The organism is Enterobacter cloacae complex sp. I1M, from assembly GCF_014982425.1.
In the GTDB taxonomy this organism is placed as follows: domain Bacteria; phylum Pseudomonadota; class Gammaproteobacteria; order Enterobacterales; family Enterobacteriaceae; genus Enterobacter; species Enterobacter intestinihominis.
Window position 1 is genome coordinate 1 of the sequence record NZ_JADCLG010000027.1, and the last position, 57,327, is coordinate 57,327.

At 55.1% G+C, this 57,327-nt stretch carries 55 protein-coding genes (1 of these 55 only partly in view); 34 read left to right on the forward strand and 21 right to left on the reverse strand.

Annotated elements, in window-relative coordinates:
• The first annotated feature begins 143 nt into the window (after positions 1-143).
• Together INF86_RS16485 and INF86_RS16490 are read left to right on the forward strand one after the other, a co-directional pair.
• The gene (locus INF86_RS16485) at positions 144-2,636 is read left to right on the forward strand and encodes a phage tail tape measure protein (RefSeq protein WP_193543727.1); all 2,493 of its coding nucleotides are present in this window, start codon (positions 144-146) and stop codon (positions 2,634-2,636) included.
• Between the two features lie 42 nt (positions 2,637-2,678).
• Complete coding sequence (locus INF86_RS16490) at positions 2,679-2,975, forward strand: hypothetical protein (RefSeq protein ID WP_193543728.1); 297 nt, start codon at positions 2,679-2,681, stop codon at positions 2,973-2,975.
• Positions 2,976-2,985: 10 nt separating this feature from the next.
• On the opposite strand, the gene INF86_RS16495 is transcribed toward INF86_RS16490, so the two are convergent.
• Positions 2,986-3,792 (reverse strand): DUF6602 domain-containing protein, encoded by an 807-nt coding sequence (locus INF86_RS16495; RefSeq protein ID WP_023296818.1) that lies wholly within the window; start codon positions 3,790-3,792, stop codon positions 2,986-2,988.
• Between the two features lie 137 nt (positions 3,793-3,929).
• Here INF86_RS16495 and INF86_RS16500 point away from each other — a divergent pair, with 137 nt between their 5' ends.
• The 8 genes from INF86_RS16500 (at position 3,930) to INF86_RS16535 (ending at position 11,236) form a co-directional block, all read left to right on the forward strand.
• Positions 3,930-4,523 carry a hypothetical protein gene (locus INF86_RS16500; RefSeq protein WP_193543729.1) on the forward strand — a complete coding sequence of 198 codons (594 nt, stop codon included), beginning with the start codon at positions 3,930-3,932 and terminating at the stop codon, positions 4,521-4,523.
• Entirely contained in the window at positions 4,523-5,107 is a 585-nt protein-coding gene (locus INF86_RS16505) for a hypothetical protein (protein WP_193543730.1), read from the forward strand. Before INF86_RS16500 ends, INF86_RS16505 begins: the two co-directional genes overlap by 1 nt.
• Before the next feature lie 6 nt (positions 5,108-5,113).
• Positions 5,114-5,512: a hypothetical protein gene (locus tag INF86_RS16510; protein WP_193543731.1), complete on the forward strand. Its 399-nt coding sequence runs from the start codon at positions 5,114-5,116 to the stop codon at positions 5,510-5,512.
• Positions 5,512-8,310, forward strand: coding sequence for a DUF1983 domain-containing protein (locus INF86_RS16515; RefSeq protein ID WP_032104564.1), 2,799 nt, complete (start codon positions 5,512-5,514; stop codon positions 8,308-8,310). Before INF86_RS16510 ends, INF86_RS16515 begins: the two co-directional genes overlap by 1 nt.
• A gap of 3 nt (positions 8,311-8,313) precedes the next feature.
• Entirely contained in the window at positions 8,314-9,282 is a 969-nt protein-coding gene (locus tag INF86_RS16520) for a DUF6453 family protein (protein ID WP_032104563.1), read from the forward strand.
• A 64-nt stretch (positions 9,283-9,346) separates the two neighbouring features.
• Positions 9,347-10,594: a hypothetical protein gene (locus tag INF86_RS16525; RefSeq protein WP_063418875.1), complete on the forward strand. Its 1,248-nt coding sequence runs from the start codon at positions 9,347-9,349 to the stop codon at positions 10,592-10,594.
• Positions 10,595-10,676: 82 nt separating this feature from the next.
• Positions 10,677-10,916, forward strand: a complete 240-nt coding sequence (locus INF86_RS22525; protein WP_022650864.1) for a hypothetical protein — start codon at positions 10,677-10,679, stop codon at positions 10,914-10,916.
• Positions 10,916-11,236 (forward strand): hypothetical protein, encoded by a 321-nt coding sequence (locus INF86_RS16535; RefSeq protein WP_022650865.1) that lies wholly within the window; start codon positions 10,916-10,918, stop codon positions 11,234-11,236. Before INF86_RS22525 ends, INF86_RS16535 begins: the two co-directional genes overlap by 1 nt.
• 259 nt (positions 11,237-11,495) lie before the next feature.
• Here the strand turns inward: INF86_RS16535 and INF86_RS16540 are convergent, their stop codons facing one another.
• Together INF86_RS16540 and yeaG are read right to left on the reverse strand one after the other, a co-directional pair.
• Positions 11,496-12,779, reverse strand: coding sequence for a YeaH/YhbH family protein (locus INF86_RS16540; RefSeq protein ID WP_023305941.1), 1,284 nt, complete (start codon positions 12,777-12,779; stop codon positions 11,496-11,498).
• Positions 12,780-12,868: 89 nt separating this feature from the next.
• Positions 12,869-14,803 (reverse strand): protein kinase YeaG, encoded by a 1,935-nt coding sequence (gene yeaG, locus INF86_RS16545; protein WP_006809140.1) that lies wholly within the window; start codon positions 14,801-14,803, stop codon positions 12,869-12,871.
• A gap of 432 nt (positions 14,804-15,235) precedes the next feature.
• On the opposite strand from yeaG, the gene INF86_RS16550 reads away from it, so the two are divergent.
• The gene (locus INF86_RS16550; protein ID WP_032676322.1) at positions 15,236-15,982 is read left to right on the forward strand and encodes a MipA/OmpV family protein; all 747 of its coding nucleotides are present in this window, start codon (positions 15,236-15,238) and stop codon (positions 15,980-15,982) included.
• A gap of 66 nt (positions 15,983-16,048) precedes the next feature.
• On the opposite strand, the gene INF86_RS16555 is transcribed toward INF86_RS16550, so the two are convergent.
• Entirely contained in the window at positions 16,049-16,933 is an 885-nt protein-coding gene (locus INF86_RS16555; protein ID WP_022647789.1) for a D-hexose-6-phosphate mutarotase, read from the reverse strand.
• Positions 16,934-17,007: 74 nt separating this feature from the next.
• Positions 17,008-18,003 (reverse strand): glyceraldehyde-3-phosphate dehydrogenase, encoded by a 996-nt coding sequence (gene gapA, locus INF86_RS16560; RefSeq protein WP_006809136.1) that lies wholly within the window; start codon positions 18,001-18,003, stop codon positions 17,008-17,010.
• Positions 18,004-18,344: 341 nt separating this feature from the next.
• On the opposite strand from gapA, the gene msrB reads away from it, so the two are divergent.
• Positions 18,345-18,758, forward strand: coding sequence for a peptide-methionine (R)-S-oxide reductase MsrB (gene msrB / locus INF86_RS16565; protein ID WP_193543732.1), 414 nt, complete (start codon positions 18,345-18,347; stop codon positions 18,756-18,758).
• 41 nt (positions 18,759-18,799) lie between these two features.
• The gene (locus INF86_RS16570) at positions 18,800-19,072 is read left to right on the forward strand and encodes a YeaC family protein (RefSeq protein WP_022647791.1); all 273 of its coding nucleotides are present in this window, start codon (positions 18,800-18,802) and stop codon (positions 19,070-19,072) included.
• Positions 19,073-19,123: 51 nt separating this feature from the next.
• Here the strand turns inward: INF86_RS16570 and INF86_RS16575 are convergent, their stop codons facing one another.
• The 4 genes from INF86_RS16575 to sppA all read right to left on the reverse strand — a co-directional run bounded on the left by INF86_RS16575 (position 19,124) and on the right by sppA (position 24,177).
• Positions 19,124-20,377, reverse strand: coding sequence for a glycoside hydrolase family 18 protein (locus INF86_RS16575; protein WP_193543733.1), 1,254 nt, complete (start codon positions 20,375-20,377; stop codon positions 19,124-19,126).
• Between the two features lie 213 nt (positions 20,378-20,590).
• Positions 20,591-21,232, reverse strand: a complete 642-nt coding sequence (gene pncA, locus INF86_RS16580; protein ID WP_017384686.1) for a bifunctional nicotinamidase/pyrazinamidase — start codon at positions 21,230-21,232, stop codon at positions 20,591-20,593.
• Between the two features lie 9 nt (positions 21,233-21,241).
• Positions 21,242-22,258 (reverse strand): asparaginase, encoded by a 1,017-nt coding sequence (gene ansA, locus INF86_RS16585; protein ID WP_023305945.1) that lies wholly within the window; start codon positions 22,256-22,258, stop codon positions 21,242-21,244.
• A 62-nt stretch (positions 22,259-22,320) separates the two neighbouring features.
• Complete coding sequence (gene sppA, locus INF86_RS16590) at positions 22,321-24,177, reverse strand: signal peptide peptidase SppA (RefSeq protein WP_023299888.1); 1,857 nt, start codon at positions 24,175-24,177, stop codon at positions 22,321-22,323.
• 167 nt (positions 24,178-24,344) lie between these two features.
• Here sppA and INF86_RS16595 point away from each other — a divergent pair, with 167 nt between their 5' ends.
• From INF86_RS16595 to INF86_RS16605, 3 genes are all read left to right on the forward strand, one after another.
• A complete protein-coding gene (locus tag INF86_RS16595) occupies positions 24,345-24,896 on the forward strand; it encodes an NAD(P)H nitroreductase (protein ID WP_045621414.1) in 552 nt (183 codons plus the stop codon).
• Between the two features lie 116 nt (positions 24,897-25,012).
• Entirely contained in the window at positions 25,013-26,056 is a 1,044-nt protein-coding gene (gene selD / locus INF86_RS16600) for a selenide, water dikinase SelD (protein ID WP_022647796.1), read from the forward strand.
• Positions 26,057-26,060: 4 nt separating this feature from the next.
• Entirely contained in the window at positions 26,061-27,983 is a 1,923-nt protein-coding gene (locus INF86_RS16605; protein ID WP_063854042.1) for a DNA topoisomerase III, read from the forward strand.
• 114 nt (positions 27,984-28,097) lie between these two features.
• On the opposite strand, the gene gdhA is transcribed toward INF86_RS16605, so the two are convergent.
• On the reverse strand, positions 28,098-29,441 hold the full coding sequence (gene gdhA, locus INF86_RS16610) for an NADP-specific glutamate dehydrogenase (RefSeq protein WP_022647798.1): 1,344 nt from the start codon (positions 29,439-29,441) through the stop codon (positions 28,098-28,100).
• A gap of 225 nt (positions 29,442-29,666) precedes the next feature.
• On the opposite strand from gdhA, the gene INF86_RS16615 reads away from it, so the two are divergent.
• Complete coding sequence (locus tag INF86_RS16615; RefSeq protein WP_022647799.1) at positions 29,667-29,939, forward strand: YnjH family protein; 273 nt, start codon at positions 29,667-29,669, stop codon at positions 29,937-29,939.
• On the opposite strand, the gene INF86_RS16620 is transcribed toward INF86_RS16615, so the two are convergent.
• Entirely contained in the window at positions 29,899-30,315 is a 417-nt protein-coding gene (locus tag INF86_RS16620; RefSeq protein WP_022647800.1) for a pyrimidine (deoxy)nucleoside triphosphate diphosphatase, read from the reverse strand. The genes INF86_RS16615 and INF86_RS16620 overlap by 41 nt on opposite strands.
• 75 nt (positions 30,316-30,390) lie before the next feature.
• Here INF86_RS16620 and INF86_RS16625 point away from each other — a divergent pair, with 75 nt between their 5' ends.
• Both INF86_RS16625 and INF86_RS16630 read left to right on the forward strand, forming a co-directional pair.
• Positions 30,391-30,963: a carboxymuconolactone decarboxylase family protein gene (locus INF86_RS16625; protein ID WP_038415879.1), complete on the forward strand. Its 573-nt coding sequence runs from the start codon at positions 30,391-30,393 to the stop codon at positions 30,961-30,963.
• Positions 30,953-31,570: a CDP-alcohol phosphatidyltransferase family protein gene (locus INF86_RS16630; RefSeq protein WP_022647802.1), complete on the forward strand. Its 618-nt coding sequence runs from the start codon at positions 30,953-30,955 to the stop codon at positions 31,568-31,570. The genes INF86_RS16625 and INF86_RS16630 overlap by 11 nt, the downstream gene beginning before the upstream one ends.
• On the opposite strand, the gene INF86_RS16635 is transcribed toward INF86_RS16630, so the two are convergent.
• From INF86_RS16635 to xthA, 6 genes are all read right to left on the reverse strand, one after another.
• Entirely contained in the window at positions 31,567-32,874 is a 1,308-nt protein-coding gene (locus INF86_RS16635) for a rhodanese-like domain-containing protein (RefSeq protein WP_069597093.1), read from the reverse strand. The two genes, INF86_RS16630 and INF86_RS16635, sit on opposite strands and share 4 nt — an antisense overlap.
• A 73-nt stretch (positions 32,875-32,947) precedes the next feature.
• A complete protein-coding gene (locus INF86_RS16640) occupies positions 32,948-33,568 on the reverse strand; it encodes an ATP-binding cassette domain-containing protein (protein ID WP_193543734.1) in 621 nt (206 codons plus the stop codon).
• Positions 33,568-35,097, reverse strand: a complete 1,530-nt coding sequence (locus INF86_RS16645) for an ABC transporter permease subunit (RefSeq protein ID WP_155025371.1) — start codon at positions 35,095-35,097, stop codon at positions 33,568-33,570. Before INF86_RS16645 ends, INF86_RS16640 begins: the two co-directional genes overlap by 1 nt.
• Positions 35,070-36,239, reverse strand: a complete 1,170-nt coding sequence (locus INF86_RS16650; protein WP_074133502.1) for an ABC transporter substrate-binding protein — start codon at positions 36,237-36,239, stop codon at positions 35,070-35,072. The genes INF86_RS16645 and INF86_RS16650 overlap by 28 nt, the downstream gene beginning before the upstream one ends.
• Positions 36,240-36,245: 6 nt before the next feature.
• The gene (locus tag INF86_RS16655; RefSeq protein ID WP_045621419.1) at positions 36,246-36,929 is read right to left on the reverse strand and encodes a TVP38/TMEM64 family protein; all 684 of its coding nucleotides are present in this window, start codon (positions 36,927-36,929) and stop codon (positions 36,246-36,248) included.
• Positions 36,930-36,935: 6 nt separating this feature from the next.
• A complete protein-coding gene (gene xthA / locus INF86_RS16660) occupies positions 36,936-37,742 on the reverse strand; it encodes an exodeoxyribonuclease III (RefSeq protein WP_193543735.1) in 807 nt (268 codons plus the stop codon).
• Positions 37,743-38,175: 433 nt separating this feature from the next.
• Here xthA and INF86_RS16665 point away from each other — a divergent pair, with 433 nt between their 5' ends.
• The 7 genes from INF86_RS16665 (at position 38,176) to ves (ending at position 45,755) form a co-directional block, all read left to right on the forward strand.
• Positions 38,176-39,396 carry an aspartate aminotransferase family protein gene (locus tag INF86_RS16665; protein WP_022647809.1) on the forward strand — a complete coding sequence of 407 codons (1,221 nt, stop codon included), beginning with the start codon at positions 38,176-38,178 and terminating at the stop codon, positions 39,394-39,396.
• Positions 39,393-40,427 carry an arginine N-succinyltransferase gene (gene astA / locus INF86_RS16670; protein ID WP_022647810.1) on the forward strand — a complete coding sequence of 345 codons (1,035 nt, stop codon included), beginning with the start codon at positions 39,393-39,395 and terminating at the stop codon, positions 40,425-40,427. Before INF86_RS16665 ends, astA begins: the two co-directional genes overlap by 4 nt.
• A complete protein-coding gene (gene astD / locus INF86_RS16675) occupies positions 40,424-41,911 on the forward strand; it encodes a succinylglutamate-semialdehyde dehydrogenase (RefSeq protein ID WP_023299901.1) in 1,488 nt (495 codons plus the stop codon). The genes astA and astD overlap by 4 nt, the downstream gene beginning before the upstream one ends.
• Positions 41,898-43,223, forward strand: coding sequence for an N-succinylarginine dihydrolase (gene astB, locus INF86_RS16680; protein ID WP_171936025.1), 1,326 nt, complete (start codon positions 41,898-41,900; stop codon positions 43,221-43,223). Before astD ends, astB begins: the two co-directional genes overlap by 14 nt.
• 9 nt (positions 43,224-43,232) lie before the next feature.
• A complete protein-coding gene (gene astE / locus INF86_RS16685) occupies positions 43,233-44,198 on the forward strand; it encodes a succinylglutamate desuccinylase (protein WP_171936026.1) in 966 nt (321 codons plus the stop codon).
• 337 nt (positions 44,199-44,535) lie between these two features.
• Positions 44,536-45,030, forward strand: a complete 495-nt coding sequence (gene spy / locus INF86_RS16690; RefSeq protein ID WP_022647814.1) for an ATP-independent periplasmic protein-refolding chaperone Spy — start codon at positions 44,536-44,538, stop codon at positions 45,028-45,030.
• 167 nt (positions 45,031-45,197) lie between these two features.
• A complete protein-coding gene (gene ves / locus INF86_RS16695) occupies positions 45,198-45,755 on the forward strand; it encodes an environmental stress-induced protein Ves (RefSeq protein WP_022647815.1) in 558 nt (185 codons plus the stop codon).
• Here the strand turns inward: ves and cho are convergent.
• Together cho and nadE are read right to left on the reverse strand one after the other, a co-directional pair.
• Complete coding sequence (gene cho, locus INF86_RS16700) at positions 45,733-46,611, reverse strand: excinuclease Cho (RefSeq protein WP_032624399.1); 879 nt, start codon at positions 46,609-46,611, stop codon at positions 45,733-45,735. The genes ves and cho overlap by 23 nt on opposite strands.
• A 115-nt stretch (positions 46,612-46,726) precedes the next feature.
• The gene (gene nadE, locus INF86_RS16705; protein WP_022647817.1) at positions 46,727-47,554 is read right to left on the reverse strand and encodes an ammonia-dependent NAD(+) synthetase; all 828 of its coding nucleotides are present in this window, start codon (positions 47,552-47,554) and stop codon (positions 46,727-46,729) included.
• Positions 47,555-47,785: 231 nt separating this feature from the next.
• On the opposite strand from nadE, the gene osmE reads away from it, so the two are divergent.
• The 7 genes from osmE to chbG all read left to right on the forward strand — a co-directional run bounded on the left by osmE (position 47,786) and on the right by chbG (position 53,636).
• On the forward strand, positions 47,786-48,130 hold the full coding sequence (gene osmE / locus INF86_RS16710) for an osmotically-inducible lipoprotein OsmE (protein WP_022647818.1): 345 nt from the start codon (positions 47,786-47,788) through the stop codon (positions 48,128-48,130).
• Between the two features lie 275 nt (positions 48,131-48,405).
• The gene (gene chbB, locus INF86_RS16715; RefSeq protein WP_225303350.1) at positions 48,406-48,729 is read left to right on the forward strand and encodes a PTS N,N'-diacetylchitobiose transporter subunit IIB; all 324 of its coding nucleotides are present in this window, start codon (positions 48,406-48,408) and stop codon (positions 48,727-48,729) included.
• Positions 48,730-48,809: 80 nt separating this feature from the next.
• Positions 48,810-50,168, forward strand: coding sequence for a PTS N,N'-diacetylchitobiose transporter subunit IIC (gene chbC / locus INF86_RS16720; protein WP_017384664.1), 1,359 nt, complete (start codon positions 48,810-48,812; stop codon positions 50,166-50,168).
• 47 nt (positions 50,169-50,215) lie between these two features.
• Positions 50,216-50,563, forward strand: a complete 348-nt coding sequence (gene chbA, locus INF86_RS16725; protein WP_063150463.1) for a PTS N,N'-diacetylchitobiose transporter subunit IIA — start codon at positions 50,216-50,218, stop codon at positions 50,561-50,563.
• A gap of 2 nt (positions 50,564-50,565) precedes the next feature.
• On the forward strand, positions 50,566-51,411 hold the full coding sequence (gene chbR, locus INF86_RS16730) for a transcriptional regulator ChbR (protein WP_255248587.1): 846 nt from the start codon (positions 50,566-50,568) through the stop codon (positions 51,409-51,411).
• A 108-nt stretch (positions 51,412-51,519) separates the two neighbouring features.
• Complete coding sequence (locus INF86_RS16735; protein WP_022647822.1) at positions 51,520-52,875, forward strand: 6-phospho-beta-glucosidase; 1,356 nt, start codon at positions 51,520-51,522, stop codon at positions 52,873-52,875.
• A gap of 11 nt (positions 52,876-52,886) precedes the next feature.
• A complete protein-coding gene (gene chbG / locus INF86_RS16740) occupies positions 52,887-53,636 on the forward strand; it encodes a chitin disaccharide deacetylase (protein ID WP_045307974.1) in 750 nt (249 codons plus the stop codon).
• Positions 53,637-53,728: 92 nt separating this feature from the next.
• Here chbG and katE read toward each other — a convergent pair whose 3' ends face one another.
• Entirely contained in the window at positions 53,729-55,978 is a 2,250-nt protein-coding gene (katE, locus tag INF86_RS16745; RefSeq protein WP_023299905.1) for a catalase HPII, read from the reverse strand.
• Positions 55,979-56,179: 201 nt separating this feature from the next.
• Here katE and cedA point away from each other — a divergent pair, with 201 nt between their 5' ends.
• Positions 56,180-56,419 (forward strand): cell division activator CedA, encoded by a 240-nt coding sequence (gene cedA / locus INF86_RS16750; protein WP_022647825.1) that lies wholly within the window; start codon positions 56,180-56,182, stop codon positions 56,417-56,419.
• A 48-nt stretch (positions 56,420-56,467) separates the two neighbouring features.
• Here cedA and tcyP read toward each other — a convergent pair whose 3' ends face one another.
• Positions 56,468-57,327 carry the 3' portion of a cystine/sulfocysteine:cation symporter gene (tcyP, locus tag INF86_RS16755; RefSeq protein WP_022647826.1) on the reverse strand. It continues 532 nt past the right edge of the window, so the window shows 860 of its 1,392 coding nt (coding positions 533-1,392); its start codon lies off the right edge, out of view — the gene reads right to left on this strand; its stop codon occupies positions 56,468-56,470.

Here is a 57,327-nt window from a genome sequence, read left to right on the forward strand (position 1 = left end):
ATATAAACCTTGTATAAGAGACCTAAGTATTAAATAAATATTTGATTTCATTTTCATGCTCCCTTAGTCAAATTTTAACGTTTCTACCGAATGAATATAATTTTGTTAGTTAATCATAATTCATAACAAGTACAGGTGCTAGTATGGCTGGAAAATCCCTCGGAACACTCACTCTTGACCTGATCGCAAAGACAGGCGGTTTTGTATCAGGGATGGATAAGGCTGAAAGAGCATCCGCTCAATGGAGTAAACAGGTTCAGGACGATGCGAAGAAAACAAGCCTCGCACTGGCAGCTACAGGTGCTGCTGCTGCATCTGCTGCATTGGGTGTGGGGGCTGCTGGATTCCAGTTACTTAAAAGCACTTCCAAGCAAATCGCTGAAACAGACCGCTGGGCAAAGTCCCTTAACATTTCGACCCAAAATCTTTTGGCATGGCAATTTGCAGCTGAGAAAGCGGGCGTTTCTGGGGATCAAATGGCTGATATCTTCAAAGATATTGGCGATAAGATTGGCGATGCAGTTCTCAACCAATCAGGCGAAGCTGTTGATGCATTAAATGCTTTAGGTCTGTCCGCTGAAAAATTATCCAAATCCACGCCAGATCAGCAATTGATGGCGATTGGTGAAGCACTCAGTAAAATCAACACAAACGCCGAAAAAACGACAATTCTAGAGAGTTTAGGTAACGATCTATCAAAACTTCTTCCTCTCTTTGATAATAATAATGATAAGTTGCGACAATTCATTGCGTTGGCTAAAGACTATGGAGTCGCTCCTGACCCGTCATCTATAGATGATTTAATCAAGGTTAATAATATCTTCGAGGATATAGAGGCGCAGGTAAAAGGCCTCAAGATGGAGATTGCTTCAGGTCTAGCAAAAGTAGACTTAACTGAGTTAACAACATCGTTTAATAAGGTTAGAGATGTACTGACTGACCCTAAAGTTATTTCCGGTCTTGTTGATTTGGTTAGTGAGGCTGCACAATTGGCTGGATGGTTAGTTACCATAGCAGCTAAGCTTGGCGAAATAGCATCATTGACCGGGAATAGGTTTGCAGCGCTGAGCGGTAAAATAGATATCAACGACTCTGGAGATGTAGAGGAACGGATAACATATCTTCAGAAGATGCTTGAAAATAGGAATGATATCTATAGTCAAGATAAGTCATTTTTTGCGTGGTTTACTGGTGGAGATGATAGTGTGAAAGCTCTCAATGACGAGCTAACAAAACTATTATCAATACGTGAAAAACTGAAAAGCGAAAAGCAACCAAAATCCACACTCCCTGTCCAACTTGCAACAGTAGGGACTGGCTATGCGCTTGATAAAGACGAAACAAACGGCAAAACGAAGCCTGATTCAAATCTTAAAAAGCTTGAGTCTTCGTTTAAATCTATGGAGACAAGTTATCTTCGTCAAATTGCTCTGATCGATACCACCGGAAAGAAAAGCGCAGAAGTCACAGAACAACAAAAGCTTCAGTTTGATATTGCGGACGGCAAACTGGCTGGACTTAATGAAACTCAGAAGACTCGCCTGGAGCAGCTCGCTACTGAGGTTGATCGCCTCAATTCAGTTAAAAAGGCCAATGAGGAAAATATCAGGCTAGCCGAATATGTTGCGAACCTTCAGCGCGAAAATGCTAACGCTGCAAGCTCCCTCGATGCGGATGTTATCGGCGCCGGGTTAGGGGATAAAGCACGCGAACGAATGCGTGAGCAACTCGATATTGAGCGTGAATTTAACGAGAAGCGCGAAGACCTGCAACGCAGATTCCAGAGTGGAGACATTAAGACCTCTACCGAGTATGACCGCTATAACCAGGAACTCGATAAGGCACTTGCGGTACGGCTTGAAAAATATCGTTCCCATTATGAGGAACTGGACAAAATCCAGGGCGACTGGCTCGCTGGTGCACAGGATGGGCTGGCAAACTGGATTGACACTTCCAGCGATTATTACAGTCAGGTATCGGGTCTTGTGGGCAACACCCTGGATGGGTTGGTTGACAACATGGCGAATGCACTCAACGGGAATAAAGCGGACTGGGCGGACTGGGCCAACAGCGTGCTGAGCGAGCTCCAAAAGGTTCTGCTTAGAGCCATTCTGGTGAATAGCCTCAAGTCTGCCGGTGGTAGTGGGCTTCTCGGTTCGCTTGGCGGGATGTTTGGAGGCGCGTCTTCTGGTGGCAGTACGCCATCTGGTGCCTACGATTCAGCCGCTTCTGGTTTAATCCTGAACGCAAAAGGTGGGGTTTATGATTCCCCTGATCTGAGCAAATTCCGCAATGGAATTGTGAACAGCCCTACGATGTTCGCCTTCGCTAAAGGTGCTGGCTTGATGGGTGAAGCTGGGCCAGAGGCGATCATGCCGCTAACCAGAACCGCAGACGGCTCTCTCGGCGTGCGAATGGTAGATGATGCTGTCTCCTCCGTTAGCGCGGGAGGGAATAGCATTCAACAGACCATTCACCAGCATTTCGCCATTTCCGGTAATGGCGATGCCGCGCTTAAGCAGGCGATGGAGGAGGCTGCCGCTAAAGGGGCCAGAGATGGCGCGAAGAAGGCGCGGCAGGACATGTTGAGTGATTTCCAGACCAACGGGCAGGCCAGGAGGATGCTTGGCGTTTAGTGGTTAACATCGATTTATTTATACGCCGAAAGGCAGGAGGTTATGATGAGTTTTGAAGCCCAAAACAAAACACTACTCAGCAAACAACGTGAATTAATCATGGCCGTTGAAAAAATTGAACGAGACTCCGTAAAACTACATAATGAGATAATCCGTTACCTCCAGGATGTATCTAAAAATAATCATGCGAATCTACTAATCTCAGGAAATACGTCATCTTTGATAAATGATATCGTTGCGTTTGATGAAAGTGATTGTATTAGCCTGACAGGCGTTGGGAAAAATAACATACAAATAGGTGCCATGCTTTTGCAAAAAGCGATTAAGCATGGCTGCTAATTTTCTTGGCTTATCTTACGTAAACTTTATATTTTTGCTCTGATAAGTATGGGGTGGCATTGAGAAATCTCCCTTGAACAGACTTTATTAAATGCTGAAGCATATGAAATAAATACAAAAGATTTCCTTCAGACGAATCTGTATAAATCCAATTGATAGTGGTTTCCCCAAATCTGAACTGGTTGGTGTTTAGTCCTGCGATAAAATTGTCATAATGAATGAAGCCTTTTTCAAGAATGAACAGTGCGTCAAGTGATGGGCTTGCAATGTTAAACCTTGTTTGATTGTTCGGTAAAGAAGGTACAGATATTCCAAGCTCTTGATGTGCTTTATCTACCCAGCTTTGTACAGTTTGCATCTGCTGTGGGCCGTTATATGCAACCAGAAAATTTCTTATTCCCCTACTTAAATTTGAAGCTGAAAATAGCTCCTCAAAGCTTGGGTTTAGAGTTTTTGCATTGTGGGCCGAGTTTATGGATTTTTTCAACTCTTCATATGTTAGAGTTGATTTTATCTCTATTGTCGCAACGACAGATTCAATTAAAAAAGCTGATATAGTATCACTGAAACTGATTTTGGGATATTCATTGCGGTACAGGACAATATCGTATTGATTCCGTTGATCACCGGGTTTGGATTGATGGTCTATTATTTCACCAGTACCAATGGATATATTGCTCGGCAGGTGATCTTTAAGAAATTTGGAAATAAACTCCTCTCTTGGTGTTCCTTTGTGTAAAGAATGACCAGTAATGGCTACTGAAGCTCCCTGAACAGTGAGTAATTTTTCCATATTATTGAAGTGTGCACGTAACATTTTTTCCTCTCTTTGCTTATTCGCCAATGCCCCACCATAGACGAGCTGAGCATCCAACATAACCAGGTATGTAAATCAATAACATCCTGACAAATGATCAGTAGCGCTGCTACGCCAAAAATAATGCAGGAGAATCTATGGCTGCGCTTGAATGGCCTGAAGATGTTTGTCCGGCGTCGCTGACGTGGCGACCGGAAAGTAACACCAAAACATTTCGCTCTCCCTTTAACGGTGCCTCACAGACCGTTCGTTTCCCCGGCACCCGCTGGATCTGCTCCCTGACGTTTAACAACCTTACCGACGATAAATCCCGGCGTATTGATGCGCTGGTGGCCGATCTCGATGGTGAATACGGCAGGGTGAAAATTCGCGACTGGGGACGCGAGGGGAGAACGCCCGCCGGGAATCCGGTGGTTCAGGATGCGAACCAGACGGGGACCCAGCTCAGCAGTAAAGGCTGGACGCCCGGCAAGCTCGTGCTGCGCACCGGAGATTATCTTACCGTCAACGACGAGCTGAAGATGGTCACTGCTGATGTGACCAGTACTTCAACGGGTACCGCAATAATTCCGATTGCGCCGATGCTGCGTACCTCTCCGCCGGTTAACGGCAAAATTGAGGTGGCTAACCCCTATGGCATTTTTAAGCTGAAAGATAACCAGCAGGGCGCGGGTAACCGCGTTCCTGGCGTGTTTACCAGCTACATACTGGAATTTGAGGAGGCGTTTTAATGCTGTATTCCCCTTTTTCAGATTCGATGATCACTTGGCTCTCCCGTGACAGGGTTACCGCGGTGCTGGCGGCCAATGTCCAGTTTGAATCCGGGACCGCTTACGTCCATTCCGGCACCGGCACGCTGATGCTGGGCGGATATGTCTATTACGGCATGGGAACGATGGGCGCCATTGATGATGTCAATGAAACCAACACGACGAGCCCGACGCAGCTCAGGATGACGCTTTCCGGCCTGGACATGTCCCTGTTTGCCAAAACGCTTAATGAGCGCTGTGTCGGGAAACCGGCGGAACTGTATCTGGTGGCTATGGACGACAACGGCGTTGTTCAGGTGGCTGACCTGATTTTTAAGGGGCGGGTATCCGGTACCGGCGCGACGTCGGGGGAGACCAACGCCCTGCAATACACCGTCAGTAACATTTTTGAAGACTGGCAGCGACCGTTCCCGGACCGCTATACCGACGAATCGCATCAGGCCTCCCAGCCAGGCGATCGCATTTTTCGTTACGTCGCACAGATGGCAGAACGTTCTATTTACTGGGGCAGTAAAAAAGATGCGCCAGGATTTACCTATACGTGAGGAAGCATGAAGCATCCAGACTGGCATAACAGATTAATCGCCGTGATAAGGGCCGCTGAAAAGCGGCCTTTTTTATGGGGCGAACATGACTGCTGCCTGTTCGCAGCTGACTGCGCTGAAGCGATGACCGGGGATAATTTTGCCGACGGCTGGCGCGGGACGTATGACAGCGAAACGGGTGCGAAAAAAGCATTGCTGCGCGGCGGCGGATCGCTGGAGAAAGTGCTGGCGAAGTACCTAGATGAGGTACCTGTGAAGATGGCCCAGCGCGGCGATATCGCGGTTGTAGAGAATGCTGGTACCCGGTGCGCCGGGGTGATTTACGGCGGCGCCGTGTGGGTGCCGGGGGAGAATGGGCTGGTTTGTCTGAGGATTAAGCCACTGAGCACCTGGAGGGTTCGCTGATGCCTGCTGCTATTCCAATTGTTGCCACGGTTGCTGCGGGTATTGCGGCGGCAAACGAAGCTTATGCGATTGCCATGGCTATCACTATTGCTGCGCAGGTGGCAACGCAGATGCTGACGAAGAAGCCATCTATTGGCGGTTACCGTGATGTGGCGGAGAGGAAACAGGTTCTGCGCGCGGCTGCCAGCCCGAAAACGGTGGTATATGGCAGGACGGTATCAGCAGGTACGCTTTTCTTCTCCGAAGAGGAAAAAGGCGATCAGACTGATGGCGAATGGCTTCACCTTGCGATCACCCTGGCGGGACACCCTCTCTCCGGTGTGGGAACCATCTATCTCGGTGATGACGATATTGGTTCGTACCCTGATTACGCCACCTACGAAGTACATAACGACCGCCAGACCGCCGATCCGTTTATGCTTCAGAACTGCCCGTCCTGGAAAGAGGACATGATCGGCAAGGGCATTTCCTGGCTACGTGTGTCGCTGAAGTTTAACGCTGAAAAATTCCCCTCAGGCATTCCTAACATCAAGGTCGAGAAAACGGGGCGCAAGGTCTATGACCCGCGCACCGGCCGCACGGAATACAGCAACAACCTTGCACTCTGCGTGCTGGACTATTACCGCAATTACCTGAAGGTGCCGGATGCGGATATCAACTGGGATCAGTTTCAGGAAGCCGCCAACATTTGCGACGAGACGGTAACGAACGGCGACGGAACCACGGAAAAACGTTACACCTTAAACGGTGAGTTCGACCTGAACGAAAACAAAGCCAGCATTCTTGAAGCGATGCTGGCTGCCGGAGCTGGCGAGCCAACGTACATTGCGGGTAAGCACGGCATTCTGGTTGGTGCGTATTATGGCCCTGCAACCGAAGTGATCACCGAAAGTCAGCTGGCCGGCGATATCGAAATCATGCCGGAAGTATCGCAGTCTGAGCGCGTCAACACCATTAACGGTACCTTTATCGATCCTAAGCAGACCTACGCTGAGGCTGATTTCCCGGCGGTGTCTGTCAGCGAATGGGTTGCTGAAGATGGCGTTGAGATTTCGCAGGATCTGAAACTTCGCTTTGTCACCAGTGAGTTTCAGGCTCAGCGCCTGGCAGACATCAAACTGAAGCGCACCCGCATTTCACGCACGATGAATCTCACACTGAACCTGAGCGGCTATCGCTACCGTCCCGGCATGTACGTGAAGGTGAATTTCCCGTCGCTCGGAATCATTAATGTCGAAATGCGCGTGACCGACTGGCGGTTCGGTGTGCAGAACGGGGTGCAGATCACCCTGAAACAGGAGACTGCTGATGTCTGGGGTGATGCAATAGGCAAGCCAATTGAGCGGCCGCCGTTCACGCAGCTGCCATCTGGTGGGGTGGCGCAGCCGCAGAACCTGAAATACACCGTCGAGGAGATTGGGCAGGTGGTTCAGGGCGTGCTGTCCTGGCAGAACATCGGGCAGTTTGTTTACAACAAGGTTGTGATCCGCAAGGCGGGTCAGACGGTGCTCTCTGTTCAGGTTCCGGGTTCCTTTACCCGCCTGACAGGGCTTGTTCAGTCTACCTACACGGCCCACGTCACTGCGGTAAACCAGATGGGGGCAGAGTCGCCGGAGGCATATCTTGAATTCAGCATTCAGGCACCGCCAGCGCCGTCAAGGGTAGATATTGAGCAAAGCTATTTTGCCATCACGCTATACCCGCGCCTGGCAGCAGTGACGAACGTATCAACGCAGTTTGATTTCTGGACGTCCGGCGAAACCAGGCTACCGAATACCAGCACGTCAACGGTTGAAGGCAGGGCAACGCGTGCCGGGATTGGCACCACCTGGAGCAGCCATAACCTGAAGAACGGGCACACCTATTACTGGTATGTCCGCACGATCAACGCGTTTGGTACATCTGCGTTTGTTGAAGTGGCCGCGCTGTGCCAGACCGATACGTCGGGCCTGATTGACGTCATTGACGAGTCTGTCAGGAATTCTGACGCCATGAAAAACGTGGAGAAGGGAGTTGATACCAACCTTGAAGGCATTCTGCAAAACGCGCTGGCGAATAACGGCACGGTGGAACGCCAGTTCCAGCAACTGGGGGAAGTAAATGCCGAAATCATGACGGTCAGGACAACGATCGCCACGGTAGACAAGGCGTTAGCCCAGCTCACCACCAGTGTTAAGTCTCAGTTCGAAAGTGTTAACTCGCAAATCCTCGAGCAGCAAACGGCCATCAGTGATAACACGAAAGCTATCGCTTCCCTTGATACTTATGTTCAGGCAGAGGTTGGAGACCTGACGACGGCGGTTAACCAGAAAATGAACGCCGAGGTGACGAGCAACGGTACAGGCAAGGCTTCATATACCCTGAACCTTGGCATTATCCGTAACGGCGTGAAGTACAACACCGGCTTTGGTATGTCCATTGAGCCTTCTGGTGGTTCTTACAAATCCACGGTTGTATTCGCTGCTGACCAGTTCGGCATCTACTCAGGAAGCGATCCCGGCAACTATGAGGCCGCCTTCTTTGTCTATAACGGACAGGTCTTTATCCGTGACGCGATGATCCAGGACGGCAGTATCACCAATGCGAAAATCGGCAGTTATATCCGCTCGACAAACTTCGCAGCCGGAGTTCGGGGCTGGAACATCGACAAGAACGGCGACTGTGAATTCCACGGCAAACTCTATGCAGACAGCGGTAATTTTGCGTTCAACGGGACCAATAACACGGTCGTTATCAACAATAACGGTATTACCGTCAACATCCCCGGCGGTGGCCGTATCGTCGTTGGTTCATGGTGATTTATGCCTTCAGGACTTTTAATCGATCTCAATGATGGCGGTAAACCGATGGAAATTACCGCCGGATTACGTTGCCCTACATATGGCGGGGCGATATCCGGCGGTATCGGTAACGTGAATACTGCGACAGTTGAGGGTTACGTGGCCGGGTCGAATGTCATTTTCATACCGACCCAGACGGTAATCAGCGACGAGGGGATATTCAAGCTGGACAGCGTCACTATCTCCGGCGCGAACGTCACGCAGAACTGGAGCGGGAATTCAAACCCCGGATTTCCCAATCCGCAGCGCGTGGCGTTCTCCGGCACGCTGTGGCAGATCCTGCCCGTAAGCCAGAACTCAAACGTTGGCCTTCTCGTTCAGAACAGCACCGACTTTACGGCGATCACAACGGCGTCAAGGGTCGGGTACTGCATCTATAAAGCCAGGGTAACTGTCGGTACGTCCGGCTGGGTCACGCCGACCATTGCAGGATTTGATCGCAGTAAATACCTGGTCTGCTGTAAGTGGAACAGCCCTTACACCCTGGACTATGACGGAAACCGGCTGCTGTTTCTGAATGATGGATCAAACACGGAAGACCAGCCCATGATCGGCACAGTTGATGTGATTATTTTTGCGGGTGGCGTTACGCCCGTGGCCGCGAATCCCGGATTCAATATCTATAACGCGGCAGGCCAGTGCACGTTCTCAACGGCGAGAAGGCCATTTGTTTATCTCGGCACTAATTTTGTGCCATCCACATCAGCGCAGACCGTCCCCGGTGGCGGATATGTTCCGGTTGGCCGCTTTGGTCTCAGGGTGCCCAGCTTCGGCGGTGGTCGCATTTATCACTACCATTACGGGCTGGTTATGCAGAATGGCACACTGAGGGCGGGGAGGGGGCTGTATGTCGGCTGGGCTGACAGGCAGCTCGCGAACGCCGGGGTTACGCCGATCTCGCTACCCGTTATCCCCGATATGTACGTCTGAACCTTTTCAGTATTAATACCAACCTCGCTCCGGCGGGGTTTTTTATTGCCTCAAAGGAGCATCTATGTCCGCAGGAACACTGACACTGACCAATAACTCAGCAGCAGTCACCGGCAATGGCACCGCCTTTACCACCGAACTGGTCGCCGGAGATTTTATTGTTGTGACCATCGGCGGTATTCCCTACACGCTGGCGATCAAAACAGTGAACAGTAATACCTCACTGACGCTTGTCAGCAGCTATACCGGACCCACTCAGGCAGGGGCGGCATGGTATGCCGTGCCGCGCGTTGCGATGAACCTTGTTACTGCTGCGCTGGTGGCACAAAGCGCCGAAGCTCTGCGTGGCCTGAACTATGACAAACAGAACTGGCAGCGGTTATTCAGTGCATCGGGAAATATAACCGTTACGCTCCCGGATGGTTCTTCATTCACCGGTCCGTCATGGAACAGTTTTACGGCTGCATTAAATGAAAAAGCTGATAAAGCAAGCCTTGGTAGCGCAGCTGCAAAAGATGCCGGAACAAACTCTGGAAACGTGATGTTGGTAGGCGCATTTAACCTTGGTGCTATTCAGGCGGACGGTCCAACCCTCGATAATATGGACGGGTTAACGCCTACCGGATTTACCTCACATCAAAATGATGGTCTGACTCAGTTGGGCCTGACATCGAATACGGGACTAACTTCCATCATTCTCAATCGGGGCAACAGGCCAACCAGAATACATCAGGCATACTCTCTACGTCGTACCTGGTTTTCATATTACAGCGGGATCGCATGGGCCTATCACGAAGCTTACACGACTGGTAATACGACAAAATCAAGCGATGGTACTTTGAAGGCGGCGTCCCCTGTCGCCCGTATTGTAAAATCCCGTGAGGACTGCCAGCGTGAGGACATTGATTCTGACGGTTTCAGCTGGTGTGGAGGTGGCACTGCCAATGAAGAAGCTGAAGGGATCAAGATTTCAAGACTGGATGTTGGTGTTTATGTCCTGACTGGTTCAGCGGGACTGGCCTCTGAGGGCTGGCAGTTATTGCCACCAATGGACCCTGGCGGCATGGGGGAACTGGGTGTAGTTGAAGCTGAGCAGACAGAAGGCGGTGGGCTGACGATTCGGCTTTTTAAGCGGAAATACATACTCAACGAAGAAGGCGAAATTGTTAAAACGAAAGGGGCTCCTATAGATGTTCCTGCCAACAGCTGGATCGACGTTCGCCTCGATATGCCAGAGGATAGCATCTGGAAAACAAGAGCTTCCGAAGCTTCTCTTGAACTGACAGAGCAGCCTGAGGACATTCAGCCTTAAAAATTAATAGGCGAACCCAAATTGATCTGCATCTCATTTGAAACTACTGTATATAAACACAGTAATAAAGGGAGTGCAGATTATGCCCCGAATTTCAGATATTCAGGCCGCCTTTATTGCGGCCATAGAGCTTAACCCAAAGGGCTACCGCTACCTGAGAACAGACAGCTTTATAGAAAAGTTGCGTGGTTTTAACTGGCACTTCACCCGAGCCGACGCCAATGCATGGATAGAGCGCAATCAGCCAGGCTTCGCTGACAAGACGACAGACGGTAGCGATAACCGGTACTGGATCCTGAGAAACATGGGGAGGGTCCTCTGATGGGATTTGCATCACCTGCGACCGATTACGTCGAACGCCAACTTTCTCCATCCGTTCTGTGCAACATAGGGGCAGAAAGCAGGGTGCTTGAAACAGATGTTGGGTTTGCAGTCATTGAGCCAGCCACGAAAAAAAGGCCAGGAGATGTATTGTTAATTTTGTGCGACGGCCACACGCAGTTTGCAAAACTGATGGGTAAGTCATTGATCACGGATGATGGCGAGGCAATAGAGGGAACCGCTCTGGAAGAGGTGGAAGTGTTGGGCAGAGTGACGTTCTTCATCAATCGTGCATTAGATGATGATTGCCCTGCAATATAGATAAAGTTCCCCATGCTTCACTGACGAATAACCAGCCATAAGCGGCTGGTTTTTTGTGTGGTTTGGTCGGAACGAGAGAATTTTAACCTCCATCCCATGATGGCATCCTAAAGCTCAAAGGAAGTTTTGCATAATCACTTCTTCAAAATCGCATTCCCCAAAATAAAATTTAAGTGAATGAAAAACATGGAGAAAAATGAGGATGAAAATGCAATAAAATCAGCCAGAAAAACAGAGTTAACTGGCTGATTAATAACATTTAATTGGAGGTTGTCGAACTCTGCTTCTGGAACAGTTCCCGGAAGACCGGATAGATGTCATCCTGGTCACGAATATGCTGCATCGCAAAGTTATCAAACATCGCTTGCAGATGCTCATACTCGCGCCACAGCGTCTGGTGGGCGCGACGGGTAATTTCAATGTAACTGTAGTAGCGCACCACCGGCAGGATCTTCTTCGCCAGAATTTCATGACACAGGGGCGAGTCATCCGCCCAGTTATCGCCATCCGATGCCTGGGCGGCGTAGATGTTCCACTGCGCCGGGTCGTAGCGCTCCTTCACCACCTCATCCATCAGCTTCAGGGCGCTCGACACGATGGTGCCACCGGTCTCCTGCGAGTAGAAAAACTCATGCTCATCCACCTCTTTCGCCTGAGTGTGATGGCGGATGTAGACCACCTCCACGTTCTTATACGTTCTGCTCAGGAACAGATAGAGCAGAATATAAAAACGCTTAGCCATATCCTTGGTGGCCTGATCCATTGAACCTGACACGTCCATCAGGCAGAACATCACCGCCTGGCTGGAAGGCTCCGGACGTTTTTCGTAGTTCTTATAGCGCAGGTCGAACGTGTCGATAAACGGTACCCGGTCGATCTTCGCCCGCAGTTCGGCGATCTCTTTTCGCAGGCGCTCCTCTTCCAGTAGTTGCGCCGGTTCGGTGTTTTCCACCACTTTCAGGTTGGTTTCCAGCTCGCGCAGTTCGCGCCGTTTGCCTGCCGTCATCGCCGTGCGTCGCGCCAGCGAGTTTTGCAGTGAACGCACCACGCTGATGTTGGCGGGCACCCCGTTTGCGGTATAACCCGCGCGATGGGTTTTGTATTCGTTGAGCTGACGGTGCTGATTCTTTCTCAGATTCGGCAGGGCCAGATCCTCAAACAGCAGGTCGAGATATTCGTCTTTTGAAATCTGAAAGACGAACTCATCCTGGCCTTCACCGTCCTGGCTGGCCTGTCCCTGACCGCTGCCAGAACCGCCGCCTCCGCCTTGTGGCCGCTCGATTCTGTCATTCTGGACGAAGTGGTCATTACCTGGGTGCACGCGATGGCGAAGGCCGCCACGCCCCTGATGAAACATCGGTTCGCTGATGTCATCGTTGGGGATGGAGACGGATTCGCCGCTGTCGACGTCGGTCACCGAGCGTTTGTTGATGGCCTCGGAGATCGACTGTTTAATTTGCGCTTTATAACGGCGCAAGAAGCGCTGGCGATTCACCGTGCTCTTGTTTTTGCCGTTAAGACGCCGGTCAATAAACCAGGTCATATATCCCCCGTACTGCATTTGCCAACTTGCAGCGTCCGTAAGTGCCGGACATTTTGTTGGCCCGGTAAGCGCGTTACCGGGCACTTGTTTTAAGACGATTTACGCACGCGCAGATACCATTCACAAAGCAGGCGGACCTGTTTGCGCGTATAGCCTTTTTCCATCATACGGTCGACAAAATCGTCGTGCTTTTTCTGCTCGTCGGTTGAGGTTTTGGCGTTGAACGAGATAACCGGCAACAGCTCTTCCGTGTTAGAGAACATTTTCTTCTCTATAACCGTGCGCAGTTTTTCGTAGCTGGTCCAGTTTGGATTGCGGCCGTTGTTATGCGCTCTGGCGCGCAGCACGAAGTTCACAATCTCGTTTCGGAAGTCTTTCGGGTTGCTGATCCCGGCCGGTTTCTCAATTTTTTCCAGCTCTGCGTTCAGGGATTCACGGTCAAACAGCTGGCCGGTATCCGGGTCGCGGTACTCCTGATCCTGGATCCAGAAGTCAGCGTAGGTGACGTACCGATCGAAAATGTTCTGGCCGTATTCGGAATAGGATTCCAGGTAGGCGGTCTGGATCTCTTTGCCGATAAACTCGGCGTATTTCGGGATCAGGTAGCCTTTCAGGAACTCCAGGTAGCGTTCAGCCTGCTCCTGTGGGAACTGTTCACGTTCAATTTGCTGTTCCAGCACGTAGAACAGATGAACCGGGTTGGCGGCCACCTCCGCGTGGTCGAAGTTAAAGACGCGGGAGAGGATCTTAAACGCGAAACGCGTCGACAAACCGTTCATCCCTTCGTCGACCCCGGCGTAATCGCGGTATTCCTGGTACGATTTAGCTTTCGGGTCGGTATCCTTCAGGCTTTCGCCGTCATACACGCGCATTTTGGAGTAAATGCTGGAGTTTTCCGGCTCTTTCAGGCGCGACAGAATCGAGAAGCGCGACAGCGTTTCCAGCGTTCCCGGTGCGCAGGGGGCATGGACCAGCTCACTGTGGTTGAGCAGTTTTTCGTAAATCTTGATCTCCTCGGAGATCCGCAGGCAATAAGGCACTTTGACGATGTACACGCGGTCAAGGAACGCCTCATTGTTTTTGTTGTTACGGAAGGTCACCCATTCAGATTCGTTCGAGTGGGCGAGGATAATCCCGTTAAACGGCAGGGCGGAAATACCTTCCGTCCCGTTGTAGTTCCCCTCCTGGGTGGCGGTCAGCAGCGGATGCAGCACTTTGATCGGTGCTTTAAACATCTCGACGAATTCCATAATCCCCTGGTTGGCGCGGCACAGCGCACCGGAATAGCCGTAGGCATCCGGGTCGTTTTGCGCGTGATGTTCCAGCTTACGGATATCGACTTTACCCACCAGCGCCGAGATGTCCTGGTTGTTCTCGTCACCGGGTTCAGTTTTAGCAATGGCGATCTGCTCGAGGATAGACGGCCACACTTTCACGACGCGGAATTTGGTGATGTCCCCACCAAACTCGTGCAGGCGTTTTGCCGCCCACGGCGACATGATCGTACCGAGATAGCGATGCGGAATGCCAAACTCTTTTTCCAGAATTTGCGCATCCTCTTGCGGATTAAACAGGCACAGCGGATGGTCATTGACTGGGCTGCGCTCGCCGTTGGCGCTCAGCACATAGATCGGCACGCGCTGCATCAGCGCTTTCAGCCGTTCAGCCAGGGAGGATTTACCCCCGCCGACGGGACCCAGCAGGTAAAGGATCTGTTTCTTCTCTTCCAGCCCCTGAGCGGCATGCTTCAGGTAGGAGACAATCTGCTCAATGGCATCTTCCATACCATAGAACTCTTCAAACGCCGGGTATCGGGCGACTACCCGATTCGAAAAAAGACGGGAAAGCCGTGGCTCCAGGGCAGTATCAACCATGTTTGGCTCACCGATAGCCATCAATAGCCGTTCTGCCGCATTGGCATAGGCACTGCGATCTTGCCGACAAATGGTAAGAAACTCCTGCAGTGTGAACTCTTCGTCCTTGGCAGCTTCGTAGCGCTGGCGATAGTGATCGAATATATTCATGGCATGCCGTCCTTTCGTTTTTTAGCACAGGATAAGAGCCGTTCGTATGAGTAGTGGAGGCTCCCGGAAGAGAATCTTTCGCACCTCACTGCCAGAGCAGCAACCTGTGTGCCAGGTCGAAGGCTATGAACCGCAGGGTGTTCAGCAAAACCTCTTCTTAAATTAAAGCGTAGATGGCAATTGCAAAACTTGCATACGGATAAAATCTACTTTCAATGACATATCAATAACTCATCCAAAAATTTCCACTGCGGTTATAAGCGAAAAGGGGGTTTTTCATTTATCGGTCACATAAATGAAAGCGGGATGTCATCTGAAAAATGAAAAATAACGGGTTAATCAAATGGATTCGCGCGCAAAAAATTTTGGGATGTACGGGAATGGCGGTTACACTTCACCCGCTGATTATTTGACTACAGGAAAGAATGGATTGTGACCAAACTCAAACTTCTGGCATTGGGCATCCTTGCCGCTACCGCAGCGAGCACCGTACAGGCTGAGAGCCAGTGGACTGTTGGCGCGGGTGCTGGCGTGATCAACAGCCCGTACAAGCAGTATGACCGCGACGTTTATCCTGTCCCCGTTGTCACCTATGAAGGCGATAACTTCTGGTTCCGTGGATTGGGCGGCGGCTACTATCTGTGGAACGATACGGCCGATAAGCTCTCCATCATGGCCTATTACGACCCAACGTACTTTAAACCAGGCGACAGCGACAGCAATGCGCTTCGTCAGCTGGACAAGCGCAGAAGCTCACTGATGGCCGGGCTTTCTTACGTCCATAATACCGAGTATGGCTTCCTGCGCACGGCGCTGGCGGGCGATACCCTGGACAACAGCAATGGCTTCATCTGGGATCTGGCGTGGCTTTATCGCTATACCAACGGCGCGGTGACCCTGACGCCGGGTATCGGTGTGCAGTACAGCAGCGAGAATTACAATGACTACTACTATGGCGTGTCTAAGGCTGAGTCTCGCCGCAGTGGTCTGAAGAGCTACAGCGCTGATGATGGCTGGGATCCGTACCTGGAACTCACCGCCTCGTATAACTTCCTCGGTGACTGGAACGTGTACGGTACTGGCCGTTATACCCGTCTGAGCGACGAAGTGAAGGACAGTCCGATGGTCGACAAGTCCTGGTCCGGCATCTTCTCCGTGGGTGTGACCTACAAGTTCTGACCAGAACGTGATGTATTAAAACGGGGCGCTTGCGCCCCGTTTGTTTTTTATGGTGCCTGATAAATATTAGCGCTTCACAATCTTGATCGTTTGGCCTAAGCGGGACGGTTTTTCTTCGCTGGTTTTCTGCGGGGCGGTCACGCACGCGGTTTCCACACACACGAAGGTCTTGTAACCGTCATCAGGGATATCTGCCATGCTGACGGAAAGGGCAGGGCCCGGGTTCCAGCCCACCACGTTGCTATGGTGGTGGTGAACCACGTCAATGCCGCGGTTCAACGCGCTGTCGTGGATGACGCTACAGGCTTCCGGGTGCAGATACACGCGGTCGGTACGGTCCGGGAAGCTCTGAACGCCGTCGTCCAGCCTGCCTTCTTTCGCGTTGTCCACTTTGTCGATAAAGGTATCGCCAAGTCCGCTCACCTTAACGGCCTGAATGTCGCCTACGTTGAAATAGGTGTGCAGGGCGGACGTTGTTTCGAATTCGCCGTGCGCTTCCAGTTCAATCTCGCAGGTTTTACCCAGCTTGAAGCGGGCATAGAGGGTGAATTCATGTGGCCACAGGGCGCGCGTTTCATCATTTGCCTGAAGTTCAAAGGTCAACACCGCGCCGTTATCATCTTCGTTGTGGGCTTTCAGCGTCCACTGCTGGTTACGGGCGAAACCGTGAGACGGCAATCCCTGCTGCGCTGACGGACCAAACCATGGCCAGCAGATCGGTACGCCGCCACGGATCGCCGCCCCTTTTTTGAACGAGGTGGCCTCGCTCAGCCACAGGCCTTCTTCTTCGCCTTCTGGTTTCCAGGAGAGCAGGTGGGCGCCATTGAGCGCTACGGAGGCTTTAACGCGCGGATGATCGACGACGATGATATCGGCGCCGTCAATCTGACGGCGGGAGAGCACAGGGGTAAGTTGTTCGACTACCGGAAGTGCAAAAATTTTATTAATCATTAAGCAATCCTCTGTCTAAAAACAATAAAAAAGGCGACCGAAGTCGCCTTTTAGGATCAAGCACTCATCTCAACTTATTTGGAGATGTGAGCGATCAGGTCCAGTACTTTGTTAGAGTAGCCAGTTTCGTTGTCGTACCAGGAAACCAGTTTCACGAAGTTGTCGTTCAGTGCGATACCTGCTTTAGCATCGAACACGGAAGTGCACACTTCGCCGTTGAAATCGGTAGATACAACGTCGTCTTCGGTGTAACCCAGAACGCCTTTCATTGGGCCTTCGGAAGCAGCTTTGATTGCTTTCTTAATTTCTTCGTAAGAAGCAGCTTTTTCCAGACGAACGGTCAGGTCAACAACGGATACGTTAGGAGTTGGAACGCGGAACGCCATACCAGTCAGTTTGCCATTCAGTTCTGGCAGTACTTTACCTACTGCTTTAGCAGCACCGGTAGAAGATGGGATGATGTTCTGAGCCGCGCCACGGCCGCCGCGCCAGTCTTTGTGAGACGGGCCATCAACGGTTTTCTGAGTAGCGGTGGTAGCGTGAACGGTAGTCATCAGACCTTCGATGATGCCGAAGTTGTCGTTGATAACTTTAGCCAGCGGTGCCAGGCAGTTGGTGGTGCAGGATGCGTTGGAAACGATGTCCTGGCCAGCGTAAGTTTCGAAGTTTGCACCGCGAACGAACATTGGGGTGTTGTCTTTGGAAGGACCAGTCAGAACAACCTTCTTCGCACCCGCAGTGATGTGTTTACGTGCAGTTTCGTCGGTCAGGAAGATACCGGTAGCTTCAGCTACAACGTCAACACCGATTTCGTTCCATTTAAGGTTAGCTGGGTCTTTCTCAGCAGTAACGCGGATGGTTTTGCCGTTTACAACCAGGTGGCCGTCTTTCACTTCAACGGTGCCGTCGAAACGACCGTGAGTTGAGTCGTACTTCAGCATGTACGCCATGTATTCAGCGTCCAGGAGATCGTTGATACCAACGATTTCGATGTCAGAACGTTTCTGAGCAGCACGGAAAACAATACGGCCGATACGGCCAAAACCGTTGATACCTACTTTGATAGTCATATATTCCACCAGCTATTTGTTAGTGAATAAAAGGTTGCCTGTAAAATTACAAAAACCTTACGCAGCGTCAAGCGGAATCGTGTCAATCATTGCGACAAATCAATCCTGTGACTAACGTTTGTGCGACTGACTCGCCTCACTTTCCCTTTGAGCTAGCAACCACATGGGGGCTGCGCCCGGAATTTTAAAGGCCTCGCAGGATTAAAATGTGAAATTGATCACAATTGCCTGACCGCCTTTTCGCGACACATAAGTTTAGATCAAAAGTGCACGCGCGGGTGTTAATGTTTTGTTAGAATCTGGGTTAAAAGATGTCTGTTTCAACAGCGAGATGTAAGCATATGTCGAACCAACATAACCCCGACGATTTGAAAAAAAACCTTACAGAGATGCAGTTTTACGTAACGCAAAATCACGGCACGGAACCGCCGTTTACCGGGCGTTTGCTGCACAATAAACGGGAAGGCGTCTACTACTGCCTGGTGTGTGATGCACCGCTGTTTAACTCCCAGACTAAGTACGATTCTGGCTGCGGCTGGCCAAGCTTTTACGAGCCTGTCAGCGATGATGCGATCCGCTATCTGACGGACTACTCGCACGGCATGGTGCGCACCGAAATTCGTTGTGGGAACTGCGACGCCCATCTCGGGCATGTCTTCCCGGATGGCCCGCAGCCGACGGGGGAGCGTTTCTGCGTAAATTCGGCTTCGATGAGCTTTACCGATGACGAAAACGGCGACCAGACCAAGGGTTGAAAAAACGATTCAGCAAATTATTCCTTTGAAAGGGAGAGATCGTGAATATTGATGACATGATTGCAGGCATGACCCCGGAGGTTTATCAGCGCCTGGTGACGGCCGTTGAGCTGGGAAAATGGCCGGACGGTGTGGCGCTCACACCTGAGCAAAAAGAGAACAGCTTGCAGCTGGTGATGCTGTGGCAGGCGCGTCACAATACCAACGCCCAGCACATGACCATCGACACTAACGGTCAGATGGTGATGAAAAGTAAGCGCGAACTGAAAGAAGACTTCGGCATCACGCCGAAGCCGATTGCAACCTTCAAATAAATCTCCCATGTAGGCCGGGTAAGGCGAAGCCGCCACCCGGCACACTACACCTTAGTGCGGGATCCCAAGCGACTCCGCCAGCTGCTTCGCTAACTGGTTGTTGTCATCGGCGCCATACTCCCAGAACATCGCCCCGGCGAGACCTTTCTCCTTGATGTAATCTGCTTTAATCGCCACGGAACGCGGGTTCTCATAGGAGATCGCAAACAGCGCCTTCCCGTCGGCGGATTTTACCGACAGCCACGGCACCTTCGCCTGTTCGTCCCAGTGCTCGGTAAAGCGTTTCTGCGGATCGTTTAGCAGTTTGCGGACGATATCGTTGTATTTCACGTAGGTATCTTTGGTCAGGTCATAGCCAAGCGATTTGAACAGGCCCAGTTCCTGCGGCCCGAAGTAGGGCTGGGTGACCGGATTGTTTTGCGCGTCCGGTTTACTCCAGTCGATACCCGGTTCAACGGCGCGCTTCGGTACACGACCGTAAAAACCGATTCCGAGGTTCATTTGCTGCGGCTTAAGGCCGGCGGCCAGATAGTTATTCACCACAAAATCAACGCTGTATTTGTCTGCGGCAGCCACCGTTGGCCAGGCGCTGGAGTTATACAGATTCGCGTTAAAATACTGCGTCCCGTACGCCATGTCGTAGGTCATCAGGTTGATGTAATCAAGCAGGGGGGCAATGGCCTTCACATCCACCCAGCTTTTCGGACTTTCTGCATTTGCGCCCACCGCAATCGTGACCAGTTTTTTCTTACCAAACGCGTCACGCATCTCTTTTAACAGCGCGGTGAAATTATCCCTGTCGGCTGGGGTGCTCTCGACCAGTCCCCACGCGCCGTTGACCGGGAACTCCCAGTCGAGATCGATCCCGTCCAGGCCGTATTGACTGACGATCTGCTGCGCGGAGCGAATAAACACCGCGCGGCTCTCTTTGGTAGCCGCTGCGCCAGAAAAACCACGTGCGCCCCAGCCGCCAACGGAAAGCAGCACTTTTAAATTCGGGTTTTGTTTACGAAGCTGAGGAAGTAACGCCAGGTCGGATGCCACCTTGGGTGATAACCAGATTTGATGCAGTTTTGCCGGATCTTTCAGTGCAGGGTTGGTCTCGTCTTTCTCGTTGTTATAGACCAGACCAAACGAGTAGTTGAGGTGTGTGATCTGGCGGACATCGAGTTTATTGATATCGCCACCCGGTCCGGCGGTAACATCGCCACCGCCATTGAAGTAGCCCACGGACATCAGGGGCGCGGCGGAAGCCAGTGACGCGCAAAGCAAGGGTAATGCTGCCAGCAAGGGCAAACGTTTCATATAAGTTCCTCTTTGACTGAATAAAAATAACCACGCCACAGAAAAGGCGTGGCGAAAAAACAGCCTGAAGAGAATACCATCGCCGCTTCGCTTGTGATGCGAGGGAGTTCACTTTATGGGAGATCGGGGAGGGGGTTTTGCCGGGTGGCGCTGATGCTTACCCGGCCTACAAAACCGCCGGGTAAGGCGAAGCCGCCACACGGCTAAAAAAGCTTACGCCTGCGTCTCCATCCAGTCAGCCAGCGTATACAGCGTTGCGCCTTCTGCGGCCATATCCATAAACGCCTGGGCGCTGTCATGCGGCTGAATATTCACCCCGCGACAGCCGTCGGTAATGACATTCACGGTATAGCCCAACTGGAGCGCATCCAGCACGGTGAACTTCACGCAGTAATCCGTCGCCAGGCCCAGCACAATCAGCTCGGTGATCTCATGATGGCGTAACCATGCGTCCAGCGCCGTCTTCTGGCGGTGACCGTTATCGAAGAATGCGCTGTAGCTGTCGATGGTTGGGTTTTCACCTTTGTGGAACACCGCGTCGATGGCTTTCTGGTTCAGCAGCGGATGCAGCTCAGCGCCTTCCGTCTGCTGCACGCAGTGATCGGGCCAGAAGGTTTGCGCCAGTCCGTCCAGTTCGCCCTGGCTGTAAGGCTCAACGTTGTGCTGGCTGGCAAAGCTGCCGTGGTTTGCCGGATGCCAGTCCTGACTCGCCACCACCGCTTCACCACGAGCCTTACACCACTCAATCAGCGAATTCGCGACGTCTACGGTGCTGTCGCCTTCCGCGACGGCCAGCGCACCGCCCGCACAGAAATCATTTTGCAAATCGACCAGTAACAGGGCGCGTTGCTTCATGGGAACTCCTTATTCGTCCGGCGTCAGTTCACCGCGCAGGTTTTGCATCATGGCGCGGCGAATGGAATCAATATCCAGATCCTGACTCAGTAAATAGTGAAGTTTAGTCAGCGTTGCCTCAACGGTCATATCGAAACCACTGATCACGCCAGCGTGCGCCAGGGCGTTGCCGGTGGCGTAGCCGCCCATATTGACCTTTCCGGACATACACTGGGTGAGGTTGACCACCACAATCCCGCGATCGCTCGCCTCCTGAAGCTCTTTCAGGAACTCACCGTTCTGCGGGGCGTTACCCACACCATAGGAGCGCAGGATCAGCGCCTTCACCGGCTGGCGCAGGAAGTTGCGCACCACGTCGGCGGAAATACCCGGATAAATCGTCACCACGCCAATCGGCTGCGGGGTGATCGGGTGAACGATCAGCTCGCCTGCAGTATTTGGCGCGGGCGGCGTGCCCAGACGACGGATATGGATCCCCGCTTCCAGCAGCGGTTGCAGGTTAGGTGAGGCAAACGCGTCAAAGCCGTCAGCGTGCGCTTTAGTGGTACGGTTCCCGCGGTACAGTCGGTTGTTGAAGAACAGCGTTACCTCGTTGATCGGGTAATTAGCGGCCACGTACAGGGAGTTAAGCAGGTTGATCTGCCCGTCTGAACGCAGTTCCGCCAGCGGGATCTGCGAACCGGTCACGATGACGGGCTTGCCCAGGTTCTCCAGCATGAAGGAGAGCGCCGAGGCGGTGAACGCCATGGTGTCGGTGCCGTGCAGGATCACGAAGCCGTCGTACTGGTCGTAATGGGCTTTAATATCGTCCGCAATATGCTGCCAGTCTTCCGGCGTCATGTCGGAGGAGTCCATCAGCGGCTCATATTCGTGGATGGTAAAGTCCGGCATTTCCGGACGGTGGAATTCAGGCATCAGCGCCAGCTGGCGCTGCAAGTGGCCAGAAACCGGAATATAGCCATTTTCAGAGCGCTGCATACCGATGGTACCGCCGGTATAGGCGACATATATTGATTTCTTCTGCATGGTAATGAGTTCTTGTTCTTCAAAAGAAAAAATCCCCTCTTAACGGGAAGAGGGGACGGTTTTTAACGCACGTTCGCACAGGTCAGGCAAAACGCGTAACGGCTTTGCGGATCGTTGAAAGTCGCGAGCTTATCGCTCTCCGCTTTCATGGCTTTAGCCGCCGTCGCCACCGGCGCCGGCAGATACGCCTGAAGCGCTTCCGGCAGCATGGCGCGGACGGAGCCGGACATGCTGTCCATGACCATATCGAAGAACGTCGGTTCGTCCTGATAATAGTCAACGTGCCACTGCTTGAGCTTCGCCAGTTCCGCCGCTTTCTTCACGGCATCGTCGAAGTCACCCAGGCTGTCTACCAGACCGTTGCTCTTCGCATCCTGGCCGGTCCAGACGTGGCCCTGCGCGATCTGGTCAATCTGGTCTGGCGTCTTTTTACGGGAATCCGCCACCAGCGTGATGAAGCGCTTATAGCCACTCTCAATGCTGAGCTGCATCATCTCGGACACCTCAGGCGGCAGAGATTTAGTCACGGACACATCCGCCAGCGGCGAGGTGGAAACGCCGTCGGTATGAACGCCGAGATAATCCAGGCTGTTCTCTACGGTGTTGATCACGCCGAAGATGCCAATCGAGCCGGTCAGCGTGCTTGGGTTAGCCACAATGTAGTTGGCTGGCGTCGAGATCCAGTACCCCCCTGAAGCCGCCATGCCCCCCATCGAGACCACGACCGGCTTGCCCGCGGCACGCGCGGCGGCCAGCTCAGCACGGATCACCTCGGAGGCGCTGACACTGCCGCCAGGGCTGTTCACCCGCAGGACAATCGCCTTCACTTTCGGATCCAGACGCGCATCGCGGATCTGCGACGCGGTGGTGTCCCCGCCGACGTTCCCCGGCGTTTCTTCACCGTCCATAATGGCCCCGTTAGCAAACACCACGGCGATGCTGTCACCGCTGTCATCCGGCTTTTTCGCGGCGTAGTCATACATGCTGATGGCGCTGTAGTTCTTGTCCTCTTTACTCCAGCCGAACTGTTTGGTCAGCGCTTTTTCGATTTCAGCGCTGGAACCCAGCCGATCGACCAGTTTGTTATCAAGCGCGTATTTCGCTGTATCGCCGTCCACTTTGCGCAGGCCCTCCAGCACACCGCGCGCGCCCGGGAAGACCTGCTCAGCGGTCATTTGACGGTTAGCGGCAATGGTGCCGAGATAGTTCTGCCACAGCTCGCCAATCCAGCGGCTGTCCGCTTCACGGGCGGCAGGGGACATATCATCACGGATAAACGGCTCCACGGCAGATTTATAGGTCCCGACGCGGAAGACGTGGGTAGTGACCTTCAGCTTGTCGAGCAGCGATTTGTAGTACAGACCATTTGTGGCGAAGCCATGCAGATCGACCGTGCCCTGCGGAGAGAGCCAGATTTTGTTAGCAAAGCTCGCCAGATAATATTGCCCCTGGGTGTAGCTGTCGCCGACGGCAATGACCGGTTTACCGCTGTCGCGGAATTCCCGCAGCGCTTTCCCGATGTACTGCATCGAAGGCTGATCGGCTCCGGCAAAATCTTTCAGATCCAGCACGATACCGGTAATGTTGCGATCGTCTTTGGCCTGACGGATCGTGTCGACGATATCAAACAGGGAGTTTTCCTGCAGGCGGTCTGAAGTCGCGCCGAACAGCTGGCGGCCAATCACGCCCAGACGATTGCTGGTCGATGGCTTATCAACAATCACCCCGGTGATATCGAGGAGCAGTGCGCCGCGCGTCGAATTCTGCGCCTGGCTGGCGCTGCTGAGATGCATCCAGATACCTGCGCATACCAGGACCAGGAAGATGAAGAAGATATTCATCACCAGGTTGCGGACGAAGTTGAGCAGTCGCCACGTCCATTTAAAGAAACCGGCAAAGATTCGCCAAAGGGTTCGCATGTATTCTCCCTAACCAGAAAAGGACTGTTTCCGTCGCCACAGGACGGTAATGTGCGGTTATCGTAATGACCCAACCGCCACTTGTCAGCAGGAATCGCCTGCCACGCTGTAACAAATTCTGCTGTCGTGTTAATTTTGTGAGTAAATTTCACGAAAGGAGTTAACCAATGGACGCACTTGAACTGCTTGTTAACCGTCGTAGCGCTTCCCGCCTGGCCGACCCGGCCCCCGTCGGCGAACAGCTGGAAAACATTCTGCGTGCCGGAATGCGTGCGCCGGACCATGGCACATTGCAGCCATGGCACTTCTTTATTATTGAAGGCGAAGGGCGCGACCGCTTCAGCCAGCTGCTGGAGCAGGGGGCGGTTGCCGCAGGCCAGGATGAGAAGGGGATTGATAAAGCCCGCAACGCGCCGTTCCGTGCGCCGATGATCATCGCGGTAGTCGCAAAATGCCAGGCCGACCATAAAGTGCCGGTCTGGGAGCAGGAGATGTCTGCCGGTTGCGCGGTAATGGCAATGCAGATGGCCGCCGTCGCGCAGGGCTTTAACGGCATCTGGCGTACCGGGCCGCTGACCGAGAGCGCCGCCGTGCGGGAAGGCTTCTCCTGCGGTGAACACGATAAAATTGTCGGCTTCCTCTATCTCGGCACCCCGCAGCTTAAAGCCTCCAGCACCATTAGCGTGCCGGACACCACGCCTTTCGTCAGCCGTTTTTAATTACACGCGCTAAACTGTCTGGATTCTGAGCATCCGCCGCAGAATTCAGATAGTCATACTTACCTCTTTATGGAATGAGCGCTACCATAGCGCGATTGAGATGACAGGAGACGTCCATGAGCGAGCAAACCATTCGTTTAACGCAATACAGCCACGGAGCCGGTTGCGGTTGTAAAATTTCCCCGAAAGTGCTGGAGACCATCCTGCACAGTGAACAGGCGAAGTTTGTCGACCCGAACCTGCTTGTCGGTAACGAAACGCGTGACGATGCAGCGGTTTATGACTTAGGTAACGGCACCAGCATTATCAGCACCACTGACTTCTTTATGCCGATTGTCGACAACCCGTTCGACTTCGGACGCATTGCGGCCACCAACGCCATCAGCGATATCTTCGCGATGGGCGGTAAGCCGATTATGGCGATCGCCATTCTGGGCTGGCCGATTAACACCCTCCCGCCGGAGATTGCCCGCGATGTCATCGAAGGCGGACGCTTTGCCTGCCAGCAGGCGGGTATTGCCCTGGCCGGTGGTCACTCTATCGATGCGCCGGAGCCGATCTTCGGCCTGGCCGTCACCGGCGTGGTGCCGACCGAACGCGTGAAGCGCAACAGCACCGCGCAGGCGGGCTGCAAGCTGTTCCTCACCAAGCCGCTGGGCATTGGCGTACTGACAACCGCCGAGAAAAAATCCCTGCTGAAGCCCGAGCATATTGGTCTGGCAACGGAAGTGATGTGCCAGATGAACCTTGCCGGTGCGGCATTCGCCAGTATCGACGGCGTGAAGGCCATGACCGACGTGACCGGCTTTGGTCTGCTGGGACACCTCTCTGAAGTCTGTCAGGGCGCGGGCGTGCAGGCGCAGGTCTGGTATCAGGATGTGCCGAAGCTGCCGGGCGTGGAAGAGTACATTGCTCAGGGCGCCGTTCCGGGCGGGACGCAGCGCAACTTCGCCAGCTACGGCCATTTAATGGGCGAAATGCCGGAAGCGTGGCGCAATCTGCTGTGCGATCCGCAAACCTCCGGCGGCCTGCTGCTGGCGGTGACGCCGGAAGCAGAAGCTGACGTTCAGGCAACGGCGGCCGAGTTTGGCATCACCCTGACGGCCATTGGCGAGCTGGTGACCGCCCGCGGTGGCCGCCCGATGATTGAGATCCGTTAATTCGATGCGGTTGTTTATTGCCGAAAAGCCGAGTCTGGCGCGAGCCATCGCCGACGTGCTGCCCAAGCCGCATCGCAAAGGTGATGGCTTTATCGAATGCGGTAACGGGCAGGTGGTCACCTGGTGTATCGGTCACCTGCTTGAACAGGCGCAGCCGGATGTCTACGACAACCGCTACGCCCGCTGGAACCTCAACGATCTGCCGATCGTGCCGGAAAAGTGGCGTCTGCAACCGCGTCCTTCCGTCACCAAACAGCTCAACGTCATTAAGCGTTTCCTGCATGAGGCGACGGAAGTGGTCCACGCGGGTGACCCGGACAGGGAAGGGCAACTGCTTGTCGACGAAGTGCTCGACTACCTGGAGTTGGCACCGGAAAAGCGCCAGCAGGTGCAGCGCTGTTTAATTAACGACCTCAACCCGCAGGCGGTGGAGCGCGCGATTTCGCGCCTGCGCGCCAACAGCGAATTTATTCCCCTGTGTGTCTCCGCGCTGGCGCGTGCTCGCGCGGACTGGCTGTACGGGATCAACATGACCCGCGCCTACACCATCCTGGGACGCAATGCGGGCTATCAGGGCGTACTCTCTGTTGGGCGTGTTCAAACCCCGGTGCTGGGGCTGGTGGTGCGTCGCGACGAAGAGATCGAAAATTTCGTCGCCAAAGACTTCTTCGAAGTCAAAGCGCATATCGTCACGCCGAAAGACGAACGCTTTACCGCCGTCTGGCAGCCGAGCGATGCCTGTGAGTCATATCAGGACGAAGAGGGACGGCTGCTGCATCGTCCGCTGGCGGAGCACGTGGTTAACCGCATTACCGGCCAGCCCGCGATCGTTACCAGCTACAACGACAAACGGGAATCAGAGCCTGCACCACTGCCGTTCTCCCTTTCGGCGTTGCAGATCGAGGCCGCGAAAAAGTTTGGCCTGAGCGCGCAGAACGTGCTCGATATCTGCCAGAAGCTCTATGAAACCCACAAGCTGATCACCTATCCGCGTTCGGACAGCCGCTATCTGCCGGAGGAACACTTCGCCGGACGCCACTCGGTGATGAATGCCATTGGTGTCCATGCGCCGGATCTGTTGCCGCAACCGGCGGTAAACCCGGATACCCATAACCGCTGCTGGGACGATAAAAAAGTCGATGCCCACCACGCGATAATCCCGACGGCGCGCACCAGCAACGTCAACCTGACCGACAACGAAGCAAAGGTCTATAACCTGATCGCGCGTCAGTATCTGATGCAGTTCTGCCCGGACGCGGTTTTCCGCAAGTGCGTTATTGAGCTGGAAATTGCCAAAGGCAAATTTATCGCCAAAGCGCGTTTCCTCGCGGAAGCGGGCTGGCGCACGCTGCTCGGCAACAAAGAGCGTGACGAAGAGAACGACGGCACGCCGCTGCCGGTCGTAGCCAAAGGCGATGAACTGCTGTGCGAAAAAGGCGAAGTGGTTGAACGTCAGACCCAGCCGCCGCGCCACTTCACCGATGCGACGCTGCTTTCGGCCATGACCGGGATCGCCCGTTTTGTGCAGGATAAAGATCTAAAGAAGATCCTCCGCGCCACCGACGGTCTGGGTACGGAAGCAACCCGCGCGGGGATTATCGAGTTGCTGTTTAAGCGTGGTTTTCTCGAGAAAAAAGGGCGCTATATCCATTCGACAGAGCCGGGCCGGGCACTGATTCACTCCTTGCCAGAGCTGGCCGCCAGACCGGACATGACCGCGCACTGGGAGTCGGTGCTGACGCAGATCAGCGAAAAGCAGTGCCGTTACCAGGACTTTATGCAGCCGCTGGTGGGGACGCTTTATCAGTTGATTGATCAGGCGCGCAGCACGCCAGTGAAGCGATTCCGGGGGATGGTTGCCCCGGGTGGCGGGGCGAAGAAACCGTTCAAAAAGAAAAAAAGCGCAGCCAAAAATACCACCGCTTAAACCGTAGGCCGGGTAAGGCGAAGCCGCCACCCGGCAAAAAGCAGCTCTGCGGCCTGAAAAAAGCCCGGTGGCGCTAACGCTTACCGGGCCTGCAAGGGCGAGAATGCAGCGAAACTAAATCACACCCTGCCCGATCATCGCATCGGCCACCTTCACGAACCCGGCGATGTTGGCGCCGCGCACGTAGTTGGTCTGTGAAGCCTCACCGCCGTACTCCACGCAGGCATGGTGAATATCAAGCATAATGTGGTGCAGACGGGCATCCACTTTCTCCGCCTTCCAGCCCATTCTCGCGGCGTTTTGTGCCATTTCCAGACCGGATGTTGCCACCCCGCCCGCGTTCGCCGCCTTGCCTGGCGCAAAGAGTACGCCTGCGTCCAGGAACAGATCGGTCGCTTCAATGGTGGTGGGCATATTTGCCCCTTCCGCTACCGCCTTCACGCCATTGCTAATCAGCGTCCGGGCGGCATCCACGTCCAGCTCGTTTTGCGTCGCGCACGGCAGGGCGATATCCACCGGCACACCCCACGGCTGTTTACCTTCCAGATAGGTCAGGCCAAACTCTCGGGCATAATCCGCCACGCGGCCGTCACGGCTGGCTTTGATTTCGCACAGACGCGCCAGTTTTTCTGCTGTGAAGCCAGCTTCATCCACCACGGTGCCGCTGGAGTCGGAGGCGGTCACTACGCGCGCGCCAAACTCCATCGCTTTCTCGATAGCGTACTGCGCCACGTTGCCGGAGCCGGAGACCGCCACGCGCATCCCCTCGAAGCTCAGCCCGTGACGCTTAAGCATCGCTTCAGTGAAATAGACCAGACCGTAACCCGTCGCTTCCGGACGAATCAGGCTGCCGCCAAACGACAGACCTTTGCCGGTAAAGACGCAGGCGCTGTTGTTGGAGAGCTTTTTCATCATCCCGGCCATAAAGCCCACTTCACGACCACCCACGCCGATATCCCCGGCAGGAACGTCGGTGTCCGGCCCAAGGTGGCGATAGAGCTCAGTGACTAGCGCCTGGCAGAAGCGCATCACTTCGCCTTCGCTCTTGCCTTTCGGATCGAAATCACTCCCGCCTTTACCGCCGCCCATCGGCAGGGTAGTGAGCGCATTTTTAAAGGTCTGCTCGAAGCCGAGGAATTTCAGAATCGACAGGTTCACCGAGGGATGGAAGCGCATCCCGCCCTTAAACGGCCCAATGGCGGAGTTAAACTGCACGCGCCACGCGCGGTTGACCTGTACCTGATTGCGATCGTCCACCCACGCCACGCGGAACTGGATGACGCGCTCTGGCTCCACCAGACGTTCAAGCAGCGCCATCTGTCGGTAGCGCGGATTTTCCTCAAGGAAGGGCCACAGGGTGGTCATGACTTCACGAACGGCCTGGGCAAACTCGCTTTGGTGCGGGTCGCGCTGCTGAACATGGGCAAGAAAGCTTTCCAGAGAGCGTGTCTGATCCATAGATATAAGAACCTCTTATAATAATTTATGCGTGTGGCGGAGATGTTTTGTGTCGTTTTTTTGACTATACCACCCGCACCGCTTTGAGAGGCAAGCAGAAATTTAGGCCGAAAGGGAAATTAATGACAAGCCGCGCGTCATAACCAAAAGCGATGACGAGATAAATTAAAGATCCCGCCAGGATCTACCGTTATAGATATAAACGATGCAAAGGAAATTAAGTCTATGAACCGTTTCGCAATGGCCGCGTTATGTTTGATGGTGTCCGCCGGGGCACAGGCTGATCGCATTCGCCCGGATGTCGAAGTTAACGTGCCGCCAGAGGTTTTTAGCGCTGGCGGACAGCGTGCGCAGCCGTGTAATCAGTGCTGTATCTATCAGGATCAAAACTATTCCGAAGGCGCAGTGGTCAGGGCGGATGGCGTGCTGTTGCAGTGCCAGCGTGATGAACGCACCCTCAGTACAAACCCGCTGGTCTGGCGTCGCGTAAAAGAATAAACGCTTCCAGGAGCGGTATATCCGCCGGGGCTAAATCATACGTGAACGCGTCTTCTGGCGTGCACCACACCAGCGCCGAGTGGTAGTGCGCCTTCAGCTCGCCGCTAAATTCCGGCACGTGCCAGGCGTGGAGGTGGATCAGCCGCTGCGACACTTCCCGCTGGTGGCTTGCCACATACCGCGCGGGCACGGCTTCAATGCCGAGCTCTTCGCGTAGTTCGCGGATCAGCGCTTCCTGCTGGGTCTCACCGGCTTCAACCTTTCCGCCCGCAAATTCCCACATTCCTGGCTGATCGGCATGTTCGGGACGCTGCGCCAGCAAGATCTTGCCCTCTTTTTCGAGGATAGCCGCAACCACATCGAGTGTTTTCAGCATGTTCGTCAATAATTAATAGCGAAAAACGACATATTATCGTGCCCTGCCAAAGAGTCCAGTCATCAGGAGAATCAGGTGAAAGAGACAGCCGCCTGGGTTGCGCCCATGGAAACCCTTCCCGTCAGCCTCAAGCCCATTGCTGCCATGCAGAAAAAACACTTCGGCGCGGTGCTGAACCCCACGCGCTGGTGGGGGCGTATGCCGCGTCTTTTCTGGCTGGTAGCGCTATTTGTCGGCTATCTGGAGCGGCGCAAGGCGCGTTTGACGCCGGTTCTGCGTTCGTTACTAATGACGCGGGTCTCGCAGATCTGCCACTGCGCATTTTGTATTGATGCCAACAGCCTGCGTCTGGCCGAGCGGAGCGGGGCGCTGGATAAAGTGCAGGCCGTCAACGACTGGCAAAATTCCACCCTGTTCAGCGAAGAGGAGCGCGCGGCGCTGGCCTATGCGGAAGCGGTCACCGCCACGCCGCCTCAGGTGGATGAAAATATCAAAAACCAGCTGAAGCGCCACTTTAGCGAAGAGACTATCACCGAAATGACGGCTCTGATTGCCTTTCAGAACCTTTCCGCCCGCTTTAACGCCGCGCTGGATATCCCGGCTCAGGGCCTGTGTGCCACGTTTAAAGGTGAACCGCATGCTGGATAAACATCTGCATCCACGGCTGAAGCCCGGGTTAAATCAGCTGGCCGCCGCGCTGGATAAACCGTTTATTACGCCTGATGGGTTAACGCTCGCCGGGTTTGCGATTGGCGTACTGGCGTTACCGTTTCTGGCGTTGGGCTGGTATCTGGCGGCGCTGGTCGCCATTGTGCTGAACCGGCTGCTGGATGGTCTGGACGGTGCGCTGGCGCGTCGCCGTGGCCTGACGGACGCGGGAGGATTTCTTGATATCGCCCTCGACTTCCTGTTTTACGCGCTGGTACCGTTTGGCTTCGCGCTGGCCGCTCCGGCTGACAATGCGATCGCCGCCGCCTGGCTGCTGTTCGCGTTTATGGGGACGGGCAGCAGTTTCCTGGCCTTTGCCGCGCTGGCGGGGAAGCATAATATCGACAACCCCGGCTACGCGCACAAGTCGCTTTATTACATTGGAGGATTAACGGAAGGAACGGAGACCATCGCGCTGTTTGTGCTGTGCTGCCTGTTTCCGGCACACTTCACGCTGTTTGCCTGGGCGTTTGGCGCGTTGTGCTGGCTGACCACCACAACGCGCATCTGGAGCGGTTACGTGACGCTGAAGTCACTCCCCCGCTAGCGTGTACTCTCCGGTCCACGCTCCCCGGTGGAGACCGGGTTCTGCGGATGGCTGCTCCATTCGTACCAGCCGCCGTCGTAGACGGCAACGTTTTGCCAGCCCATGGCGCGGGCGTACATGAAGGCTTCAGACGCGCGCCAGCCGGTGCCGCAGTAAAACGCAACGTGCTGCTCCGGCAGGATATTCCACGTCTTCCACATGGCGGCGATGTCATCGGCGCTGCGCATGGTGCCATCCGGATTGTGGAAATCTTCCATGTGGGTCGCGTCGCTACCCGCATGGCCCCAGCGCGCACCGGCAATGTCACCTTTTGGCTTGATATAACTGTAGCCGCTGGTTTCACCGATAAACTCTGGCCAGGAACGAATGCTCACCAGTGAGGCGTCCTGACGGTGCAGCATTCCCCGGGCCTGTTCCATATCCACCATCAGCCGGGGCTGGCCCGGGATCGGCGCGCCAAAATCAGGGGCTGGCTTCACGTTCTCAGGCGTTCCGCGCTCAACGGGCAGGCTGGCGTCTGACCATGCCTTCCAGCCGCCGTCCAGAATTCGCACATCCTTCACGCCCGCGTAGAGCATGATCTGCGCCACGCGCGCGGCGGCATATACGTCGCGACCGTACAGAATGACGGTGGTATCGTGACGGATCCCGTGCTTCGCCAGCATCGCTTTCAACTTTTCGTCAGCGACCTTATTCCACAGCGGTTCGCTTTCCACTTCATTGGTGTCGATGTAGCCCGCGCCGGGAATGTGGCTCAGGAGATAAAGCTTCGGCGCACCCCAGCCAGCCTCGATCACCTTCCACTCTCCGGCTGGTGCGGCGGTAACGGGTTTGCCCTGCTGCAACAGGTGGATCCACTGCGGATAAACCAGCTGTTCAAAATGTGCCAGACGTTGCAAACGGTCGGATTGTTGCAGGGCATCGCTCAGGATGGAAACGTGGGTAAAACCCGCTTTTTCCAGCCGCGTTTTGACGGTCTGGTTGTCATCATCATTGCCATAGAGCGCAACCGGCATGTCAGGTGTAAGCCGATGCTGTTTTGCCCAGCCGCTGAGCTGTTCATCGCTCATTGCCCCAAGCCAGCCTGCAGAGAGATTAAGCGCGGCGGGTTCATGCCCGGACGTTCCGCGCAGCGCCTGCGGCCAGCCGTTATAGAACGCACTGATGCGCGTATCAATTACCGCGCCGTTTTGCGCCTGGAGCTGGTCCAGCGTGAGGGAGTGGGGCATATCAGCCGCCATGGAGGAGAGTGAGGCGAGGCCGCAGATCAGAGCCAGCGCGGTCAGTTGAGAAACACGTTTCATCGAAAAACCTGACGTCATTAAAAGAGGGTGGCATTGTCGTCTCTCCTGAAGCCAAAAACATTGCGTTAGCACATTATTGCCAGCGAGAAATCTCAATCACCTCTCCGCCGGGCGGGATATCTTCCTCATCATGCGTGACCAGCACCATCGGGATCTTGCGCTGGCGAGTGGTTTCGAATACCCACGCCCGGAATGAGGCGCGGAGCGTTTTATCCAGTCGGCTGAACGGTTCGTCGAGCAGCAATGCCTGCGGCTGGGCGAGAAGGGCGCGCAGCAGGCTGACCCGGGCGCGCTCGCCGCCGGAAAGGGTCGCCGGATCGCTGACATAGTGGTTTGCCAGCCCGGCAGATTCAAGAGCCTGTTCTACCGCGTCGCGCCGCGCGCGTCCGGCAATGTGCGCCGGCAACGCCAGCATCAGGTTTTGCCCCACGCTGAAGGCGTCAAACAGCAGGGCGTCCTGAAACAGAATGCCGATCCCGCGCGTTTCCACGGGGAGCATATCGCAGCGACGATCGTTCAGCCACAGCTCGCCGTGCGCCTTAAAATCAGCGGATAACGTGCCCACCATCCAGGCGAAAAGGGTCGATTTCCCGCTCCCGGAGGGTCCCATCAGCGTGAGAATCTCCCCTGCCGGGACGCGGAAGTTGACCTCACGTAAGAGTGGCGCAATGGTGAGATTTTTCACGTTCAGCATTAACGTAATCCTTGTCTGTGACGGCCCACGAACCGGGCGAGCAGCGCGGCAAGGGCAAATACGCTGCTGGTCAACAGCAACAGACCCAGCGCCCGGCTGGCAAGGATCGGAACGCTGCCGCCGCTGCTGAGGGCGACCGCCTCCGTGGTCAGAGTAGTAAAACGACCCGCTCCCAGCCAGAGGGTGGGCATGTACTGGGCCATGCTCACGGAAAAACCGGTGGCAACGGCCAGCAGGGCCGGACGAATCATCAGGGGGCATTTCACTAACCAGAAAATTTTCGCCTGTCGCCAGCCCAGCGTTCTGGCGGTGAGGATAAGCCGGGGATCGAGCCTGCGCCAGGCCGGTTGCAGCACCAGGAGCATCCACGGGAGAACCCAGAGCATATGGCTCCAGAGCACCGCAGCGTACTGGCCGTCGATGCCCAGCCACAGCGCCACGGCATACTGCCCGGACACGAGGGGCAGCGCCGGGAGGGCGAGCGGCAGCCAGATCCACACCGCGCCACGCTGGGGTCCCCACTCAAGCCAGAGCATGAGGATGGCCAGCGCTGTCAGGCTGGACAGCAGTCCCAGTGAAAGGCTGTCGCTGACGGGGCCGATGTCGCCCCGGCGTGCCAGCATCAGCAGAACCAGCGCACAGAGCACGCCGCACAGCGGCAGTAACCCGCCCAGCGTCCGTGCGGGCAACGCGGTATGCGAAGCGCGACGTACCCCCGAGACGTCAGGCTGGGCGCGCCGCCAAGCCGTCCAGAGGCTGTATCCCACCGCGGCAAGTGCGGCCAGCAGCAGGAGCAACACCAGACACAGCAACGTTCCTTTTGACTGCTGCTGCGCATCGCCCTGGGTGAGCCACTGCCAGGCCAGCACCGCCAGCGTAGGTGGGTTGCCCGGCCCGAGCACGATCGCCACATCCACCACGGAAAGCGACCAGGCGAGCACCGCCAGCATCACGGCGCCCAGCGCGGGGGCGATAGCCGGGAGGACGAGCCAGTTAAGCGCCTGCATTCGTCCGTAGCCGAAGGTATGCAGGACAATTTTCTGCTGTGCGAGGCGCTTTTCAGGCAGCGCGGCGTAGATTGCCCACAGAACGAACGCGCTCTCTTTGACCGCAAGCGTCAGGCCAAGCCCGATACCGTAGCGGTCAAGCTGCGGCGAACAGACTGTACAGATCCGGTAAAACTGACCGCCTTCCGCAAACAACAGCAGCGCGCTGGTGGCGAAGGCGACGTGCGGCACGGCCAACAGCCACGGCAGACGGGTGCTCAGGCGCTGCCAGCCATCACCCGGCCAAAGAAGCGCAAGCAGGCTCAGGGCGATAAACAGTGAACCCAGCGTCGCGATGAGGGTTGACACCAGCGTAGCGGCCAGCGCCTGCGGCAGCTGCGGGTCGGCAAACAACGCCGCCCAGTTACTGAGAGAAAACGCCGGGGCCAGCAGCATGCCGCTGGCGGGAAGCAGTGGCAGATAGATGACCGCCATTGCCGCCCATACCAGCCCGCTTAGCGGGTTCCGTAGCGGCGAAGCCATTCCTGCTCCAGGGCGTTAACCCAGGCGGCGTGCGGTTCGGGAAGCACATCAGGCGTGCCTGAAGGGGTAAAGGCATGAAGCTGTTTTGCCGCTTTCGCAGGTAGTTTGGCACCATCCAGCACGCTCGGGTCACCCCAGACGGCAGGATCGGCTTTGCGGATCTGCGCCTGCGGTGACAGCAGGAAATTTGCCACCACTTTCGCCCCTGCGCTCGCACTGGCATTTGCCGGGATAGCGACAAAATGGACGTTGCCGATCATGCCTTTGAGAAAGCCGAAACTGTAGCTGTCGGCAGGCAGTTCACCGCTCGCCACCTTTTGCATCGCATGGGCGGGGTTAAAGGTGAGCGACAGGTTCAGGTTGCCGCTGGCCAGCAGCGTATCCATGCGCGCAGGCGATGGTGGGAAATCGTTCCCTTCGCGCCACAGCAGGGGATGCAGGGTATCAAGATAGTCCCACAGCGGCGCGGTGATCTCTGCAAAGGTGCCGTCCGGCGCGTTTTTTAACGCCTCCGGATGGGCGGTCAATGCCAGCAGAAGCTGTTCAAGAAACGCCGTGCCGGTAAAATCCGGCGGTCGCGGATAGCTCACCTTGCCAGGGTGCTGCTGAGCGTAAGCCAGCAACGCGTGGGGATCTGCCGGAGGCGTCGGCATACTCGCTTTACGGGCGATGAAGGTTAACTGCGCGCTGCCCCATGGGGATTCCGCCCCATCGGTCGGGATGGCAAAATCTTCCGTGACCGGTTTACGGGTATCGACGTAACGCCAGTTGGGCAGGGTTTGCGCCCAGCCGGAGAGCAGCAGGTTTGCCTCCTTCAGCGTGCGGAAGTTTTCCCCGTTTACCCAGAGTAGATCCACCGACCCGTTACTGCTGCGTCCTGCGGCCTGTTCCGTCTGGATCCGCTTCACCGCATCGGCGGCATCGGCCAGATGAACGATCTTCAGGTTAATGGCGTAGTGCGTTTTCATCTCGCCGCTCACCCAGTCGAGGTAGCGGTTAACGGCCTCGTCACCGCCCCAGGCGTTAAACCAGACGGTCTGCCCGGTGGCCTGTTGCTGAATGGATTGCCAGCTTTCTGCGGCGAAGGCAGAGGTTGCCAGCAGCAGACTCGTCAGAAACGCGCAAAAACGCACCCGGCGCATAATGCCTCACTTTTTAATCGAAGGGATGTAACGGGAAAACAGCCAGCGAGTGACCAGCGGTAATAACCCTAATAGTGTAAAGGCGAACAGCAGTCCCGGCGACAGAATATCGCGCAGCGTGGTGAGTTTTCCCAGCTCGCGTCCGGCGTTCAGATAAATGACAGTGGCAGGTAGCATCGCAAGCTGGCTGACCCACCAGTAGTGACGCACCTGGATACGGGTTAGCCCCATCAGCAAATTGACCAGAAAGAACGGAAACAACGGCATCAGGCGCAGGGCAAAAAGGTAGCGCGCGCCATCGCGAACCATCCCCACATCGATCGTGTTCATCTGTGCGGCAAAGCGCCGTTGCACCCAATCACGCAGCAGATAACGGCTGACGAGCATGGCAAGCGTGGCGCCGAGCGTCGAGGCCAATGACACCAACAGCGTCGCCTCCCACAGGCTGAAAATCGCCCCGCCGAGCAGCGTCAGAAGCGCAGCCCCGGGTATCGACAGCGCAGAGACCAGAACGTAAACCGCAAAATAGATCAGCGCGCTCTGAAGGGGCGCCTGCTCCACACGATCGAGCAACGTTTGCTGGTGTATTTTTAGCGTGTCGAGGGAGAGCATGCCCGGAGGAAGCAAAACAACGATTAAAACAAATGCGCCCAGAAGGGCGCACAGGAGACTGATTTTTTTAATATTCACTGAGGATTACAGCTTGAACGTTGCCCATACCGGCGCATGGTCGGACGGTTTTTCCATGCTGCGAATATCATAGTCGATACCGGTTTCGATGCAGCGTTCGGCCAGGGGGGCGCTCGCCAGCAGCAGATCAATACGCAGGCCCCGGTTGTCATCGAAGCCTTTAGAGCGGTAGTCAAACCACGAGAAGCGATCCTGCGTCTCCGGGTTAGCGGTGCGGAAGGTATCCACCAGCCCCCAGTCAAGCAAGCGCTGCATCCACTCGCGCTCTTCCGGCAGGAAGGAACATTTCCCGGTGCGCAGCCAGCGCTTGCGGCTGTCTTCGCCAATGCCAATGTCCAGATCAGTCGGGCTGATATTCACATCCCCCATGATCAGCACCGGATTATCTTTGTTGAGTTCGGTCGTAAGGTAGTTTTGCAGATCCTGATAAAATTTGGCTTTGGCCGGGAATTTGGTCGGGTGGTCGCGGCTTTCACCCTGCGGGAAGTAACCATTAATCACAATGATGTTACCCAGCGGGGAAGGCAGCTCAGCCATGATGAGACGACGCTGTGCTTCTTCACCGTCACCCGGGAAGCCACGACGCACCGACACCGGCGTATCTTTGGTCAGCAGCGCAACGCCGTAGTGGCCTTTCTGACCGTGGTAAAAAACGTTATAGCCCAGCTTCGCTACCTCTTCGAGCGGGAACATATCGTCGTGAACTTTTGTCTCCTGCAAGCCGATCACATCTGGCTGATGTTGCTCAACAATCGCTTCGAGCTGGTGAGGGCGGGCACGCAGGCCGTTGATATTAAAAGAGACAAATTTCATAGTCGCTGCCAATGCAAGGTGAATAGTGCAAGGATGGTAGCAGAATTTACGTCGTCTGTTATCCGCTTCGCCCAATTACTGCGACAGATAATGCCGACGGTGCAATATTTGCACCATTTCGACGCGTTTTGCCCTCGAACAGGGCGTAAAGGACCGATAAATTTCGCGAGCGATCACAATTCCAGAATTATATTTGGCATGTGCATACTCTTTCTTGTTTTCGTGCGGCAAAGCGCCGCTTGTCGTGAAAATATTCACTATTTATGCATTAACAGTGAATAACTCCATATTGTAACTCATTGATATTGTGTTGCCCAAATCCGTTTATGCATTTTTATCGCTGGCTGGCACGAACGCTGCAATCTACATTCACAGTGCAAACACTCAATTATTTAACATTTAAACAACCTTTTATTTACCGGATGAGGTCGCTATGTCTCTGTCAGTTACGCGTGAAAATTTCGATGAATGGATGATGCCGGTATACGCTCCGGCGGCTTTTATTCCGGTACGTGGGGAGGGCTCTCGCCTGTGGGATCAGCAGGGCAAAGAGTATATCGACTTTGCGGGTGGGATTGCGGTGAATGCGCTGGGGCATGCAAACCCGGCGCTGCGGCAGGCGCTGAATGATCAGGCGGCGAAATTCTGGCATACCGGCAACGGTTATACCAACGAACCGGCGTTGCGTCTGGCGAAGAAGCTGATCGACGCCACTTTCGCAGAAAAAGTCTTTTTCTGTAACTCCGGCGCGGAAGCGAACGAAGCGGCGCTGAAGCTGGCGCGCAAATATGCGCACGATAAATTCGGCCCGCACAAGAGCGGCATCGTAGCCTTTAAAAATGCCTTCCATGGCCGCACGCTGTTTACCGTCAGTGCGGGTGGTCAGCCCTCATATTCTCAGGATTTTGCGCCGCTGCCGCCGGATATCCGTCATGCGGCGTATAACGATTTACACTCTGCCAGCGAGCTGATTGACGACACCACCTGTGCGGTGATTGTCGAGCCCATGCAGGGGGAAGGCGGCGTCATGCCCGCCCAGAAAGCGTTCCTGCAAGGGCTGCGCGAGCTGTGCGATCGGCATAACGCGGTCCTGATTTTTGACGAAGTCCAGACCGGCGTGGGCCGCACGGGTGAGCTGTACGCCTACATGCACTATGGCGTGACCCCGGATGTGCTTTCAACAGCCAAAGCGCTCGGCGGCGGCTTCCCGGTGGGGGCGATGCTGACCACCGATACATTCGCCAGCGTGATGACCGTGGGCACCCATGGCACCACTTACGGCGGTAACCCGCTGGCAACCGCTGTCGCCGGACAGGTGCTGGATATCATCAACACTCCTGAGGTGCTTAGCGGCGTGAAGCAGCGTCACCAGTGGTTTGTTGAGCGTCTTACCGCCATCAATAACCAGACCGGCATGTTCAAAGAGATCCGCGGTCTGGGGCTGTTGATAGGTTGTGAGCTTGCCCCTGAGTTTGCTGGCAAAGCGAAGCTGATTTCACAGGAAGCGGCAAAGCAGGGCGTGATGGTGTTGATTGCCGGCGCTAACGTGGTGCGGTTTGCCCCTGCGCTGATCGTCAGTGAGGAAGAGGTCAGAACCGGGTTAGATCGTTTTGCGCTGGCCTGCGAACAGGTGAAGTCCGGGGTGTCATCATGATGGTCATCCGTCCCGTTGCGCACGGCGATCTCGCCGGGCTTATGCAGCTTGCCGGTAAGACAGGGGGCGGGCTGACCTCGCTGCCTGCCGATGAAAAAACGCTGTCGGCGCGCATTGAGCGCGCCCTGCAAACCTGGCAGGGGACGTTGCCAAAAAGCGAACAGGGCTATGTGTTCGTGCTGGAAGAGACCGACACGGGAACCGTGGCGGGGATTTGCGCCATCGAGGTGGCCGTCGGGCTCAACGATCCGTGGTACAACTACCGCGTCGGCACGATGGTCCACGCCTCGAAAGAGTTGAACGTCTACAACGCGCTGCCGACGCTCTTTCTTTGTAATGACCATACCGGCGCCAGCGAACTCTGCACCCTGTTTCTCGATCCGGACTGGCGCAAAGAGGGTAACGGTTATCTGCTCTCCAAATCGCGCTTCATGTTTATGGCCGCCTTTCGCGACCGCTTCAACGAAAAAGTGGTCGCGGAGATGCGCGGCGTAATTGATGAGACGGGCTACTCGCCGTTCTGGGAGAGCCTGGGCGAACGCTTCTTCTCCATGGAATTCAGCCGGGCGGATTACCTGTGCGGTACCGGTCAGAAGGCGTTTATCGCCGAGTTAATGCCGAAGCATCCTATTTATACCCATTTCTTAACGCCGGAAGCGCAGGCGGTGATCGGCGAAGTTCACCCGCAAACCGCTCCGGCCCGTGCAGTGCTGGAGAAAGAGGGTTTTCGCTACCGTAATTACGTCGACATCTTTGACGGCGGTCCGACGCTGGAATGCGACATTGACCGCGTACGCGCCATCCGTAAAAGCCGCCTGGTTGAGGTTTCAGAAGGCCAGCCCGCGCCGGGCGAGTGGCCAGCCTGTCTTGTCTCGAACGAGAATTACGCAAACTTCCGCGCCATGCTGGTGCGAACCAACCCAACATGCGAGCGTCTGGTACTGACGGCTGCGCAACTGGATGCCCTGAAATGTAACGCTGGCGACACGGTTCGCCTGGTGCGGCTCTGCCCTGAGGAGAAAACAGCATGACTCTATGGATTAACGGTGACTGGGTAACGGGCGAAGGTGATGCGCGGACAAAAACTAACCCGGTCGGCCAGGAGGTGCTCTGGTCGGGGAGCGACGCCAGCGCCGGGCAGGTTGAGCAGGCCTGCCAGGCTGCACGCCGCGCGTTTCCGGCATGGGCGAAACGGCCATTCTCCGAGCGCCAGGCGCTGGTTGAGAAATTTGCTGCGCTGCTGGAGGCCAATAAAGTCGAGCTGACCCGCATCATTGCCTGCGAAACCAGCAAGCCGCGCTGGGAGGCAACAACCGAAGTGACGGCGATGATCAATAAAATCGGTATATCGGTGAAGGCGTACCATGCCCGCACCGGTGAGCAGCATACCGGGATGCCGGACGGCGCCGCCACGCTGCGCCACCGTCCGCACGGGGTGTTGGCGGTGTTTGGCCCGTACAACTTCCCCGGGCATCTGCCGAACGGGCATATTGTGCCTGCGCTGCTGGCGGGAAATACCGTTATCTTCAAGCCGAGTGAGTTAACCCCCTTAACCGGAGAAGCGGTGGTAAAACTCTGGGAGCAGGCAGGGCTGCCGCCGGGCGTGCTGAATCTGGTGCAGGGCGGGCGTGAAACCGGTCAGGCGCTGAGTGCGCTGAGCGACATTGACGGTCTGCTGTTTACCGGCAGTGCCGGAACGGGTTATCAGCTGCATCGTCAGCTGGCGGGGCAGCCGGAAAAAATTCTGGCGCTGGAGATGGGTGGCAACAACCCGCTGATTGTGGAAGATCCGGATGATATCGATGCTGCGGTCCACCTGACCATTCAGTCGGCATTCATTACCGCCGGACAGCGCTGCACCTGCGCCCGCCGCCTGCTGGTTAAACGCGGCGCGCAGGGGGATGCGTTTCTTAAGCGTCTGGTGGAGGTGAGCGGGCGTCTGGTTCCCGCGAAATGGGATACCGAGCCGCAGCCGTTTATCGGCGGGCTGATCTCCGGGCAGGCGGCGCTGAACGTGCTGAAAGCGTGGCAGGAGCACGTGGCGCGCGGGGCGAAAACCCTGCTGGAGCCGAAGCTGGTTCTGCCGGGCACATCGCTGCTGACGCCGGGGATTATTGAGATGAGTGCGACGAGCAACGTGCCGGATGAAGAGGTCTTTGGCCCGCTGCTGTGCGTCTGGCGCTATGACGATTTTGCATCGGCGATCGAGATGGCCAACAACACCCGCTACGGCCTGTCGAGCGGCCTGATATCCCCGCATCGCGAGAAATTCGACCAGCTGCTGCTGGAAGCGCGCGCCGGGATCGTGAACTGGAACAAACCGCTGACCGGCGCGGCGAGCACCGCGCCGTTTGGTGGCGTAGGGGCATCGGGCAACCATCGCGCCAGCGCCTGGTATGCCGCCGATTACTGCGCGTGGCCGATGGCAAGCCTGGAAACCCCGGCGCTGACGCTGCCGGAGACGTTGAATCCGGGGCTGGATTTTACAGAGGGTGACGCCCATGAAAGCGCGTGAGGTTAACTTTGACGGACTGGTGGGGCTGACGCACCACTATGCCGGGCTGTCGTTCGGCAATGAAGCTTCGACGAAGCACCGTTTCCAGGTCTCGAACCCGAAGCTGGCGGCCAAGCAGGGGCTATTGAAAATGAAGGCGCTGTCCGATGCCGGTTTCCCGCAGGCGGTAATCCCGCCGCAGGAGCGGCCGAACGTGGCCGTGCTGCGCCAGCTGGGCTTCAGCGGTACGGATGAACAGGTGGTTGAAAAAGCCGGTACGCAGTCCCCACAGCTGCTTTCCGCGGCCAGTTCAGCCTCTTCAATGTGGGTAGCGAATGCCGCCACCGTCGCGCCGTCGGCGGATACGCTGGACGGCAAAGTGCATCTGACCGTCGCTAACCTGAACAACAAATTCCACCGCGCCAGCGAAGCGGAGACCACCGGGCGCGTGCTGCGCGCCATTTTTAATCATGATGCGCATTTTGAGGTGCATTCGGCGCTGCCGCAGGTCGCGATGTTTGGCGACGAAGGGGCGGCAAACCACAACCGTCTGGGTGGCGATTACGGCGATCCAGGCTTGCAGCTGTTTATCTATGGACGGGAAGAGGGCGGCCACGCCGCGCCGGTTCGTTATCCGGCGAGACAAACCTTAGCCGCAAGCCAGGCGGTTGCACGGCTGAACCAGGTTAATCCTACTCAGGTGATTTTTGCCCAGCAAAATCCGCAGGTGATCGACCAGGGCGTGTTTCATAACGACGTGATTGCCGTTTCCAACCGTCAGGTGCTGTTCTGCCACGAGCAGGCGTTTGCCCGTCAGGAAAAGTTGCTTGCCACGCTGCGCGAACGCGTGCCGGGATTTATGCCGATTCAGGTGCCCACGCAGGCGGTAAGCGTGCAGGATGCGGTCGAAACGTATCTGTTCAACAGCCAGCTGCTGAGCCGGGATGACGGCAGCATGATGCTGGTGCTGCCGCAGGAGTCCCGCAACCATCAGGGTGTCTGGCGCTATCTCAGCGAACTGGTGCAGGCGGATAACCCGATTGATGAACTGCGCGTGTTTGATCTGCGGGAAAGTATGGCTAACGGCGGGGGACCGGCGTGCCTGCGACTGCGCGTGGTGTTAACGCCGGAGGAAATGCAGGCCGTGAATCCGTCGGTGATGATGAACGACACGCTGTTCAATACCCTCAATGACTGGGTGGACCGCTACTATCGTGACCGTCTGGTTCAGGCCGATCTGGTTGATCCGCAGCTGCTGCGCGAAGGCCGCGAGGCGCTGGATGCATTATCGACCATCCTGCAACTGGGATCGGTTTATCCGTTCCAGCGCTAAGGAGACGATATGGAAAACTTTCTGGCGCTGACGCTGGCTGAAGAGACACCGGAGCGGCACGAGGGGGAAGGCCCTTCGTTCCACTGGCGATGGCTGGGGCCGGGCGTGCTTGAACTGACGCCGACGGGGCAATATAACCTGTCGCTGCTGCTTTCTACCGGCATTCACGGGAATGAAACCGCGCCTGTGGAGATTGTCGATCTGTTGCTGCGCGCGCTGTATCGCGCAGAGATCACGCTGCACTGTCGTCTGCTGGTGGTACTGGGAAATCCGCCTGCGCTGGCGCAAAACAAACGGTATCTCGTGAGCGACATCAACCGAATGTTTGGCGGCCGCTGGGCGCAATTTCCACAGAGTGATGAAACGACACGTGCGCAATGGCTGGAGAAGGTGGTCACGGCGTTTTTTGCCGGGGCGGGGGAAACGCGCTGGCACCTCGATCTGCATACCGCCATCCGCGCCTCGTACCACGTACGTTTTGGCGTGTTACCGCAGCGCCATCAGCCGTGGGATGAGGCGTTTCTGACCTGGCTTGGCGACGCGGGACTGGAAGCGCTGGTTTTCCACCAGACGCCGGGCGGTACGTTTACCCACTTCACCTGCGAGAATTTCGGCGCGCTGTCCTGCACGCTGGAGCTGGGAAAAGCGCTGCCGTTCGGGCAAAACGACCTGACGCGTTTTGCCCCTACGCATCGGGCGCTTCGGGCGTTGCTCGCAGGGGTTGCGCCGGAACCCACCCGGGAACCCGTCGTGCGCTATCGGGTCGTACAGCAGATCACGCGTCAAAGCGAAGCTTTCCAGCTTCATATGGCTCCCCATACGCTGAACTTCACGCCGTTTCGCCAGGGCGTCCTGCTGGCGGAAGATGGTGAGACGCGTTATGCGGTACAGAACCCCACGGAATATGTTTTATTTCCTAACCCGTCAGTCGCGTTTGGTTTACGAGCCGGGTTGATGCTGGAAAAAATGCCCTGATCGTCTCCCCTCGCGCAGACCGGAGGGGAAACGAAGAATTAATTTCTTAACGTTAAAAGCGCTCTGGTAGTGTTTGCGGAATATTCCTGGAGAATTGCTTTATTATTAAACGGTACTTCGCTATACTCCTCCACAATCTCTTTAAAATCATCCTGTTGAATATTTTTGTTTCATCTCTCCACGCTTTTTCCTTAATTTCTCCATAATTGGCGAAAACGTGTTTTTTATACTTTCATTGTTTTACCGTTGCTCTGACTAATTGACGATAAACCCCGTAAAGTTAATCTCGTCAACACGGCATAGCGCCGAAGAATAACTGAAAGTAAGGAAAGACATTATGCGTAAATTAACTGCACTGTTTGTTGCCTCTACCCTGGCTCTGGGCGCTACCAGCATGGCGTTCGCCGCCGATACCGCGACCACTACCGCCGCGCCGGCAGAAGGCAAAATGATGATGCATCATAAAGGCAAGCCGGGTATGCATCATGAGATGATGATGTTTAAAGATCTGAACCTGACCGATGCGCAGAAGCAGCAGATCCGCGACATCAGGAAAAGTCAGCGTGACCAGATGAAACGTCCTCCGCTGGAAGAGCGCCGCGCGATGCATGACATCATTGCCAGCGACAGCTTCGACAAAGCAAAAGCAGAAGCGCAGATCGACAAAATGGCCGAGCAGCATAAAGCGCGCATGCTGGCCCACATGGAAACCCAGAACAAGATTTACAACATTCTGACGCCGGAACAGAAAAAGCAATTTAATGCCAATTTTGAGAAGCGTCTGACAGAACGTGCAGCGCCGGAAGGTAAAATGCCTGCACCAGCCGAATAATCGGTTCACTCTCTTAAGACCGCCGGGCTCCTGTCTACACAAGCGAAAACGCTGTGGACAGGACCGGCGGTTTTTCTTTTGCCCCATGCCTAAGGTCTGGCCTTACCGTTGCCGATAATACGTCTGTGAAAATGCCCTGGCGCACGGTGCGTCCTTCAGGAGTGGTCATGGAATTCTTTGATATCCGTAAAATACCCGTCAGTCTCTGGCGTAACGGCGCGGGCGAGACGCGTGAGATTTGCTGTTTCCCTCCCGCGACGCGGGATTTTTCCTGGCGGGCCAGCATCGCCTCCATCGCCAGTAACGGCGAATTCTCCGCGTTTCCGGGCGTTGACCGGGTGATTACGCTGCTGGAAGGAGGCGAGGTGACGCTGGATGCGGGGAGGGCGTTTTGCCATACCCTGAAACACCATCAGCCTTACGGCTTTGCGGGCGATTTGACGGTGAAAGCCGTGCTCACGGAGGGGCAGATGTCAATGGATTTCAATGTCATGACCCGACGGGAGCACTGCCAGGCAAAAGTGCGCGTTGCTACCCGGACGTTCACTACCTTCGCATCACGTGGTGGCGTGGCGTTCGTATTAAGCGGCGCCTGGCAACTGGGCGATAAATTACTGACCGCCGATCAGGGCGCCAGCTGGCAAGAGGGCAGCCATACCCTCCGTCTACTGGAAACGAAGGGGTCGCTGCTGTTCAGTGAAATTACCTGGCTGCCGGGTCATTGAGCATGACTATCTCATATTTACCGGTTAACAGCGGCTTACAGAGAATTTTGTAGCCATCCTGATCGAACCCGGCAGGTGTGCGCAGCAGGGCGGCAGCGTCATCCAGACTTTCAACCGCGCCAAGCCAGAGCCAGTTGCGGATGACGTGATAGTGCGTCATCGCATCGCGGGTCTCTTTCAACGCCACCGCGCCTTCCCACGGCCAGCAGTTGACGCTGATTGAGGCCAGGCCAGCCATAAATCGGGCATGATGTTCTTCAACGCTCTCTTTTCCACAACACGCCCCGGCGCAGCGTTTCAACGCGGAGCGGAAACAGGCGCGACCGCGGGTAGTCGCTTCCAGTCCTAACAGGCCGTAACAAAGCTGTAATTCATCAGCAAGGGATTGCAGAGTTTGCAGTGCGGCACGTTTGTTGGCAAACAGACCGTAAAGATTCGGTTCATGCGAAAAATCCACTTCCCGGGCATAAACGACCTGCGGTTTTCCCGCGTTAACCTGCAAGGAACACAGCTGGCGGTTGCGGCGCAGGCGTTTGTTAAACAGCGGCTGCTGTTCCTTGATGAGCCGGGCTTCGAGCAGAAGCGCGCCCAGTTCACCTGCCGTCTCGATCCAGGTGATCCGCCGGGACTGTCTGAGCATCGATGCTTCGTCCGGCGTACGCAGGTGCGACATCACCCGACTGCGGATATTTACGCTTTTGCCGATATAGAGCGGCATGGTGTCGCTGTCGCCGTGGAAGAAATAGACGCCAGGCTGTTTAGGCAGCGCCTCAAGCCAGGGGCGAAGATGCTCGGGATATTCGTAGATAGCCGCCGCTTCAAACTCAAGACGCGGGGCGGATTGACGCCTGCTCACATACTGCTCCATATACTGTTCAGGCATACAGTGTAGCAGGTGTTTGGTGGTTAAAAAAGAGCCGGGTGGCGGCTACGCCTTACCCGGCCTGCAAAACTGAGTTACCGTTTTGCTTTTACTTTTTCCAGAAATCATCAAACACCGTAATGGGTGGACGGCGTTTGTGCTCGGTTTTCAGATACCAGCCTTCAATAATTTTTGCGGTACCTTCGTCGAGCGTTTTGCCTTCCAGATAATCATCGATGTTGTCATAGGTCACACCCAGCGCGGCTTCATCCGGCAGGGAAGGGCGATCGTCTTCCAGGTCTGCCGTTGGCGCCTTCTTATACAGGTGCTCCGGGCAGCCCAACGCCGCCAGCAGTTGCTTACCCTGACGCTTGTTCAGGCGGAAGAGGGGGTTGATGTCCGTGCCGCCATCGCCGTATTTGGTGAAGAAACCGGTGATGGCTTCCGCGGCGTGGTCGGTGCCGACGACGACCCCTTTGGTCATCCCTGCGATACTGTACTGCGCTTTCATGCGCTCACGGGCTTTCTCGTTGCCACGAACAAAATCGCTCAGTTCAATACCGGCTTCACGCAAGGCCTGCTCGCTTGCCAGCACCGAACCTTTAATATTCACGGTTAGAACTCGGTCCGGCTGAATAAAGGCGATCGCATCCTGACAGTCCTGCTCGTCGGCCTGCACGCCATACGGCAGACGTACGGCAATAAATTGCAGTGCGGTGTCACCGGTCTCGTCACGAAGCTCGGTGATGGCCATCTGGCTTAGTTTACCGGCCAGAGTGGAGTCCTGACCGCCGCTGATACCCAGTACCAGCGTCTTCAGGAAAGGGTGTGCGGACAGGTAAGCTTTCAAAAAATCAACGCTACGACGGATCTCTTCATTGGCATTAATCGCAGGTTTCGCGCCCAGCGCCTGAATAATTTCTTGTTGCAGAGCCATTACGCCCTCCCTATGCAGAACCAAACAGAAAGTGTGATCTGTTAAAACTAACCCTTTGTCGGGGAAACGACAAGGATCACAGTTTTGAGTGTACTGTTTTACAGCGATTTAGCAGCTTATCGTTGTTTTATTAGAATTTTCCGAAATTCGTCTGGCGTAACTCGCAAAGTTGAACAATAGTAATTTTTATCCCATGCTTAGTTAACACGCTGATAAACAAGAGGACGGAATATGAACAAGAACGTAGCAGGAATTTTAAGCGCAGCGGCGGTACTGACTATGCTGGCTGGGTGTACAGCTTACGATCGCACCACAGATCAGTTCACACAGCCAGTGGTAAAAGACGTCAAAAAAGGCATGACGCGTTCCCAGGTTGCAGCCATTGCCGGTAAACCTTCTTCAGAAGTCACTATGATCCACGCGCGTGGCACCTGCCAGACCTATATTCTGGGTCAACGTAATGGTAAGGCAGAAACCTACTTTGTCGCCCTGGATGATACCGGTCACGTGATCAATTCGGGTTACCAGACCTGCGCTGAATACGACACCGATCCACAGGCACCTAAGGCGCAGTAACCGCGCTTGCCTGAAAGTGTTAACAAACCGGCCTGATGGCCGGTTTTTTTATGCATACGTAAATCTTATTTCTTAGCGCGAAATATTTGCCTGAAATGTGAAGGTAGTCAACAAGCCAGGTCAATGAGAGACAATTTGAGTCTATCCAGAATTATCCCCTCCCTGTACCATTGCGTATACTCACTTCAACGACAAACAATGTTCAGCACACTGCCCGTCAGCCAGGATAGCGAGTCGAGTGATAGCGCGACGGCGGTCAGACCAATAAGAGGGAAATTATCATGGAAAAGAAACATATCTACTTGTTCTGCTCTGCGGGCATGTCCACTTCGCTGCTGGTTTCAAAAATGCGCGCGCAGGCCGAAAAATATGAAGTCCCTGTGGTGATTGAGGCGTTTCCGGAAACGCTGGCGGGCGAAAAGGGTCAGACAGCAGATGTAATTTTACTCGGGCCGCAAATCGCTTATATGCTGCCAGAAATTCAACGTTTGCTCCCTAATAAGCCGGTCGAAGTGATCGATTCCGTTTTATACGGCAAGATTGATGGTTTAGGTGTATTAAAAGCTGCTGTTGCGGCGATTAAAAAAGCTGCTAATTAATTTTTTATTTTTCCCGTCAAAGAGTTATTTCACACACAATACGCCGTAACGGTCGTTGCGGCATTTAAGGGTATTTTCCTATGAGTAAAGTCATCGCTTCACTTGAAAAGGTACTCCTTCCTTTTGCTGTTAAAATAGGAAAGCAGCCTCACGTTAATGCCATTAAGAACGGCTTTATTAAATTAATGCCGTTGACATTAGCCGGGGCAATGTTCGTTTTAATTAACAACGTTTTTCTCAGCTTTGGAGAAGGTTCCTTTTTTTATTCATTAGGAATTAGGTTAGATGCTTCCACTATTGAAACCCTTAATGGTTTAAAAGCCATTGGCGGCAACGTATACAACGGCACGTTGGGTATTATGTCGCTAATGGCGCCTTTCTTTATTGGAATGGCCCTGGCGGAAGAGCGTAAGGTGGATCCGCTGGCGGCGGGCTTACTGTCCATTGCCGCGTTTATGACCGTCACGCCGTACAGCGTGGGCGACGCTTACGCCGTGGGCGCCAACTGGCTGGGTGGGGCAAACATCATTTCCGGTATTATTATCGGACTGGTGGTGGCCGAAATGTTCACCTTTATTATTCGCCGCAACTGGGTTATCCGCTTGCCGGATAGCGTTCCGGCCTCCGTTTCTCGTTCATTTTCCGCGTTGATACCGGGCTTCATTATTCTCTCCATCATGGGGATTATTGCCTGGGCGCTCTCTCACTGGGGGACTAACTTCCACCAGATCATTATGGACTCTATCTCAACGCCGCTGGCGTCGATGGGTAGCGTGGTCGGTTGGGCGTATGTCATCTTTACCTCCCTGCTGTGGTTCTTCGGCGTGCATGGTTCACTGGCACTGGCGGCGCTGGACAGCGGTATTATGACCCCGTGGGCACTGGAAAACGTCGCGCTTTACCAGCAGTACGGCTCCGTCGATGCGGCGCTGGCGGCCGGTAAAACCTTCCATGTGTGGGCGAAGCCGATGCTTGACTCCTATATCTTCCTGGGCGGTACCGGGGCGACGCTGGGTCTGATCATCGCGGTCTTTATTGTCTCTCGCCGCGCCGACCATCGTCAGGTTGCGAAGCTGGCCCTGCCGTCAGGCATCTTCCAGATTAACGAGCCGATCCTGTTTGGTCTGCCAATTATCATGAACCCGGTGATGTTCATTCCATTCATCCTGGTTCAGCCGCTGCTGGCCGCGATTACGCTGACGGCGTATTACCTGGGCATTATCCCGCCGGTGACCAACATTGCGCCGTGGACGATGCCAGCTGGTCTGGGCGCGTTCTTCAACACCAACGGTAGCGTGGCCGCCTTCCTGCTGGCGATATTCAACCTCGGGATTGCAACCCTGCTCTACATGCCGTTCGTGGCGATTGCGAACAAGGCTGCAACGGTTATCGATGAAGAAGAGAGCGAGGAGGATATCGCCCTCGCACTGAAATTCTAAAATTGCACGGCGCGGGGCAACCCGCGCCAGCGTAAAGGAGCTTAAAGATGTTAGATTTAGAGAGTATCGTTGCCGAAGAAACCGCAGTGAACGATTTGGAAGAGGTGGTGATGGGGCTCATCATCAATTCCGGGCAGGCGCGAAGCCTGGCGTATTCGGCGCTTAAGCAGGCTAAGCAGGGCGATTTTGTTGCCGCGAAAACCATGATGGAGCAGTCCCGTACGGCGTTAAACGAAGCGCATCTGGTGCAGACGAAACTCATCGAAAGCGACCAGGGCGAAGGAAAGATGAAAGTGAGTCTGGTGCTGGTACATGCGCAGGATCACCTGATGACCTCCATGCTGGCGCGCGAGATGGTAGCGGAGCTCATTGAGCTTCACGAGAAGATGCAGTAAGTCTGAACAGGCACCAGGAGGTCAGCACGATGGAAATCAAAACCGCACATGAGCAGCAGCTGTTTAATGGCAAGAATTTTCACGTGGTGATTTACAACAAAACGGAGAGCGCCAGCGGTCTGCACCAGCATGACTACTACGAGTTCACGATTGTTCTGACCGGCCGCTACTATCAGGAGATTAACGGTAAGCGCGTCCTGCTTGAGCGTGGCGATTTCGTCTTCCTGCCGATGGGGTCCTATCACCAGAGCTTTTATGAGTTTGGTGCGACGCGCATTCTTAACGTAGGGGTGAGCAGGCGTTTCTTCGAGAAGCACTATCTGCCGCTGGTTCCGTTCTGCTTTGTGGCGTCACAGGTGTATCGCGTTAAAAATGAGTTTATGACCTGGATTGAAACGGTTATCGCCTCGCTGAATTTCCGCGACAATGAATTTGATGAATTTATTGAAACCGTGACGTTCTACGTCATGAACCGTCTTCGCCATCACCGTGAAGAACAGCAGGTGGTGGATGATATTCCTCAGTGGCTGCGCAGTACCGTGGAGCTGATGCACGACAAAGGACAGTTCAGCGATAACGCCCTGGAAAACATGGTGGCGCTGTCGGGTAAATCGCAGGAATATTTAACGCGCGCCACGCAGCGCTATTACCGTAAAACGCCTGTTCAAATTATTAATGAAATCCGCATCAATTTTGCCAAAAAACAGCTGGAAATTACTAACTACTCTGTCACCGATATCGCTTATGAATCGGGTTACAGCAGCCCCAGCCTGTTTATTAAAACCTTTAAGAAAATGACTTCATTCACACCGAACAGTTACCGCAAAAATTTAACGGTAATTAATTAACTTTCGGCGGTTATCCGCCAGGAATATTGACGTAATGGCTTGCCCAAATAGCGGGAAGAGTACGCTATACCTTGCAGGCGATTACCCTGATAAGCTAAGGGAGAGTTTATGCAAAAGAAATTAAAAGTGGTAACCATTGGTGGCGGCAGCAGCTATACCCCGGAATTACTTGAAGGTTTCCTGAAACGTTATCATGAATTACCGGTCAGCGAATTATGGCTGGTGGATGTTGAAGAAGGTCAGGAGAAGCTAAATATTATTTTTGAACTGTGCAAACGCATGGTTGAAAAAGCAGGCGTGCCTTTAACCGTGCATAAAACGCTGGATCGCCGCCTGGCGCTGAAAGATGCTGACTTCGTGACCACCCAGCTGCGCGTCGGCCAGCTGAAGGCGCGTGAGCTGGACGAGCGTATTCCGCTGAGCCACGGTTATCTGGGCCAGGAAACCAACGGGGCTGGTGGCCTGTTTAAAGGTCTGCGTACTATTCCGGTCATTTTTGACATCATTAAAGACGTGGAGGAGATCTGCCCGAACGCGTGGGTGATTAACTTTACCAACCCGGCCGGGATGGTCACCGAGGCAGTCTATCGTCACACCGGTTTCAAACGCTTTATCGGCGTCTGCAATATTCCGATCGGCATGAAGATGTTCATCCGCGATGTGCTGGCGCTAACCGATAACGATGAATTGTCCATTGACCTGTTCGGCCTGAACCACATGGTCTTTATCAAAGATGTGATTGTGAACGGGCAATCGCGCTTTGCGGAACTGCTTGATGGCGTTGCCTCTGGTCGCCTGACCGCGGCCTCGGTGAAAAACATCTTCGATCTGCCGTTCAGCGAAGGGCTGATCCGCTCCCTGAATCTGCTGCCGTGCTCGTATCTGCTTTACTACTTCAAGCAGAAAGAGATGCTGGCGATTGAAATGGGCGAATACTACAAAGGTGGCGCACGCGCTCAGGTTGTGCAGAAAGTAGAGAAGCAGCTTTTTGATTTGTATAAAGATCCGAACCTGAACGTCAAACCGAAAGAGCTTGAGCAGCGCGGTGGGGCATACTATTCAGATGCCGCGTGTGAAGTGATCAACGCCATTTACAATGACAAGCAGGCCGAGCACTATGTGAACGTTCCGCATCATGGGCACATCGACAATATCCCGGCAGACTGGGCCGTAGAGATGACCTGCATCCTTGGGCGCGAGGGTGCAAAACCGCATCCCCGCATTACCCACTTCGACGATAAGGTGATGGGCCTGATTCACACCATCAAAGGCTTTGAAGTGGCGGCGAGCAATGCGGCCCTGAGCGGCGAGCTGAATGACGTGCTGCTGGCGCTGAACCTGAGCCCGCTGGTGCATTCTGACCGTGACGCTGAAAAACTCGCGAGTGAGATGATCCTGGCGCATGAGAAATGGCTGCCAAACTTTGCTGCAACGGTTGAGAAACTGAAACTCACACACCGTTAAGAGGAGGCGCGATGGAAAACCTGCTGATCGTCAATGCCGATGATTTCGGCCTGTCAAAAGGGCAGAACTACGGCATTATCGAAGCCTGTCGCCGGGGCGTCGTGACCTCTACAACAGCGCTCATCAACGGTGAGGCGGTGGAACATGCGGCGCAGCTAAGCCGTGAGCTGCCCGAACTGGGCGTGGGCATGCACTTTGTGCTGACGCTTGGGTTGCCCCTTTCACCGATGCCGGGGCTGACGCGCGACGGACAACTGGGTAAATGGATTTGGGAAATGGCGGAGCAGGACGCTCTGCCGCTCGATGAGATTGCCCGCGAGCTGGACTGCCAGTTTAACCGCTTTGTGGATGTGTTTGGCCGCGAGCCCACCCATATCGACAGTCATCATCATGTGCATATGATCCCGGCGATTTTCCCGCTTGTGGCAGAATTTGCCCAACGTAAAGGCGTGGCGATGCGCGTGGATCGGGAGGTGCGCGGACTGCCGGACGTTGCGGTGACGTCAACGGAGGGGTTCAGCAGCGCATTTTATGGCGACGATATCGACGAAGCGCTGTTCCTGAAGGTGCTGGATGCCTCCGCCGCAAAAGGGGAGCGCTCGCTTGAGGTAATGGCGCATCCGGCGTTTGTCGATAACATCGTACGTAAGAGCGCCTACTGCTGGCCGCGTCTGGCGGAACTGGACGTGCTAACGTCGGCGTCGTTGAAGTATGCGATTGCCGAGCGTGGGTATCGTCTGGGGACGTTCAGGGATTTGTGAGCAAAATAAAGCCCGGGGACGGCTTCGCCTTACCGGGCCTACAACATCAGTCGAAATATAGGCCGGGTAAGCGTATCGCCACCCGGCTTTTTTTACGCCGGTATCTGGTCAATCTTGCTGCTGCGCGACCACACGCGGTGCGCGGCGAGCAGGTCAAACAGCCGGGTCATAAACGCATCGTCAATGTTATCACCTTCGACAATGCCTTCTTCCCCTTGATCCGGTACCTTCAGCAGCGATTTAAACTTCCGCGCATCGCCTGCGAGGGCGATTGGCTTCAGGTGCTTATAGGCTTCCAGCAGATAATAGGCGGCATCACCGTTACCGAGCAGACTCTCAACGTCGCCGCACGGCATAATCACCGCATCAACCGTCAGGGACGGTGCCCCGGCAAAGGTCGCGGCAATCGGCAGGACGGAGCCATCATCGGCCGTCACTTCACCCATGCGTGAGTAAAGCAGTTTGGCATGTACGCCCTGAGTCTTGAGCGCCCTCATGATCCCCAGCACGTCGCTGGCGCGCGGTTTATCGTTCAGCAGGATAGCCACTACGCGGCCTTTGATCGTCCCGCCAGGTACCGCGTACAGGCTCAGGGACGGATCCTTCTTAAGCCCGTTCACGTCTTTAGGCGGTGCAGCATGGCATTGCTCGTCAGTCAGCGTAATGCCGAGATTATTCGCTACGCCCTGAGCAAGCTGGATATCAATATGCGCCAGATGGTCGACCACGCGCTCGCGAATGTAGGTACGCACCACTTTGCTCAGCTCGAAGCTGAAGCCGCCGATAATGTGCTGCTGTTCGATCGGGGTCTGGCTGTTCCAGAACAGGCGAGGCTGAGCGTAATATTCGCCGAATGACGGGCTGCGCTCGCGAATTTTTGTTCCGTCCACGCGCTCCTGATACGACTCGAATCCGCCACGTTTAGGCCCCGGCGGGGTTTCACGCGGCCAGTTATCGTTAATGGAGTTCGGCTCGTAGTTCGCCGGGTTGGTATCGATATCCTGGCGATGCATCCCGTCACGCTGGAAGTTATGGTACGGACAGGTCGGACGGTTGATTGGGAGCTCATGGAAGTTAGGTCCACCAAGACGGCTGATCTGCGTATCGGTGTAAGAGAACAGACGACCCTGCAGCAGCGGATCGTTGGTGAAGTCCAGCCCCGGCACAATATGGCCCGGGTGGAACGCTGCCTGCTCATTTTCCGCGAAGAAGTTGTCCGGGTTGCGGTTAAGCACCATTTTACCCACCAGCTGAACCGGCACCAACTCTTCAGGAATAAGCTTGGTCGGGTCGAGCAGGTCGAAGTCGAATTTGAACTCGTCTTCTTCCGGGATCAGCTGTAACCCCAGCTCGTATTCCGGGAAATCACCGGCTTCAATGGATTCCCACAGTTCGCGACGGTGGAAGTCCGGATCGCGTCCGGTCAGCTTCTGCGCTTCATCCCACACCAGCGACGCTTTCCCTGCGACCGGTTTCCAGTGGAAACGCACAAACGTCGCTTTACCTTCAGCGTTAATCAGACGGAAGGTATGAATACCAAAGCCTTCCATGGTGCGATAGCTGCGCGGGATCCCCCGGTCAGACATCGCCCACATCACGTTGTGAAGGGTTTCCGGTTGCAGGGAGACGTAGTCCCAGAATGTGTCATGCGCACTTTGTCCCTGCGGTATGGCCCAGTGTGGTTCTGGTTTTACCGCATGGACAAAGTCAGGGAACTTATGCGCGTCCTGTATGAAGAAAACCGGGGTGTTATTCCCGACGAGGTCGAAAATGCCCTCTTCGGTATAGAATTTGGTGGCGAAGCCGCGGATATCACGCACCGTGTCGGCCGAACCCGCGCCGCCCTGTACGGTAGAGAAACGCACAAACACCGGTGTGATTTTGTTCGGATCGGAAAGGAAATCTGCTTTGGTGATCTCCTTCAGGCTCTTGTACGGCTGGAAATAGCCGTGCGCCGCGGAGCCGCGAGCGTGGACGATACGCTCAGGGATACGCTCATGGTCGAAATGGGTGATTTTTTCGCGCAGGATGAAATCTTCCAGCAGCGTCGGGCCGCGCGTTCCGGCGCGCAGGGAGTTCTGATCATCGGCAATGCGAACGCCCTGGTTCGTGGTCAGCGCATGGCCTTCACCGCCCTTGCGGTGAGGATCGAGCGATTTCAGCTTTTCGTTTTCCGTTTCCGGGGCTTTCATGCTGCCCGGGGCGGTAGGCTGTTCACCCGGTGCGGAAGGACCCGGTGATGGTTTGTGTGAGCCGTCGGCTGGGGCAAGTGAGTCCATTCCCGGTTGAGATTCTTCAGTCCCATGAATGGGTGACTGATGTGGTTTATCATTGTTCGACATTGCACGCTTCTCCTTTGTTCATTCCTAAAAACCCTATTAAGGATAGAACAATGTTAAGAATTAGCAGGCGAACTAAGCGTTTTCAGATATTGATTAGCGAAAGGAGCCATCTGCGATACGTCAGGCGCGACGGGCGGGGGGAGAATCGGCTATGATAGAAATTTCCTGCTTTAAGAATTTACTTTAGTGAACCCGTCGCTTATGAAACCTCTTCGTCAACAAAACCGCCAGGTTATTAGCTATGTACCCCGCGTTGAGCCCGCGCCGCCAGACCATGCCCTGAAGGTGGATGGTTTTCGCGATGTCTGGATGCTGCGGGGTAAATACGTTGCCTTCGTGCTGATTGGCGAGCACTTCCGTCGCTCCCCTGCGTTTACGGTGCCGGAATCGGCGCAGCGATGGGCAATGCAGACCCGCCAGGATGAAGAGGTTGAAGAATAACAGCCATAAAAAAACCGCCCGATGGCGGTTTTTTTATTTCAGCAGTGATTAACGATGTGCCAGTTCGGCATCATCTTCACTGTCGAGAATCGTTTTGTCGGTCTGCTTCAGCCACTGGCTGGTCAGGGTACCGGCGGTCATTGAACCACTCACGTTCAACGCGGTACGACCCATATCGATCAGTGGTTCAACAGAGATCAGCAGGGCAACCAGCGTTACCGGCAGCCCCAGCGCAGGCAGAACGATCAGCGCAGCGAAGGTCGCGCCGCCGCCCACGCCCGCAACACCGGCGGAGCTAATGGTCACGATACCGACCAGCGTCGCAATCCAGACCGGATCCAGCGGGTTAATACCCACGGTTGGGGCAACCATCACGGCCAGCATCGCCGGGTAGAGACCCGCACAGCCGTTCTGCCCGATGGTGGCGCCAAAGGAGGCCGAGAAGCTGGCGATAGACTCGGGTACGCCCAGACGACGTGTCTGTGCTTCCACGTTCAGCGGAATCGATGCCGCGCTGGAACGGCTGGTGAAGGCGAAGGTCAGCACCGGCCAGACTTTGCGGAAATATTTCAGCGGGCCAACGCCGTTCACCGCCAGCAGGATGCCGTGCACAACAAACATGATGCCCAGACCGAGGTACGAGGCAATCACAAAGCTGCCAAGCTTGATGATGTCTTGCAGGTTAGAACCTGCCACGACTTTGGTCATCAGCGCCAGGACACCGTATGGCGTCAGCTGCATGACCAGACGCACCAGCTTCATTACCCAGCTTTGCAGGGTATCGATGGCAGTCAGAACCCGCTCGCCTTTCGGCGCATCGTCCTTCAGCAGCTTCAGCGCAGCCACGCCCAGGAACGCAGCGAAGATCACTACGCTGATAATGGAGGTTGGGCTTGCACCGGTCAGGT

Excerpts from the sequence above, each read along its gene's own strand:
- INF86_RS16620 (WP_022647800.1), bottom strand. The coding sequence starts at position 30,315 with ATGCTGAAAACACTCGATGTGGTTGCGGCTATCCTCGAAAAAGAGGGC.
- INF86_RS16635 (WP_069597093.1), bottom strand. The coding sequence starts at position 32,874 with ATGAAACGTGTTTCTCAACTGACCGCGCTGGCTCTGATCTGCGGCCTC.
- INF86_RS16640 (WP_193543734.1), bottom strand. The coding sequence starts at position 33,568 with ATGCTGAACGTGAAAAATCTCACCATTGCGCCACTCTTACGTGAGGTC.
- INF86_RS16495 (WP_023296818.1), bottom strand. The coding sequence starts at position 3,792 with ATGTTACGTGCACACTTCAATAATATGGAAAAATTACTCACTGTTCAG.
- ansA (WP_023305945.1), bottom strand. The coding sequence starts at position 22,258 with ATGCAGAAGAAATCAATATATGTCGCCTATACCGGCGGTACCATCGGT.
- astA (WP_022647810.1), top strand. The coding sequence starts at position 39,393 with ATGATGGTCATCCGTCCCGTTGCGCACGGCGATCTCGCCGGGCTTATG.
- katE (WP_023299905.1), bottom strand. The coding sequence starts at position 55,978 with ATGTCGAACAATGATAAACCACATCAGTCACCCATTCATGGGACTGAA.
- INF86_RS16515 (WP_032104564.1), top strand. The coding sequence starts at position 5,512 with ATGCCTGCTGCTATTCCAATTGTTGCCACGGTTGCTGCGGGTATTGCG.
- INF86_RS16490 (WP_193543728.1), top strand. The coding sequence starts at position 2,679 with ATGATGAGTTTTGAAGCCCAAAACAAAACACTACTCAGCAAACAACGT.
- astE (WP_171936026.1), top strand. The coding sequence starts at position 43,233 with ATGGAAAACTTTCTGGCGCTGACGCTGGCTGAAGAGACACCGGAGCGG.
- INF86_RS16540 (WP_023305941.1), bottom strand. The coding sequence starts at position 12,779 with ATGACCTGGTTTATTGACCGGCGTCTTAACGGCAAAAACAAGAGCACG.
- INF86_RS16605 (WP_063854042.1), top strand. The coding sequence starts at position 26,061 with ATGCGGTTGTTTATTGCCGAAAAGCCGAGTCTGGCGCGAGCCATCGCC.
- chbA (WP_063150463.1), top strand. The coding sequence starts at position 50,216 with ATGTTAGATTTAGAGAGTATCGTTGCCGAAGAAACCGCAGTGAACGAT.
- INF86_RS16615 (WP_022647799.1), top strand. The coding sequence starts at position 29,667 with ATGAACCGTTTCGCAATGGCCGCGTTATGTTTGATGGTGTCCGCCGGG.
- chbG (WP_045307974.1), top strand. The coding sequence starts at position 52,887 with ATGGAAAACCTGCTGATCGTCAATGCCGATGATTTCGGCCTGTCAAAA.
- gdhA (WP_022647798.1), bottom strand. The coding sequence starts at position 29,441 with ATGGATCAGACACGCTCTCTGGAAAGCTTTCTTGCCCATGTTCAGCAG.
- spy (WP_022647814.1), top strand. The coding sequence starts at position 44,536 with ATGCGTAAATTAACTGCACTGTTTGTTGCCTCTACCCTGGCTCTGGGC.
- osmE (WP_022647818.1), top strand. The coding sequence starts at position 47,786 with ATGAACAAGAACGTAGCAGGAATTTTAAGCGCAGCGGCGGTACTGACT.
- INF86_RS16525 (WP_063418875.1), top strand. The coding sequence starts at position 9,347 with ATGTCCGCAGGAACACTGACACTGACCAATAACTCAGCAGCAGTCACC.
- cedA (WP_022647825.1), top strand. The coding sequence starts at position 56,180 with ATGAAACCTCTTCGTCAACAAAACCGCCAGGTTATTAGCTATGTACCC.
- xthA (WP_193543735.1), bottom strand. The coding sequence starts at position 37,742 with ATGAAATTTGTCTCTTTTAATATCAACGGCCTGCGTGCCCGCCCTCAC.
- INF86_RS16630 (WP_022647802.1), top strand. The coding sequence starts at position 30,953 with ATGCTGGATAAACATCTGCATCCACGGCTGAAGCCCGGGTTAAATCAG.
- INF86_RS16575 (WP_193543733.1), bottom strand. The coding sequence starts at position 20,377 with ATGAAACGTTTGCCCTTGCTGGCAGCATTACCCTTGCTTTGCGCGTCA.
- INF86_RS16555 (WP_022647789.1), bottom strand. The coding sequence starts at position 16,933 with ATGATTAATAAAATTTTTGCACTTCCGGTAGTCGAACAACTTACCCCT.
- INF86_RS16485 (WP_193543727.1), top strand. The coding sequence starts at position 144 with ATGGCTGGAAAATCCCTCGGAACACTCACTCTTGACCTGATCGCAAAG.
- INF86_RS16535 (WP_022650865.1), top strand. The coding sequence starts at position 10,916 with ATGGGATTTGCATCACCTGCGACCGATTACGTCGAACGCCAACTTTCT.
- INF86_RS16645 (WP_155025371.1), bottom strand. The coding sequence starts at position 35,097 with ATGGCTTCGCCGCTACGGAACCCGCTAAGCGGGCTGGTATGGGCGGCA.
- INF86_RS16500 (WP_193543729.1), top strand. The coding sequence starts at position 3,930 with ATGGCTGCGCTTGAATGGCCTGAAGATGTTTGTCCGGCGTCGCTGACG.
- yeaG (WP_006809140.1), bottom strand. The coding sequence starts at position 14,803 with ATGAATATATTCGATCACTATCGCCAGCGCTACGAAGCTGCCAAGGAC.
- sppA (WP_023299888.1), bottom strand. The coding sequence starts at position 24,177 with ATGCGAACCCTTTGGCGAATCTTTGCCGGTTTCTTTAAATGGACGTGG.
- INF86_RS16510 (WP_193543731.1), top strand. The coding sequence starts at position 5,114 with ATGAAGCATCCAGACTGGCATAACAGATTAATCGCCGTGATAAGGGCC.
- gapA (WP_006809136.1), bottom strand. The coding sequence starts at position 18,003 with ATGACTATCAAAGTAGGTATCAACGGTTTTGGCCGTATCGGCCGTATT.
- nadE (WP_022647817.1), bottom strand. The coding sequence starts at position 47,554 with ATGGCTCTGCAACAAGAAATTATTCAGGCGCTGGGCGCGAAACCTGCG.
- INF86_RS16735 (WP_022647822.1), top strand. The coding sequence starts at position 51,520 with ATGCAAAAGAAATTAAAAGTGGTAACCATTGGTGGCGGCAGCAGCTAT.
- INF86_RS16520 (WP_032104563.1), top strand. The coding sequence starts at position 8,314 with ATGCCTTCAGGACTTTTAATCGATCTCAATGATGGCGGTAAACCGATG.
- INF86_RS22525 (WP_022650864.1), top strand. The coding sequence starts at position 10,677 with ATGCCCCGAATTTCAGATATTCAGGCCGCCTTTATTGCGGCCATAGAG.
- astB (WP_171936025.1), top strand. The coding sequence starts at position 41,898 with ATGAAAGCGCGTGAGGTTAACTTTGACGGACTGGTGGGGCTGACGCAC.
- pncA (WP_017384686.1), bottom strand. The coding sequence starts at position 21,232 with ATGAAGCAACGCGCCCTGTTACTGGTCGATTTGCAAAATGATTTCTGT.
- INF86_RS16505 (WP_193543730.1), top strand. The coding sequence starts at position 4,523 with ATGCTGTATTCCCCTTTTTCAGATTCGATGATCACTTGGCTCTCCCGT.
- msrB (WP_193543732.1), top strand. The coding sequence starts at position 18,345 with ATGTCGAACCAACATAACCCCGACGATTTGAAAAAAAACCTTACAGAG.
- ves (WP_022647815.1), top strand. The coding sequence starts at position 45,198 with ATGGAATTCTTTGATATCCGTAAAATACCCGTCAGTCTCTGGCGTAAC.
- INF86_RS16665 (WP_022647809.1), top strand. The coding sequence starts at position 38,176 with ATGTCTCTGTCAGTTACGCGTGAAAATTTCGATGAATGGATGATGCCG.
- chbC (WP_017384664.1), top strand. The coding sequence starts at position 48,810 with ATGAGTAAAGTCATCGCTTCACTTGAAAAGGTACTCCTTCCTTTTGCT.
- astD (WP_023299901.1), top strand. The coding sequence starts at position 40,424 with ATGACTCTATGGATTAACGGTGACTGGGTAACGGGCGAAGGTGATGCG.
- INF86_RS16595 (WP_045621414.1), top strand. The coding sequence starts at position 24,345 with ATGGACGCACTTGAACTGCTTGTTAACCGTCGTAGCGCTTCCCGCCTG.
- selD (WP_022647796.1), top strand. The coding sequence starts at position 25,013 with ATGAGCGAGCAAACCATTCGTTTAACGCAATACAGCCACGGAGCCGGT.
- INF86_RS16650 (WP_074133502.1), bottom strand. The coding sequence starts at position 36,239 with ATGCGCCGGGTGCGTTTTTGCGCGTTTCTGACGAGTCTGCTGCTGGCA.